Origin of the sequence: Leptolyngbya sp. BC1307 (assembly GCF_002286735.1) — a bacterium.
Taxonomy (GTDB): domain Bacteria; phylum Cyanobacteriota; class Cyanobacteriia; order Phormidesmidales; family Phormidesmidaceae; genus Phormidesmis.
Map to the genome: position 1 here is coordinate 170,832 of NZ_NRTA01000001.1, position 57,671 is coordinate 228,502.

At 51.7% G+C, this 57,671-nt stretch carries 51 protein-coding genes and 1 pseudogene (2 of these 52 cut by a window edge); 17 read left to right on the top strand and 35 right to left on the bottom strand.

Annotation, left to right across the window (positions count from 1 at the left end; genetic code table 11):
• Positions 1–719: the 3' portion of a glutathione S-transferase family protein gene (locus CKL79_RS00810; RefSeq protein ID WP_121967680.1), read on the top strand. The gene continues 253 nt to the left of window position 1, outside the view; the window shows 719 of its 972 coding nt (coding positions 254–972); the start codon falls outside the window, past its left edge; it ends in the stop codon at positions 717–719.
• 115 nt (positions 720–834) lie between these two features.
• Here CKL79_RS00810 and CKL79_RS00815 read toward each other — a convergent pair whose 3' ends face one another.
• From CKL79_RS00815 to CKL79_RS24105, 4 genes are all read right to left on the bottom strand, one after another.
• Positions 835–1,356, bottom strand: a complete 522-nt coding sequence (locus tag CKL79_RS00815; RefSeq protein WP_141242127.1) for a hypothetical protein — start codon at positions 1,354–1,356, stop codon at positions 835–837.
• A 174-nt stretch (positions 1,357–1,530) separates the two neighbouring features.
• Positions 1,531–2,889 carry an 8-oxoguanine deaminase gene (locus CKL79_RS00820; protein ID WP_121967682.1) on the bottom strand — a complete coding sequence of 453 codons (1,359 nt, stop codon included), beginning with the start codon at positions 2,887–2,889 and terminating at the stop codon, positions 1,531–1,533.
• Positions 2,890–2,896: 7 nt separating this feature from the next.
• Positions 2,897–3,964 (bottom strand): aromatic ring-hydroxylating dioxygenase subunit alpha, encoded by a 1,068-nt coding sequence (locus CKL79_RS00825; RefSeq protein WP_121967683.1) that lies wholly within the window; start codon positions 3,962–3,964, stop codon positions 2,897–2,899.
• A gap of 58 nt (positions 3,965–4,022) precedes the next feature.
• On the bottom strand, positions 4,023–4,151 hold the full coding sequence (locus CKL79_RS24105) for a hypothetical protein (RefSeq protein WP_276298742.1): 129 nt from the start codon (positions 4,149–4,151) through the stop codon (positions 4,023–4,025).
• Between CKL79_RS24105 and CKL79_RS00830 the strand changes: the two genes are divergently transcribed.
• Both CKL79_RS00830 and CKL79_RS00835 read left to right on the top strand, forming a co-directional pair.
• Entirely contained in the window at positions 4,150–5,124 is a 975-nt protein-coding gene (locus tag CKL79_RS00830; protein ID WP_121967684.1) for a DMT family transporter, read from the top strand. The genes CKL79_RS24105 and CKL79_RS00830 overlap by 2 nt on opposite strands.
• A 252-nt stretch (positions 5,125–5,376) precedes the next feature.
• Positions 5,377–6,441 (top strand): hypothetical protein, encoded by a 1,065-nt coding sequence (locus tag CKL79_RS00835; RefSeq protein ID WP_121967685.1) that lies wholly within the window; start codon positions 5,377–5,379, stop codon positions 6,439–6,441.
• A 115-nt stretch (positions 6,442–6,556) separates the two neighbouring features.
• Here the strand turns inward: CKL79_RS00835 and CKL79_RS00840 are convergent, their stop codons facing one another.
• The 5 genes and pseudogenes from CKL79_RS00840 to CKL79_RS22820 form a co-directional block, all read right to left on the bottom strand.
• On the bottom strand, positions 6,557–7,690 hold the full coding sequence (locus CKL79_RS00840; protein WP_121967777.1) for a class I SAM-dependent methyltransferase: 1,134 nt from the start codon (positions 7,688–7,690) through the stop codon (positions 6,557–6,559).
• A 190-nt stretch (positions 7,691–7,880) separates the two neighbouring features.
• Positions 7,881–8,783, bottom strand: a complete 903-nt coding sequence (locus CKL79_RS00845; protein WP_121967686.1) for an acyl-CoA desaturase — start codon at positions 8,781–8,783, stop codon at positions 7,881–7,883.
• Positions 8,784–8,966: 183 nt separating this feature from the next.
• Positions 8,967–9,116: pseudogene (locus CKL79_RS00850) on the bottom strand (NADPH-quinone oxidoreductase); the annotation flags it as partial.
• Positions 9,117–9,210: 94 nt separating this feature from the next.
• Positions 9,211–9,840, bottom strand: coding sequence for an FMN-binding negative transcriptional regulator (locus CKL79_RS00855; RefSeq protein ID WP_121967687.1), 630 nt, complete (start codon positions 9,838–9,840; stop codon positions 9,211–9,213).
• 64 nt (positions 9,841–9,904) lie between these two features.
• The gene (locus CKL79_RS22820; protein WP_141242128.1) at positions 9,905–10,093 is read right to left on the bottom strand and encodes a hypothetical protein; all 189 of its coding nucleotides are present in this window, start codon (positions 10,091–10,093) and stop codon (positions 9,905–9,907) included.
• A 155-nt stretch (positions 10,094–10,248) separates the two neighbouring features.
• Between CKL79_RS22820 and CKL79_RS00860 the strand changes: the two genes are divergently transcribed.
• The 5 genes from CKL79_RS00860 (at position 10,249) to CKL79_RS00885 (ending at position 14,487) form a co-directional block, all read left to right on the top strand.
• Positions 10,249–10,527 (top strand): hypothetical protein, encoded by a 279-nt coding sequence (locus CKL79_RS00860; RefSeq protein WP_121967688.1) that lies wholly within the window; start codon positions 10,249–10,251, stop codon positions 10,525–10,527.
• 430 nt (positions 10,528–10,957) lie between these two features.
• Positions 10,958–11,674: a lysophospholipid acyltransferase family protein gene (locus CKL79_RS00870; RefSeq protein ID WP_121967689.1), complete on the top strand. Its 717-nt coding sequence runs from the start codon at positions 10,958–10,960 to the stop codon at positions 11,672–11,674.
• 2 nt (positions 11,675–11,676) lie between these two features.
• Positions 11,677–12,492: an alpha/beta hydrolase gene (locus tag CKL79_RS00875; RefSeq protein ID WP_240518573.1), complete on the top strand. Its 816-nt coding sequence runs from the start codon at positions 11,677–11,679 to the stop codon at positions 12,490–12,492.
• Positions 12,493–12,572: 80 nt separating this feature from the next.
• A complete protein-coding gene (locus tag CKL79_RS00880; protein WP_121967691.1) occupies positions 12,573–13,280 on the top strand; it encodes a TPM domain-containing protein in 708 nt (235 codons plus the stop codon).
• Positions 13,281–13,380: 100 nt separating this feature from the next.
• The gene (locus CKL79_RS00885) at positions 13,381–14,487 is read left to right on the top strand and encodes an AI-2E family transporter (protein ID WP_121967692.1); all 1,107 of its coding nucleotides are present in this window, start codon (positions 13,381–13,383) and stop codon (positions 14,485–14,487) included.
• A 34-nt stretch (positions 14,488–14,521) separates the two neighbouring features.
• On the opposite strand, the gene CKL79_RS00890 is transcribed toward CKL79_RS00885, so the two are convergent.
• From CKL79_RS00890 to CKL79_RS00900, 3 genes are all read right to left on the bottom strand, one after another.
• Positions 14,522–15,811: a response regulator gene (locus CKL79_RS00890; RefSeq protein WP_121967693.1), complete on the bottom strand. Its 1,290-nt coding sequence runs from the start codon at positions 15,809–15,811 to the stop codon at positions 14,522–14,524.
• 16 nt (positions 15,812–15,827) lie between these two features.
• Positions 15,828–18,188 carry an MASE1 domain-containing protein gene (locus CKL79_RS00895; protein WP_121967694.1) on the bottom strand — a complete coding sequence of 787 codons (2,361 nt, stop codon included), beginning with the start codon at positions 18,186–18,188 and terminating at the stop codon, positions 15,828–15,830.
• Between the two features lie 314 nt (positions 18,189–18,502).
• Complete coding sequence (locus CKL79_RS00900) at positions 18,503–18,727, bottom strand: hypothetical protein (RefSeq protein WP_141242129.1); 225 nt, start codon at positions 18,725–18,727, stop codon at positions 18,503–18,505.
• Positions 18,728–18,753: 26 nt separating this feature from the next.
• On the opposite strand from CKL79_RS00900, the gene CKL79_RS00905 reads away from it, so the two are divergent.
• Positions 18,754–19,059 (top strand): hypothetical protein, encoded by a 306-nt coding sequence (locus tag CKL79_RS00905; protein WP_276298776.1) that lies wholly within the window; start codon positions 18,754–18,756, stop codon positions 19,057–19,059.
• A gap of 10 nt (positions 19,060–19,069) precedes the next feature.
• On the opposite strand, the gene CKL79_RS00910 is transcribed toward CKL79_RS00905, so the two are convergent.
• A complete protein-coding gene (locus CKL79_RS00910; RefSeq protein ID WP_121967697.1) occupies positions 19,070–20,581 on the bottom strand; it encodes a glutamine synthetase family protein in 1,512 nt (503 codons plus the stop codon).
• A gap of 85 nt (positions 20,582–20,666) precedes the next feature.
• Positions 20,667–21,410: an ABC transporter substrate-binding protein gene (locus CKL79_RS00915; RefSeq protein ID WP_121967698.1), complete on the bottom strand. Its 744-nt coding sequence runs from the start codon at positions 21,408–21,410 to the stop codon at positions 20,667–20,669.
• Between the two features lie 102 nt (positions 21,411–21,512).
• Here CKL79_RS00915 and CKL79_RS00920 point away from each other — a divergent pair, with 102 nt between their 5' ends.
• The 7 genes from CKL79_RS00920 (at position 21,513) to CKL79_RS00945 (ending at position 28,286) form a co-directional block, all read left to right on the top strand.
• Positions 21,513–21,836, top strand: coding sequence for a hypothetical protein (locus CKL79_RS00920; RefSeq protein ID WP_121967699.1), 324 nt, complete (start codon positions 21,513–21,515; stop codon positions 21,834–21,836).
• Positions 21,837–21,884: 48 nt separating this feature from the next.
• Positions 21,885–23,327: an acyl-CoA dehydrogenase family protein gene (locus CKL79_RS00925; RefSeq protein ID WP_240518574.1), complete on the top strand. Its 1,443-nt coding sequence runs from the start codon at positions 21,885–21,887 to the stop codon at positions 23,325–23,327.
• Positions 23,328–23,396: 69 nt separating this feature from the next.
• Positions 23,397–25,328 (top strand): primary-amine oxidase, encoded by a 1,932-nt coding sequence (locus tag CKL79_RS00930; protein WP_121967700.1) that lies wholly within the window; start codon positions 23,397–23,399, stop codon positions 25,326–25,328.
• Positions 25,312–25,908 carry a hypothetical protein gene (locus CKL79_RS00935; protein ID WP_240518575.1) on the top strand — a complete coding sequence of 199 codons (597 nt, stop codon included), beginning with the start codon at positions 25,312–25,314 and terminating at the stop codon, positions 25,906–25,908. Before CKL79_RS00930 ends, CKL79_RS00935 begins: the two co-directional genes overlap by 17 nt.
• Entirely contained in the window at positions 25,806–26,075 is a 270-nt protein-coding gene (locus CKL79_RS23705; protein ID WP_240518576.1) for a hypothetical protein, read from the top strand. Before CKL79_RS00935 ends, CKL79_RS23705 begins: the two co-directional genes overlap by 103 nt.
• 359 nt (positions 26,076–26,434) lie before the next feature.
• Complete coding sequence (locus tag CKL79_RS00940; protein WP_121967701.1) at positions 26,435–27,835, top strand: ammonium transporter; 1,401 nt, start codon at positions 26,435–26,437, stop codon at positions 27,833–27,835.
• Positions 27,836–27,845: 10 nt separating this feature from the next.
• Positions 27,846–28,286 carry a hypothetical protein gene (locus CKL79_RS00945; RefSeq protein WP_121967702.1) on the top strand — a complete coding sequence of 147 codons (441 nt, stop codon included), beginning with the start codon at positions 27,846–27,848 and terminating at the stop codon, positions 28,284–28,286.
• Positions 28,287–28,604: 318 nt separating this feature from the next.
• Here the strand turns inward: CKL79_RS00945 and CKL79_RS00950 are convergent, their stop codons facing one another.
• The 20 genes from CKL79_RS00950 to CKL79_RS01045 form a co-directional block, all read right to left on the bottom strand.
• Entirely contained in the window at positions 28,605–31,031 is a 2,427-nt protein-coding gene (locus CKL79_RS00950; protein WP_121967703.1) for a ligase-associated DNA damage response DEXH box helicase, read from the bottom strand.
• A gap of 90 nt (positions 31,032–31,121) precedes the next feature.
• Positions 31,122–32,288, bottom strand: coding sequence for a glycosyltransferase (locus tag CKL79_RS00955; protein WP_121967704.1), 1,167 nt, complete (start codon positions 32,286–32,288; stop codon positions 31,122–31,124).
• 47 nt (positions 32,289–32,335) lie between these two features.
• On the bottom strand, positions 32,336–33,424 hold the full coding sequence (gene galE / locus CKL79_RS00960; RefSeq protein ID WP_121967705.1) for a UDP-glucose 4-epimerase GalE: 1,089 nt from the start codon (positions 33,422–33,424) through the stop codon (positions 32,336–32,338).
• Between the two features lie 65 nt (positions 33,425–33,489).
• Positions 33,490–34,554 (bottom strand): O-antigen ligase family protein, encoded by a 1,065-nt coding sequence (locus CKL79_RS00965; protein WP_205878944.1) that lies wholly within the window; start codon positions 34,552–34,554, stop codon positions 33,490–33,492.
• 189 nt (positions 34,555–34,743) lie between these two features.
• Positions 34,744–35,817, bottom strand: coding sequence for a glycosyltransferase (locus CKL79_RS00970; RefSeq protein WP_121967707.1), 1,074 nt, complete (start codon positions 35,815–35,817; stop codon positions 34,744–34,746).
• Positions 35,814–36,965 (bottom strand): glycosyltransferase family 4 protein, encoded by a 1,152-nt coding sequence (locus CKL79_RS00975; protein WP_121967708.1) that lies wholly within the window; start codon positions 36,963–36,965, stop codon positions 35,814–35,816. The genes CKL79_RS00970 and CKL79_RS00975 overlap by 4 nt, the downstream gene beginning before the upstream one ends.
• A gap of 74 nt (positions 36,966–37,039) precedes the next feature.
• The gene (locus CKL79_RS00980; protein WP_121967709.1) at positions 37,040–37,738 is read right to left on the bottom strand and encodes a hypothetical protein; all 699 of its coding nucleotides are present in this window, start codon (positions 37,736–37,738) and stop codon (positions 37,040–37,042) included.
• Between the two features lie 33 nt (positions 37,739–37,771).
• Positions 37,772–38,965 (bottom strand): glycosyltransferase family 4 protein, encoded by a 1,194-nt coding sequence (locus CKL79_RS00985; protein WP_121967710.1) that lies wholly within the window; start codon positions 38,963–38,965, stop codon positions 37,772–37,774.
• A 4-nt stretch (positions 38,966–38,969) separates the two neighbouring features.
• Positions 38,970–40,001 (bottom strand): glycosyltransferase, encoded by a 1,032-nt coding sequence (locus CKL79_RS00990; RefSeq protein WP_121967711.1) that lies wholly within the window; start codon positions 39,999–40,001, stop codon positions 38,970–38,972.
• Between the two features lie 216 nt (positions 40,002–40,217).
• Positions 40,218–41,465 (bottom strand): glycosyltransferase, encoded by a 1,248-nt coding sequence (locus CKL79_RS00995; protein ID WP_121967712.1) that lies wholly within the window; start codon positions 41,463–41,465, stop codon positions 40,218–40,220.
• Positions 41,462–42,307 (bottom strand): FkbM family methyltransferase, encoded by an 846-nt coding sequence (locus tag CKL79_RS01000; protein ID WP_121967713.1) that lies wholly within the window; start codon positions 42,305–42,307, stop codon positions 41,462–41,464. The genes CKL79_RS00995 and CKL79_RS01000 overlap by 4 nt, the downstream gene beginning before the upstream one ends.
• A 16-nt stretch (positions 42,308–42,323) precedes the next feature.
• Positions 42,324–43,586, bottom strand: coding sequence for an ABC transporter ATP-binding protein (locus tag CKL79_RS01005; RefSeq protein ID WP_121967714.1), 1,263 nt, complete (start codon positions 43,584–43,586; stop codon positions 42,324–42,326).
• A 44-nt stretch (positions 43,587–43,630) separates the two neighbouring features.
• A complete protein-coding gene (locus CKL79_RS01010) occupies positions 43,631–44,455 on the bottom strand; it encodes an ABC transporter permease (RefSeq protein ID WP_170943913.1) in 825 nt (274 codons plus the stop codon).
• 226 nt (positions 44,456–44,681) lie between these two features.
• Complete coding sequence (locus CKL79_RS01015) at positions 44,682–46,016, bottom strand: glycosyltransferase family 4 protein (RefSeq protein ID WP_121967716.1); 1,335 nt, start codon at positions 46,014–46,016, stop codon at positions 44,682–44,684.
• A 260-nt stretch (positions 46,017–46,276) separates the two neighbouring features.
• Complete coding sequence (locus CKL79_RS01020; protein ID WP_121967717.1) at positions 46,277–48,565, bottom strand: polysaccharide biosynthesis tyrosine autokinase; 2,289 nt, start codon at positions 48,563–48,565, stop codon at positions 46,277–46,279.
• Positions 48,566–48,647: 82 nt separating this feature from the next.
• On the bottom strand, positions 48,648–50,033 hold the full coding sequence (locus CKL79_RS01025; RefSeq protein WP_240518577.1) for an SLBB domain-containing protein: 1,386 nt from the start codon (positions 50,031–50,033) through the stop codon (positions 48,648–48,650).
• Between the two features lie 236 nt (positions 50,034–50,269).
• Positions 50,270–51,193: an ABC transporter permease gene (locus tag CKL79_RS01030; RefSeq protein ID WP_121967718.1), complete on the bottom strand. Its 924-nt coding sequence runs from the start codon at positions 51,191–51,193 to the stop codon at positions 50,270–50,272.
• Positions 51,194–51,257: 64 nt separating this feature from the next.
• Entirely contained in the window at positions 51,258–52,814 is a 1,557-nt protein-coding gene (locus CKL79_RS01035; protein ID WP_121967719.1) for a Ppx/GppA phosphatase family protein, read from the bottom strand.
• 61 nt (positions 52,815–52,875) lie between these two features.
• Positions 52,876–53,541 carry a hypothetical protein gene (locus CKL79_RS01040; protein ID WP_121967720.1) on the bottom strand — a complete coding sequence of 222 codons (666 nt, stop codon included), beginning with the start codon at positions 53,539–53,541 and terminating at the stop codon, positions 52,876–52,878.
• A gap of 40 nt (positions 53,542–53,581) precedes the next feature.
• A complete protein-coding gene (locus tag CKL79_RS01045) occupies positions 53,582–54,943 on the bottom strand; it encodes an FAD-dependent oxidoreductase (protein WP_121967721.1) in 1,362 nt (453 codons plus the stop codon).
• Positions 54,944–55,082: 139 nt separating this feature from the next.
• Between CKL79_RS01045 and CKL79_RS01050 the strand changes: the two genes are divergently transcribed.
• Entirely contained in the window at positions 55,083–55,646 is a 564-nt protein-coding gene (locus CKL79_RS01050) for a Uma2 family endonuclease (RefSeq protein ID WP_121967722.1), read from the top strand.
• Here CKL79_RS01050 and ileS read toward each other — a convergent pair.
• A protein-coding gene (gene ileS, locus CKL79_RS01055; protein ID WP_240518583.1) for an isoleucine--tRNA ligase crosses the window boundary here: on the bottom strand, positions 55,643–57,671 show its 3' portion. The gene runs 815 nt beyond the window's last position; the window shows 2,029 of its 2,844 coding nt (coding positions 816–2,844); its start codon lies beyond the right edge, outside the window; the stop codon is at positions 55,643–55,645. The two genes, CKL79_RS01050 and ileS, sit on opposite strands and share 4 nt — an antisense overlap.

Sequence of the window (57,671 nt, forward strand, 5' to 3'; positions counted from 1 at the left end):
CGGTTGTCAACTGGTTTATGGGTGAAAACGGCTGGAGCTTTGAGCCAGGGCCAGGAGTTGTTTCTGACCCGATTAATCATGTTGATTTTTTGCGTGAAATCTATACCAAAGTAGATCCGAGCTACACGGGCCGGGTGACTGTGCCGGTGCTGTGGGATAAAGCAACGCATACGGTTGTCAACAACGAATCATCCGAGATTATCCGCATGTTCAACAGTGCTTTTGATCGGGTGGGTGCAGCGCCCGGAGACTACTACCCTGAGGGGCTGCGTGACCGGATCGATGAGATTAACGATCGCGTTTATCACACGGTTAATAACGGCGTTTACAAGGCGGGGTTTGCCACTACTCAGGCAGCTTACGAAGAAGCAGTTGTGCCTTTGTTTGAGAGCTTAGACTGGATTGAAGAGATTTTGGCAGATAACCGTTATTTGGCGGGCGATCGCGTTACCGAAGCCGACTGGCGCTTATTTACGACTCTCATCCGCTTCGACCCAGTCTACAACGGCCATTTCAAGTGCAATATTCGCCGCATTGTTGACTACCCCAATCTGTGGGGCTACACCCGCGAACTCTATCAAATTCCCAAAGTGGCCGATACCGTTCACTTTGACCACATCAAAGGCCACTACTACCAAAGCCACGACATGGTGAACCCGACTCGGATCGTGCCAGTTGGCCCCCAGATAGACTTTAACCAGCCACACGGTCGCGGCTAGCGCTTTGCAATTGACTTTTGAGGCGATCAGAGAGGCCAAGAAGCCCTAGTCAAGAAAACTGAAACGGTGCTGGAAACGGTGCTGGACTTAGGGCTTGCCAGATAGAAAGATCGAACTATTCGCAGCTGGTACCGCCGCCGTTCACACAAAAAGCAAACGCTAGGAAGCGGCTCCGGTCTTGAGCCGTTGCCTCAAGGATATTCTCCAGCTTGAAGAAAGTAGCGGCTACTTGCGACTGCTCTGCACTGGGCTTTTGCAAAAACCAGTCGCTGCTTGTCACAGTGGCAAAAGAAACGGCCTGACTGCGAGCGTGCTCCATGACCAACCAGGAGACCGTCTCTTTCTCCGACGCGGACAAGTCTTCGTACCAGAGTTGATAGACCTGCAAGACCTGGCCTGTTTCATCTGATTCGCTGATATCTTCGCCATCGCCCAGGTTGAGGCCCAGGGTATTGCTCAAGCTATTGACGGTGTGAGCTGTGCCGTTAATCGTACGGTCGAGGTAGTTGACGGTGCTATTGACACGGTTGATCGTATTTAGGAAATCCCCAAAAGGATTTGCCGAAGCAGACATCTGAGTGGCTAGCACAACACAAGTTGCCGAAATTAAACCTGTGAGCCCTTTATTTAATCTCATATCGTCGAAAAAGTTATGTTGACTGATTTTTGTCATGAGATGTTCACCCTAAGGGCATCAGAGTACAGTCTGCTCTTAGGGGGATGCAATAGGCTGCAACCCAGCTTCTTGCAAATCACATTTAAGGGCCAACAGGGGTGCGTTCTCATGAAGTTTGGGAGAAGCACTCAGAATTTATCCGACTATGGCTGCAGCTTGCTGGTTGCAGTTCTCGATGAGCGGCTCCAGCTCTATCGTCATTAGATGGCCCTGGTCGATTACTTTTTTTCCATGAATAAAGCTGTAGTCTACTGACGGTGGCTGACAAAATATCAGCGCGGCGACTACGTCGTGATGACTGCCAACCAGCGCAGGCGTGTCGATATTAAACGCAATAAAATCTGCTGACATGCCGGGTGCCAGATAGCCGATGTCGTCTCGACCTAGTACTCTGGCTCCCCCCCGAGTTGCCACCTCTAACGCTTCACGGGCTGTCATCGCTGCTGCATCGCAGTCTCTCACCCGAGCCACTAAAAAAGCCGTGCGAGTCTCTTGCAGCAGATTAGAGGCGTCGTTAGAAGCCGCACCATCTACGCCGATGCCGACCGGGACACCTTGCGTGAGCATTTTGCGAATAGGGGCAATGCCACTGGCCAGCCGCAGATTGCTACAGGGGCAGTGGGCCACACCAGTGCCGGTTTTAGCGAATTTTTGAATGGCGCGATCGCTGAGCTGTACGCAGTGGGCGTGCCAGACATCTTCACCCAGCCAACCAACCGATTCGGCGTAGTCGCCTGGCCGTAGACCAAACTTTTCCAGGCTATAGTCAACGTCGCTTTTGTTCTCTGCTAAATGGGTATGGAGCCGCACGCCCGAATAGGAGCGAGCCATTGCTGCTGACTCTCGCATCAGGTCGGGAGAGACGGTAAAAGGTGAGCAGGGCGCGAGGACGATGCGGGTCATGGCGTGGCGATCGCTGTCATGATATTGCTCAATCAATCGCAGCGAGTCTTTGAGAATATCCGGCTCTTTTTCTACCAGCGCATCCGGCGGCAACCCGCCTTGACTTTCCCCCATGCTCATACTGCCCCGGCTAGCGTGGAACCGCAGGCCAATGTCTTGCACAGCGCGAATTTCATCGTCGAGAGTACAGTCGTTAGGAAAGAGATAGAGATGATCGCTAGCGGTGGTGCAGCCAGACAGCATGAGCTCGGCAGCGGCCATTTGAGCGCTCGCGTATATGCCCTCGCTGGTCAGGTTGCTCCAGATCGGGTAGAGCGCTTTTAGCCAGTTAAAGAGATCGCAGTTTTGAGCAGCGGGTACAGCGCGGGTAAGCGTCTGGAAAAAGTGATGATGGGTGTTGACCAAACCGGGTAAAACAACATGCCGCCCCTGTAAGTCTAAAATCTCATCGGCGGTCGCTGGCAAGGCATCGGTTGTCCCCACCTGCTCGATAACATGATCTCGAACAAAGAGTGCCCCGTTACCTATCTCTCTGCGTTCGTCATCCATGGTTATTAGCGTATGGATGTTTTTGACTAAAAGGGTACTCATGGAATGCTCATGCTGTATACAGTTTGCTCAGGCCCAGCTCGGCTAACCCTTTGCGATAGGTGATAGAGGTTTGGTCTGCCTGAATATGAGTTTCTGCTCGCAGATCCAGTGGGAGATCTTCCGGGTATTGGGCTTCTACTATCTCTTTGTCTTCATTAAAAATCTGATAGTTAAATTCGTAGACAGGTTCTAGTGGTTGGTCTTTGTCAAAGTTGCGACAGAGGGGAGAGAAGACGCGGGTTTTGCGAGCAGAGATAGGAGAGGCGGCATTGAGAATGCACAAACGACCTTCGTTGGGAAAACTGACTCTGAGTAACGCACTGAAAGGCAAAAAGACTTCAAACACGCGCAGCCATTCAAAATCATCCGGGGCGCGGTGCTGTAGCGCCTTGGGAAAGTTGCTGACAGTGCTGAGATAGTTTGCCCGCAGACCGCGCGGGGTAGGTTCAACGTCGTAGCGGGGGACGATGGGGTTGCTGCGATCGCCAAACGACTCGGCATGAATCCAGGCAAAATGAGCCACATCTAAAAAGCCTTCCATTTGCCGGCCCGCAGCGGCCTCTAGGCTAATGCTATCGGGCACAATCTGCTGATAGTCGGCGTCTGTCCATTCGGGGAAAAAGGGCAGAGCATCTTCGTCATCAGCGCTGCCTGCTAGCGTTGTCCAGACCAAACCGTAGGCTTCTTTAACCGGATAGGTTTTTAGACAGAGCTTGCTAGGAATACTGGCCTGCGGATTGGCCGGAATCAGGCTGCACTGGCCGGTGGCATCGTAGTGAAAGCCGTGGTATTTGCAGATGATCTGGTCGTCTTTGAGATGGCCCATGCTCAGCGGCACGCCCCGGTGCAGGCAGATGTCGTTAGCAACGGAGACACCAGCGGCGGTGCGCCAGATGACGAGTCGCTGATCGAGCAGGGTAGCGGCAACGGGCTGGTCTTTGACCTCGTGGCTAAAGGCAACCGGGTACCAGAAGGGCGCGATCGCAGTCCAGTCAGTCGGAGAAAAGGTGCAGCCTTTGGGGTACACCGCGCTACCATTTTGATTTTTTCTATCTTGTGCGATCGCTGCTGACATGCATTACATCTCCATTAAAAAAACAATCATCCCAAAAGCGAGCTAACCGTTTGCCTGCTCAGGCAAACGTCATTTCATCGTGGCCGACCGGCTGCGCTTTGGCTGTTTCCTCTGTAACGCTTTTCTTAATTGCCTTTACCCAGACCGTTAGAATACGAGATAGCTGTGGCCGTAATGCCGCAGCCATGCAAAAATTATCTCCCAACATGACCTCAGATTCATCGCGATCGCCCACAGCTTCTGCAGAGCCACCTTCAGTACCCGATCAGTCTCTATTGCTAGGTGCCGGGCTGATTACGGTCGGCTTCTTAGCCAATACCATTCAAGGCGCACTGGGGAAAGTCGCGCAGGCGACCATTGGCCCGGGGCAGTTTTTGTGGCTGCTGCTGCTGCTGGCTTTGGGCGTATTGCTGCCGGTAGAAATCTGGCGGCGAGGTCGCGATTTGCAGGCGGGGCTCAATGCTCAGGTGCTGCCTTACTATTTGCTGCGAGCGGTGTTTGGGCTGAGCGGCTTTTATCTGTTTATCTGGGCGGCAGGGCTGGGCAGCCTCGTCAGTGCAAATGTGCTGCTGAATACAACGCCAATATTTATCCCAGTCATTGGCGTGATTGCCCTGAACAAGCAAATTTCGCTGAAGCTATGGGGAGCGATCGCCGTCGGATTTATTGGGCTACTGCTGGTGGTTCAGCCCAATGCTGACTTGCTGCGCAACCCGGCTAATTTGATTGGCCTCGGAGCCGGGCTCTCAGCCGCCGTCGAATTTCTCACCGTGCGCCGGATTAACCAAACTCAGTCGCCGCTAAGCCAGACGCTGTACTACTTGCTAATCGGCTCAGCTCTGATGGCACCCGTAGCGCTCTGGCAGTGGCAGCCGATTGATCGAGCGACTCTAGGCTATGTCGTCGCAGCGGCAGCGGCTTTTCTCACCTTTCAACTGCTGCTAGTGAAAGCCTATCGCTACGCTGAGCCCCATCAGATTGGCGTATTTCAGTACAGCAGCGTGATTTTTTCAGCCGTGATCGGCTGGCTGTTTTTTGATGAGATACCGAACGGTGTTTCGCTGATTGGTATGGTATTGATCACGCTCGGGGGCGCGCTGGCGATTTATCTGGAGCAAAAACCTCAGGCCGACTTTACCGAAGAACCGACAGGAACTTAAGCCCCCAGAGGCTTTGAGTGACACAGCATCGCAAGAAAAAACAACGCTTGCTTGAGACATAGAAGATTGGGCAGGGTCAGCAGGCGGAACTGTTTCGGGCAATTGACGAGTACGGTGCGATCTGCGCCGATGACCCCCGGCAGGGACTGGGCATAGAGCCGCGCCACAAAGCGACTAGCCTACAAAAGCAGGCTACAGAGGTAAACTACAGAGGCTCAGCTGATCAAAACCCTTCAATCGGGTTTGCTACCTATGATGCCTTTTGACGCGGCGGCTACGCAAAAGCGGGTGGATAATTTTTGGCAGCTGCCTGCTAGCTTTGGCATGGAGCGCAACGCCTATCACAATTATCTCAATGAGCTGGTCAGCGATCGCTATGCCCTGATCCACGGCTTACAGATCTTGCGAGACGAGCTGCAGTTTGCGGCCGCTAGCCCGACAGCGGTCAAGGCCTGTGGCGCAGATCTGAGTTTGCCCAGCGTGGTCACGACCCTGGGCTATACGAACTGCGGTGATCGCATCCACCAGGGCGAAGCGACCAAACGCTACCGAGACGTAGTCGCCTCTCGTTTTGCCACGCTTTCAGAAATTGGCGAACTCAAGCTAGAAGCTTTTTTCCCAGCCGGTGGCGGCACCGACAATGGGGCAACGCTGGCCCATGTCACCGTTGCCCACGAGCTAGACGAGCATCTCAAGCATCAACTCTATGCTGGCAACCCGCAGTCAATTTCCCTAGTTGCCATCGATCTCAAAACTCACGTAGGACGACTACGCGAAGGCGGCAAGCATGTGATCTACGGCAAAACTCGTGAATCGCCGTGGCGCGAACCCCGAGCGGCCTGCGGTGCGATCGTCGGGGCGCTGACTGACTACCATCCCCAAAACTTAATTCACCGCCGCATTCGCGATGACCTGGGAGAAAAAAACTTTCGCTACCTTTCAACTAACCATATTCTCACCGATGAAGGCGTAGACATCACTATGGCCGTCGCTGCCGTGATTGTAGCGATTCGCGGCATTCGCCATACGGCTCTGGCGCTCTCGCAGGAGATGGACGAGCGCGGACTGGGCCACCTGACTGCCAGCACCACAGTCAATCGACCCTCCCGCGACGATCTGGTGATTTATCTAGCACGCGCTACTGTATTTAATGGCAAAGTCCGTATCCAGAGCTTAGGCACTGGCGCAGAGCACTATGGCGGCAGGCTAGGAGAATACGCGGGAGAAAAGCGGTTGCAGCTCCGTTATGGCCACTGGGATAATGAGAACTTGCCGGTTGAAGAAATCGCCTACAAGGTTCGAGACTCAGGACTGTGAGCATTCAGCTGTAGTAACAGCAAGATACAGTAACAGCAAGATGACTTTGTTCTTGGTGGTCAAGCGATCGCATAGCCATCTTGCTGGCGCTAGTAGTGTGTTCTTCTAATACAGCTTAAGCGCGAGTTAGAAGGTACTGCCCATTCCCGTTATATTCACCGTCGCAGGTGGCAAAGATAGTGCCTAACAACAATAAGTAAAATCGCCATATACGTCGGAATTTAGCATAGTCCATGCCGTAGTCAAGGGTCTTGACAGTCTCTTGAGAAGCGTCAAATCGCTCTAGCCAGGCGGTCAGCGTTTTGTGATAGTTCATGCCGTTCATGTACCACCGATCTACTGTTTTCAGGTCGCGGTTATGGCTCGGCACTGCGTCGTGGTTCCAATAGCGACCGTGCGGAAAAATATATTTGTGCGTAAAGCCAGACGACATGTTGTTGGGAATGCGCACAGTGATGATGTGAATAAAGACCTTGCCATCATCCTTTAAAAGAGAGGCCAGCTTCTGAAAGGCGTTGGTTAAGTTGCCAACATGACAAAAAACACCAATTGAGAGAATTTTATCGAACTTTTCGGTAAACTGAGCCTCGTTCAGATCGCCCTCGTGCAGGGTAAATCGCTCTGAGCTGAGATAGCTTTCTGGATCTTGCATTTTGCGGCGCATATATTCGCACTGCTGATGGCTCAGATTGAGCCCGGTAAACCGCACGTTAGGGAACTTAGACATAATGTAGTTGGGCACGCAGCCCCAGCCACAGCCAAAATCCAAAATATTATCACCATCGACAATGCCCAACCGCTCAATCACCTGATCGATCATGTGCATTTGAGATTCTCTCAGGTCGGTTGCACCGCGCTCCCAAAATCCGGTGCTGTACTTAGGATAAATGACGGGCCAATCGCCTAACATCTGGTTGAGCAGCACTTGAGGCCGGTCGTACTGCACATCCATTAGCTCACGCGAAGATTCAGCGAGCTGATCAGACTCTTCGAGCACCCATTCATAGGGAGCCAACAAACCGGGAAAATGCTGGAACAATACCGGCATAATCGTATGCAAGGCTGCCCGAAAAGCCGCGTCTGGTATCTCTAATCCGTTCACATAGGCTTCGGCTAAGGCCATTTGAGCTACGTTGAGCGTTTCGGCCATGAGCCGCGTTGCGCCATAGGCACCTGAACTTTTTAGGGACATATCTCCGATGCCGGGGAGATATCGGGAGAGGTTTGGGGATTGGGTTGTAGAAGTCATTTCGGTTTTTCTCAGCTCACGCCCGCTAAACCATATTCCGGTTGAAAACCAGAAGTTTTTCATAGAAAAACTACGCAGTTCTGAAGGTAGGCCAGGTTTATAGGCCAAGCAAAGAGATCTCCTTGCTATCAACTGTAATCTTTGAGATGACTCAGTGTAGCAAGTGTTTTAGTGGGTGATGGTTAAGAATTTACCGAGTGTTAAGGGCGGCTGACAGGTTTGTATGGGGTGAGCCTTGAGGTCGGGCGCGGCTCAGGAGTTCTGGTTCGGTGGGCATTCTCAGCTTTGAGGCCAGCTTGAGCGACTCCAGCATTTTTATGAAGATAAATGTGGGATCGACCAGGTAAACGACCCGGTTGTTACGAATAGTAATACCGTGCCGACTCGAAGACTGAAAAGCATGATGGAGATTATGCCAACCTTCGCCCAGAGTGAGAAAAGCAACGAGTCCACTGTTGCGGCTGTGGTCATCGGTGATAAATGGCTGCTCGCCGAAGAGATGAGCCAGGGAATTGACAGTTTGGACGCCGTGAAAAAGCAAAGTAGTGCTCAGGAAAAAAGCGCCGAGGTATTCTAAACCGCCCATCGCGTATGACAAGGCTCCAAGCGCGATGGTGGGCACGAAGTGCAGGCGGTCAATGATTTGGAGAACGCGATCGCTCTCTACATCGGCAGGCAGCTTCTCTGGGAAAAACTGAGGCGCTAGCAGCCACCCGCCCTGCGACCAGTAAAACCCCTTCCAACCCTGAAACGGCGTATAGGGAGAATGCGGATCGAGGGGTTGCTCTACGTGGAGATGATGGGCCATGTGATGCGCTTTCCACCAGCTTGGCCCCATTTGCCCGGCTGATGCGCCAATGATGCAGCCGATCCATAGCAGGGGGGTAGGTGCCTGGTAGCTCTTGTGAGTGAGCAGTCGGTGATAGATGGCAGTGGTACCTAGCATCCGAATCAGGTACAGAAACACAATCCAGCTGATAGCACCTACCGAGAGGCCGGTGATGAAAACGAGGAGTGAACCTAAGTGGCTAGCGATGATCAGCGCTGGCCCCATTAAGTAAAAAATAATCGTGATTAGAGAATATTGCTTCATATATGAAAACTTTCTTTCCTACGGGGGATGATAAGTGGGCGAGAAATAGCCTGCCTGAGCGCTGCAAATAGCGGCTCAGGGCCATAGCCAGTCCCCTGTTAGTTTAATCCAAACAGACGGGCGCTGCCGCCTGCTGATCAAAAAAGCGGGCAGGCGTTCCTATGGGCAAATTGCTCACCTCACCTAGCGGTCAACCGATCCCATGATGATGTCGATGCTGCCGAGAATGACGATATCGGCAAATTTTATGCCTTTTAGTAGGTGGGGCAAAATCTGCAAATTATTGAAGTCAGCGGCGCGAGTTTTCTAGCGCTAGGGCCAGCGCCAGGGAAAGAAAAGATATGATCTTCGCCTGAAGGGGTGACCTATGCCATATGCCGCCAGTAGCGATCGCTCCCATTGTATCGAGTGATAGGGAGAGCGATCGCTACTCTTCATTTATCTCACGCTGCTTCATTTCTTCTCCAATTGCCCGAGCAGCCAAGTCAGGGCTATGAAGCAATTGATCTGAAACCGTTTGCTGATCGGTCTGATTACGATTTTGACTGAGCTTAAATTGGCCTTCTAAGCGAGTGACGGTCATCTCAAACCCGACTATGCCGCTCATCATGCCTGCCCGGTAGCTATCAGACAAGCTATGCCACTGTGACTGATAATCGGCCTCGTAGGTATCTACCATGTCGTCAATCATTTGATCCATACGCTCGGGCGAATCATCTGATGTGATGATTTTAGGGATGCCATAGGCATGAACAGCAATATAGTTCCAGGTGGGGACATTTTCGCGCTTTTCGTACAGGGTAGGAGAGATGTAGGCGTGTGCTCCAGTGAAGATAGCCAATGACTCAGCTGCTGAAAATGCCTGCCACTGAAGGTTTTGCTTAGCCAGATGGCCGGTCAGTTTGACGATGTCTCCTTGTTTTGTCACCACGAGGGGAATGTGTGAAGCGCAGGGCAACCCTTTCACCGTCGAGACTAAGGTGGCAAAACTGTTGGCTCTCATAAAAGCAATCAGCTTATCTGTGTCGTCTTCTCGAAAAGCGGCGGGCCTATACATGGATTCTATAGCCTGTTTGCTGTCACACCTTTTGAAAAGTGTAAAACAGCTTCAAAGAAAATATTCACGTCTGAGCGGACTTTGGCAATTTTCGTTTCTGCGCGTCTTGCCGAGGTCTCAGCAGCGTATCAATCTTTAGCTTGACGCTAGGGGAAAATACGCTTATCTTCAGATCCAGGGTGTCGATGCTGATCGCGCCTGTTCCACCAGAACTCGATTCTCTTAGCGCCATCGGCGGGTGTAAGCGCACCACACCGACGGCTCACCGCACAGGATTAACACGCAATCCCAGACGGCTAGGGTCACTTTAACCCTTAGCCACCCTGATTTGCACGTCATCTCTGCGGGTGGCTGAGCGTTATTGAGTTCTGGTTTCCTACCAAACCCGTTTGCGGAGACCAGACTCACATGTTTACCCTTTCTACTCAGGGCGCTGCGGCGTCCACTGTGCCTGCTGCTGAGCCGATTGCTGAAATGGGGCGATCTCCCATTCCCCCAGCCGGACTAAAACCCGAACCAGGGCAGGTTCGCCATCTGCTGTTTGGTACCCCAAGCATTGTGCAATCGACGATTCAGCACTTGTACAGCCTTGGCTACGCGGAGCCCAACGACTGGAGCCGCCCCCTATCTACCGGCAGACCCGGCGAAGTCATGGCCATTTTGACCAAGCGAATAGGCCCTGCGTAAGTGCTTCGCCCCCAATTGACTGACAAAAGTTGGGTCTAGCAGACATTTAACGGCGATCACCCCGAAGTCAAGGCTGGTAGAGGGTCACGAGGGGCGGTAAAACCAACCTGTTGTATCAATTCCGAGCTAAAGGCACCGCTCGTCTCCGATGCACCACCACCAGCCGAGTCGGGCAATATTCTCCCAAAACAACGAGGTGTCTCAACTGAGATCAAGACTTTCTTCTTCCCAGGACGCTAACGCTGCCTGGATTAGGGGTTTGTATAGGCGGTGGTTGGCTGCTCTCTCAGTAATGTAGGAAGATGGCTTTGTGTAGCCTTGCTTTAGAGCACTTTTGGAGGATGTGACTGCTGCTCCAAACCCTCTATAACTATAGACAGAGTATTAAGTATGGGCGGTGATTAGCCGTCTTTTTCATTTGCAAAGCACTATGCCGTTGACCAGTCCCCTTGAAGTTTCTCGCTGGATGTTGTTTTCCCTGGGCATTCAGATTAGAGTGCAGGGCGCAGAGAAACTGCCGCGATCGCCCTTTTTGATGATCGCTAACCATCGCAGCTTTCTCGATGCGCCACTGCTGATGGTGGCAGCAGCTAAGCCCGTTCACTTTGCCTGCCATCACTACATGGCTCAGGTACCCGTGATGCGCAATGTGGTCAATGCGCTCGGCTGCTTTCCGCTCGATCTGCCCAATCAGCGAGGCCGCACCTTTTTTAAACAGGCGACTGGTTTTTTGCGATCGCAAGAGTCGATTGGCGTCTTTCCAGAAGGCACCGGCCCGATGATTGAAATTCCAGCGGCTAGTCAAGTCGGCCCCTTTCAGCGGGGCTTTGCGCACCTGGCTTTGCGGGCACCGGTCGAAGATTTGCAAGTCGTACCGGTAGCGGTGGTGGCGCTAGAAGAAGATCAGCAAAATACCGTGCCGTTTAAGTTGCTAAGCTGGTTTGACCCGAGCGAACCGCTGTTTCAGCAGTCGGGCCTGCACCCGGCAGTGATTTACCGGCGCGTGCAAGTCGTGATTGGCGAGCCGATTGCGACCGATGCCCTGCGAGCCGACTATCGGGGCAAACAGGCCAGCCAGACGGCGGCTGAACTCAGTGAAATTTGCCATGAAAAAGTTCAAACCCTGCTGCAAGCAGGCTGCTATTAGTCGTGGTCAGCAACACCTCCTATCCCTCTACCAATCTCTCGGGTATGAAGAGCCTGGTACGGTTTCTGACGCCGAGACCCGTTCAGCCCAAAAAGCCGCTGTTTATCTTCTTGCCCGGCATGGATGGTACCGGGACGCTGCTGCGTACTCAAATCGACCGCCTGGTGCCCTGGTTTGATCTGCGCTGCGTCGAGATTTCGCCCAAAGACCTGTCTGAATGGCAGCCGCTGGCCCGCCAGGTGAGCCATTTGATCGCTCAAGAAGTGGGCGAACATCGCCGCCCTGTCTATCTCTGTGGCGAGTCGTTTGGCGGCTGCTTGGCCATGCAGGTGCTGACCGAGTCGCCCCATCTGTTTGACCGGCTGATTTTAGTCAACCCGGCCTCATCGTTTCGGCGGTTGCCCTGGATGCATCTGGGCTCATTGATTACCCGGCAGTTGCCTAGCCTGGCATATCGCTATAGCGCCTATGGGTTTGTGCCTTTTTTGATTGAGCCATTTCGGGTTAATCGGCGCGATCGCGAAGCGCTAGAAACCGCCATGAAGTCTGTCCCTGTTAAAACCGCTGCCTGGCGGATGGCGATGCTCAGTCGCTTTGAGGTAGAGCGCCTACCCTTAGAGCGAATGGCTCAACCGGTTTTGCTGATCGCCGGGGGCAATGATCGGCTGCTGCCCTCTACGCGAGAGGCCAAAAGTCTGCAAGATCGCTTTCCCGACGCGCAGCTGACAGTTTTGCCAGATAGCGGCCATGCCTGCCTGCTCGAAACCAGTACCAACCTGCAAAAAATACTGCGCCAGTACCAGTTTTTGGAGCCCTAGTGAGCGGCTTTCCGGTTTGCGCTGCGGCACCCTCCGATATCCCCTATTATTTAAACCAAGTTCTTATTCTCTCTAAGCCCATGTCAAATCCTTTTGGCTGGTTTCGTCAGCTGCTGGCTGTACTGGCGATCGCCCTGCTCTCTATCCAGTTGTGGGCGGCCCCAGCGCTGGCTACCGGCCTTTACAGCATGCCGCAAACCGCCAGCAGCGACACCTGGATAGTTGACGATGCGTCTCAGGTCTCGCGGCTCAATGAAGGCAAAATCACAGAAGCCTTGCGTCAGCTCGCGCAAGAGACGGGCAATGAAGTCCGCTTTGTCACCATTCACCGGCTAGACTACGGCGAAACCGCCCAATCATTTGCTGACCAGCTCCTAGAAAAATGGTTTCCTACACCCGCAGATCAGGCTAACCAAACCCTGATTGTGCTAGACGATTTGACCAATACCATCGGCATCAGCGTCGGCGACGAAACCGCTAATCTGCTACCGGCTGAAACGGCTCAAAGCGTCATCGACGAAACTATGAAAGTACCGCTGCTGCGCGGCAATCAGTACAATCAATCGTTTTTAGATGCGACTGACCGTCTGGTGGCAGTGATTTCGGGTGAGCCTGACCCCGGCCCGCCAACGTACGACAATACGGTTGATACCGATAGAAACTTTGCCACCGCAGAAGAAACCGAAGAGGCTCGCGGCTCCTCGACTATCCTGGTAGTAGTCCTGCTGATTGCAGCTACTGCCATTCCGATGCTGACTTACTACTGGTATGTGTCGGCGGGCGGCTAATCCTTTAGTTTGTTCGCTAGGCTAGAGGTATGGGGCTAGGTTAGAAAAAATTTTACAAAAGCCCTATTGATGAAAAAAGCCCACTGAACAACGAACGCTGATGGATTGGTTTAATCGACTGCCGCGCTGGATAACATGGGGACTGGCGCTGCCTATTTTGGCGCTAAATGGCTGGGTGGCGCTGCAGATTTTTGCCTATTTTCGCTCGCAGTTGACGATTTTTTTGACGGCGACGCTGCTATCTTTTCTTTTAAATTATCCGGTGCAGTGGCTGTCGCGCTTTCGGCTGCGGCGATCGCTGGCCATTCTGCTAGTGCTCTTAGGATCGATTTCGGTACTGGGCGTGATGGGCGTGCTGCTGGTACCGCCGCTAGTCGCGCAGATCAATGACCTGACCGGGCGCTTGCCCTCCTGGCTAGATTCGGGCATGGCTCAGATGAATGCTTTGCAGACCTGGGCAGTTGAGCTGAACCTGCCGATAGATCTGGCGAGCCTGGCCACTCAGCTGCAGACCAAGCTGACGACGCAGCTGCAGAGCGTGAGCGCCAGCGTTTTGGGGCTGCTGCCCGATGCGATTGGGAGCGTGGTGGACCTGGGCCTGACGGTAGTGCTGACTTTTTACTTGCTGCTACATGGCGAGCGCCTGTGGGACGGCATCTTTCAATGGCTCCCTCAGGAATGGAACACGCATGCCAGACCGCTAGTCCGGAAAAACTTTCAAAATTATTTTCTGGGGCAAATTACCGTAGCGCTGCTGATGGGCACGGCGATGACCCTGGCTTTTTTGCTGATTCGGGTGCCTTTTGGGCTGCTGTTTGGGATTGCGGTGGGCGTCATGGCGATTTTCCCCTTTGGCCCCGCTTTGAGCATCACCATCATTAGCTTTTTGACGGCGCTGAAGAGTATTTGGTTGGGGGTGCGGGTAGTTACTGTGGCAGCAGTGATTGATCAGGTAGTAGAAAATGCGATCGCCCCGCAGCTAATTGGCGGCTTTGTCGGCTTGAATCCGGTATGGATTTTGGTATCTCTGCTGCTGGGGACTAAAATTGCCGGGTTCTTAGGGCTGATAGTCGCGGTGCCCGTCGCTAGCTCAGTTAAAAGCATTTTTGAAGATCTGAGAGTTCCGCCCTCGCCGCCGGAGGCTGAACCTGAAAGTGAATCCGAAGCCGAGAGTGTTCCAGACAGTACAACGTTGGCCTCTGTCTGAAGCGAGCCCATCCTCTCAAACAGCGGACACCCCATCACTCATCAGCATCGGCTTTTGAAGCAATCGGCAGCATCAAGATAAACTCGGTGCCGCTGCTAGGCGTGGAGGCGACTTCAATTGTACCGCTGTGTTTCTCGACGATAATTTGATGCGTGATCGCCAGCCCGAGCCCGGTGCCTTTGCCAACGCCTTTGGTCGTAAACAAGTGGTCGAAGATGCGGGCTCTGACAGATTCGGGAATGCCAGGGCCATTGTCGGTGATCGCCACCTTTACCTGCTCGTTCTCAACGCGGGTGCGAAGGGTAATGCGACTAGGACTCGCCTCTCTCTCAGCCAGACTACGCCCCTGACTAGCGTCATCCAGCGCATCAATGGCATTCGCTAAAATATTCATAAACACCTGATTGAGCTGACCTGGAAAGCACTGAACCAGGGGCAGTTCGCCATAGTCAGTGACAATTTCTATATCGGGGCGGCTGCCATTGGCTTTGAGCCGGTGACGCAAAATCAGCAGCGTACTGTCGAGTCCTTCGTGCAGGTCAAAAGGCTGCGGTATATCGGTATCAGCGCGCGAGAAGTTGCGCAGGCTGCGGCTGATGGTTTTGATGCGATCGCCCCCATCTCTCATGGCTGTGATCATTTTAGGCAGGTCGTCGCGGATATAGTCCAGATCGATCTCTTCTATGGCCGCTTCTATGGCGGGGCCAGGCTGAGGAAAAGCGGCACTGTAGAGATCGATAATTTGCAGCAGATCGTCGAAATATGTCTGCACTGCGCTGATATTGCCGACCACACAGCCAACCGGATTGTTGATTTCGTGGGCAACGCCTGCCACAATCTCTCCTAACGCCGAAAGCTTCTCCCGCTGTACCAACTGTACCTGGGCCTGTTGTAGGGCCTGGGAGCGTTCGGCAACCTGCTGTTCGAGCGCTTCGGTAAGTTGCTTTAGCCGCCAGTGCACCCTCACTCGCGCGAGTACCTCCTCATATTCAAATGGCTTAGTGATGTAATCAACCGCGCCGAGAGAAAGTCCTTTCACTTTATTGCCAGCGTCAGAAAGGGCCGTCATAAAAATGACCGGAATCCCTTCTGTCTCGGGGTTTGCCTGCAGGCGACGACAGGTTTCAAATCCGTCTATCTTGGGCATTTGCACGTCGAGCAAAATCAGCTCGGGGCGGGCGCGCGCTACCTGAGATAGGGCATCTTCGCCATCGACCGCCATCCGAATCTTATAGCCCGCTGTCTTTAAGGTTTGAGAGAGTACCGATAGGTTGTTGGGGTTATCGTCTACCAGCAGTATGAAAGGTTGTAATGTACAGTACATGGCGCTTCTTTTAAGACTAGTTAGCAAATTGCTGAATAAAGGCGCGGAGCTTCACGACTTCGCAAGCCTCGGCAAGCCTTATGACTACTTGAGCAAAGCCTGCGGTGTTGCCTACTTGTAACTTTTGCGCAATGGCAACCATGTCATCTAGCTCACCGTCTTGGGCGAGTGCAGATAGCTGCTGCAAAATTTCCGGGTCAGGCGGTTCAACGGTAACGGGACCCTCATTGGAGGCAGAGGGCTGATAGATCCACTCAAGCGCTAGATGCTTTTGCATAATCTCTAAAAGCACATCAGCATGAACGGGCTTAGCTAAAAAGTCGTTGCCGCCCGCTTCGATACTCTTATGACGGTCAATTTCAAAAACGCTGGCAGAAGAGACCACTACGCTACAGTGAGCGGTGCTAGGCTGCGATCGCAGCTTTTGCATAAATTCAAAGCCATCCATCACCGGCATCATCAGGTCAGTAATAATCAGATCGGGATGGGTACTCACAGCTAGCTCAAAGCCTTCCGCGCCATTGCTAGCTTCAGCGATGGTAAAACCGATAGGCTCCAGCAAATTTTTCAGCACCGAGCGATTTTCCCAGCGATCGTCGATGACCAGTACTTGCTTACGCTCACCCTCGTAGCCAGTGATAGTCCCTTGACCCGTCGCTCTGGCCGTCTCGGCCCAGTTTTCGGCAGCAGGTAGCTCCACTTCAAAAGAAAACCGGCTGCCCTGCCCGGCGACGCTTTCGACTGCGACTTCACTCGCCATCAGCGCCACGATTTTGTGAGTAATGGCCAGCCCTAAGCCAGTGCCCTCAGACTGCTTTTTGGTATCGCCGACCTGCTCAAAGGGCAAAAAGATTTTTTCAACCTGTTCGGGTGTCATGCCCACGCCGGTATCGATAATCTCAAAGCGTACTTTGTCGTCGACAGGTTCTATTTTGAGCGTGACGCCGCCACGCTCAGTAAACTTAATCGCATTGCCTAGCAAATTGATCAGCACCTGGCGTAGCCGCTTCTCATCGGCATAAACGCCCTCTGGGAGCGCAGTATCGGCCTGAAACTCAAAGGCAATCCCCTTCTGTTCGGCGCGAATACGGTTGATTTCAACGACGCTCTGTAAAAAGGAGGGCAGATGAAAGGGGGCTGGCTGCAGCTCTAGCTTACGGGCTTCGATTTTTGAGAGATCGAGCACATCGTTGATCAAGGTCAGCAAGTGTGAGCCGCATTGCTGAATCACGTCTACACCCGTTCGGCCTGTGCTGGTAAGCGGTTCATTGCGCTGCAAAATCTGGGCATAGCCCAAAATGCCGTTGAGCGGCGTGCGCAATTCGTGGCTCATATTCGCCAAAAATTCGCTCTTGGCCTGGTTAGCGGTATCGGCTAGCTCTTTGGCCTGGTTGAGTTGGGCAGTGCGTTCGGTAACGCGATGCTCCAGGTCTTCATTAGCGCTTTTAAGTCGGCGTTCGGCTCGGCGGTTTTCGTTTAAGACGGCGAGCAGAAAATAGGTGGTGAGCGCAATCACACAGACAAAAGACTGCAGCAGCAGCAGCGATTCTGGGATGGTGGGTTTGACAAATGAGCCAAAGCCGAGCGCGGTGCTAACGACGGCGATCGCCGAAATCGTCACCACCAAAAAGGTAGCCTCCAGGGCGCTAAAGCGAAAAGCCACCCACAGCAGCAGCGGGAGCATCATGTACTCCACCGGGTTGCCCAAGAAGGCATATTTACTGATGATGACCAGGCACACAATCAGGCTGACAAATTCAATCGCGCTGCGGATCTTAAACCTGATCTGTGACCAGGGATAGTTGGCCCAAGCTAGAACAGCGGGCGTCACAATCAGCCTGCCGGTAATCACGCTAATAGACCAGGTTTGCCAGATCGGTACGTAATATTCCCAGGGTGCTTGACCGGTTGCGCAGAGCACGACAACTGCCAAACTGGTCGTCACTAAAGGGCTGGGGACGATCAGCATGAGAAACTTGAAAACGTACAGCGATCGCCCAAACAAATCGCGCTTACCGATAAATCGACTGATCAGCCAGGCAGTCACCAGTGGCTCGACGGTACTAATTGCAGAAATGCCAATGATTGTAGCCGGTGCGTTTGGGTAGAACAGCAGTGCATTAGCAAATAGTTCGCTCAGTAGAATAGGGAGCCACAGACGCGGGCCAAACAGCATGATTGCCCCCAGGTAGAAGCCTGAGGAAGGCCAGATGGCAGATGCCCCGCTTTCAAAGGAAACAGACTGAGCCAGCGTCGCTAACCCGTAGTGAATTGTCCCAATGACCAGCGTCATGATCGCGATGCTGCGAGCGCGGACAATCAGCGGCTGAGACTTAGACGGCGAGCTAAAGAAAGACGATGTAGAAAGAGTTTGCATAGCGCCTGCTTAACGTTATTCACTAGGCTTCCCCAGTAAAAAACAATCAAACTCAGCTGACGGCAGTTCCGTAAGCCCCCCGATGAAACACTCGGGATTTATAGCGTTACCCGGATGCATACTCGGAGAGAAGGCTGCGCCTACGGGTAACGCGAGTCACTTGGCCTGTGGTTATGCAAAGGTTTTGCCTGCGTTGCTGTATTCAAGCCAAGTGACCAACGCTATACATCTGCCTCCCGCTCTGTGTTGGAGCATACAAAGTTGGAGCATACAAACTGCCGGAAGCTATAGCTATTAGCGGTACCGTTGGGCCTCTATGAACGAGTCAAAACTCTCTCCCTTTCATACATCTCAACAGGAACCGGGACATATGTCCGAATCGAAACGGTCATAAATACAATCAGCCCAATAATCGGGCTAATCAGCGTGGGAAACCCGTCAAAGGTGTCCGCGAACAACCCATTAGGGATATAAAGCAGGGTGTTTTCGACGCCGAACATGACGGGCATTAGCGCAAACGGTAGTCCTATTTTATACACAGAAACATCTTTGTCAGGAAATTCGTATAGGCCGCGAGCGCCCGTATACCTCCAAGTACAACCCCATCGAACATCGATTGTTTCCGCATCTAACGCGGGCGACACAGGGTGTCATTTTCGATACCGTTGATACCGTCAAAGACTTGATGGCAACGGCTACCACAGCAACCGGATTGAGTGTCTTTACAACCGTCCTCGACCGAGTCTATGAGACCGGCAAGAAAGCCACCGATGAACTCAAAGCCAACATTCAAGTTGTTTTCGATGACGTCTTACCCCAATGGAATTACACCGCCTTGGCTAGTTCCTCTCAAATTGGACCAACTATTTAATCCTCGATCCTTAAGGTAGGCAGTGCATGTAGTTTTCGGCATCCCAGTTGCTGGTCGTTGCCAAAAATCTGATCCATTCGTCGCGCTTGTATTCGTCGAACAGCCGGTACATTTCTCCGGGCATCGCTGATTGAATCACGTCGTCATCAGCCAGCCGATCCAGCGCTTCTCCTAAAGACATCGGTAGCTTTTTCACTTCCTTGCCTTTTTCCATCGCTTCATAGATGTTGCGCTGCTCCGGCTCACCCGGATCGAGATCGCGGCTGAGTCCGTCGTCAAAAGCTTTAAGCATCGCTGCCGCCATCAGGTAAGGATTCACCATCGAATCGACGGCGCGATATTCAAATCGACCGGGCGCAGAGACTCTTAGTCCGCAGGTACGGTTTTGATAGCCCCAGTCGGAGTAAACCGGTGCCCAAAAGCCAGCATCCCACAGGCGGCGATATGAATTCACAGTGGAACAGCCTACAGCCGTCAGCGCGCCCAAGTGTTCGATCACGCCGCCAATGCAGTTCAGTCCCACCGGCCCGGGTATTCTCGGAGAGTCTCCTTTTACCGGCATAAAGGTATTTTCGCCGCCTTTATGATAGGTATAGTTACCTTCTAGACCGGGCAGGCTTTCCATGCCAAAAGATTTGACGGTGGTATCGCCGCCTTTCCACAAGGAGAGATTGTAGTGACAGCCTGAGGCCGACACGCCGAGGAAGGGTTTGGACATGAAGCAGGCGATCAGGTTGAACTCGCGGGCGACCTGGGCGCAGATTTGCCGGTAGGTGGTGAGGCGATCGCACGTCCGCAACGCATCGTCATACATAAAGTTCAGCTCTAGCTGACCGGGCGCGTCCTCATGGTCGCCCTGAATCATATCGAGCCCCATCGCCCGGCTGTATTCGATCACCCGCAAAAAGACAGGCCGCAACTCTTCAAACTGATCGATGTGATAGCAGTTGGGCTTAGTAACGCCGCCATCGGGCTTACCATCTGGCCCTTTTTTCAGCCACATCATTTCTGGTTCGCAGCCGTGACGAAGCTGAAGCCCATGCTTTTGCTGAAACTCCGCGTGAAGGCGCATGAGATTGCCGCGACAGTCTGAGGTGAGAAAAGCCCCCGGATTCTCTTCTTCTTCGCGGTTGCGAAAACACACACAGTAAACCCTGGCCACCCGCTTATCCCAGGGCAATTGACAGAAGGTATCCGGGTCGGGAATCGCCACCAGCTCAGCCGACTCCGGCCCATAGCCCAAATACTGCTGCTGACGGTTGATCGCCAGGTTTACCGTTGCTCCATACACAAGCTGAATGCCGCCCTCGGCCATGGTTTCCCAATGGTCAGCGGGCACCCCTTTACCCGTGATTTTGCCGGTAATAGAGATAAACTGATAGTAAATATATTGAACGCCCAGCTCGTCGATCTTGGCACGTACCTGCCTGACTAGCTCATCTCGCCCTGGCGCACGAACATAAGCCTCCAGATCTGTCGAGACGTTCGTTGAGGCGTCAGCTCGCGTGAGAACTCCAGTCACAGTTGGATCTCCGAATTGTTGAACAGTTCTCTCTCAGTAAAGCCAACCCGTTATAACAAGTTTGTATCCAAAGTTACGAGAATGGTTACGAGAATGGAAATGGTTTCCACGGAATCCACTTTGCCCAAAGCTGAGCGACAGACCCGTCAGCGATCAGCGTAGAAAGCGCGGTATCTAAGGCTGCTAATAGAGCCTGACGGTCTTTGGAGAGCCCCACCGCAAAGGGGACTTGAGTTGGCAGACTAAAGGCCAACCGCAAACTAGGATCTTCTGCTGCCGCCACTAGCAGCACTAATTCATCGTCTATTAGGGCGTCGATTTCTTCGGCCCTGAGCGCCATCAGCATTTCGGGCAGCACTTTATCGCTGCCCGGGTAAGGCACTGCTTCAGCGCCAGAAAAGCTTTCGACCAAGGCAATATTAGTGCTGTCGGCTAACCCGCCCACCCGTTTTCCAGCCAGATCCGCAGGTGAAGCAATGGGGCTGATATTTTTGACCAAAACGGCCTCATCGAAAAGTCCATAGGGCCTGGTGAAGGTCACCCGCTGCTGGCGCTCGGGGGTGATGGCCTGGTTAAACCAGACCGCGTCGTACTGGCCGGTCTCTAAGCAAGTGTAAAAATCGGCCATCGGCAAATTGTGCCAAACCGGAGTGAGACCGAGATGCTGGCAGATCAGACAGGCTAGCTCAGGCTCATAGCCGGTGCGGTATCCGTCGTTAGTGACGTAGCTCATGGGGCGGGCATCAAAGTCGCTTGCCACAATGTTGAGATGCCCTGACTGAACGGTTAATAATTCTTCAGATTGCACTAAGGGTAACGAAGAACACATTTTCTTATGGATAGAAACTTATTATGACAAGTAGAAGCGGTCAGCTCTGTTTTGTCAACTGAATGGCTCGCTCAGTAGGGCTCAAAAGAGGGATTGCATATCATGAACTATCAGCCAATTTGCCTTTCTCAAACGCAAATTCGGCAGTTTCAGACAGACGGGTTCTTAATCGTAGAAAACTTTGTCCCAGCCGATTTTGCTCAGCGGCTAGCAAGTCGGATGGAGCCGCTGTTTCGAGGAGAGACGGCGCGGTTTCACCCGACCAATCAGGCGGGCTACATCTACGGGCGCTACAAGCGTCTGGGCAGCACCGAAATGGATGAGAGCTTCTTCCCAATTCTCTGGCAGAAAGCGGGGGGTCGCAGTCCTCATTTAGCTGACTACTGCGCTGATCCCTTGGCTAGCTCAGCGGCTGTTCTTGCCTGAGCTTTCGACCAGCCACAATCTTCCTAATTTAGCCACTTATCTCCCTCAATGATGACAACGACAACTGACAGAATTAGCAGTGAATCTTTTGGTGGCTTAAGCGAAGACTTTGACCCGCAGTGGCTGCTGACGCCCTCGCAGAGAGAGCTTCAGGCCAGGTTAATTGACCTGTGTGCCAGAGTGCTGAGACCGAATGCGATCGCCTCCGACCGCAATCTCATTTACCCGCAAGAGAACTTTAAAGCCCTCGCCTCTATTGGCTTACTCGGCTTGCTCGTTCCCACAGAGTGGGGCGGCTTGGGCGAAAACCACGTCTGCGCCGCTATGGTCGTGGAAACGATCGCCCGCTATGGCTGTCCGAGCACGGCGATGTGCTACACCATGCACTTAGGGGCAGTCGCGGCGGCTCTGTTTCGGGCCCATGACAATGCAGAACTGCAAACGCTGTTACAGCGGCTGGATAAAGACGTTGCGATTGGTACCCTGTCTTACTCTGACCCGGAAACCGGCTCTCACTTCTGGTATCCGGTCTCCTCTCGGGCTGAAGAGACTGCCGAAGGCTGGCAGGTGTTTAAGCGGGCCTCTTGGACAACCTCAGCGGGCTTTGCGGACTGGTACATTGTGCAAACAACCAGCCCTGACTTCGACGGAGACTATTCCGATCTCTCCTGTTTTTTAATCTACAAAAGCGAAGTTCAGGCGGAGCCACATAAGTGGGACGCGCTGGGTCTGCGAGGCAATCAGTCAGGGACGCTGCTGGTCGATGGTGTCGTGATTCCGGCGCAGCGCATGGTTGGCCCCTCGGGCGACGGGACAGCTTCTAACGACGAGATTGTCGATCCGTTCTTTTTGTTATGTTCTTCAGCCTGTTGGAACGGCATTGCGATGGGCGCTGTGGACATTGCCAAAAAGCACGTCACCCGTAAAAAGCATGTAGATGTCGGCATGCGAGTCGCCGACTACCCCACCATTCAAGACTACTTCGGCGAAGCAATTATCGACACCAGCGCCTGCCGAATGTATACCTTTTCGATGGGGCAGCTGATGGATCAGCTAACAAATGGCTGCGACTGGTCTATTCATGCTGACACTGCAGCGCTACCGCGCTCGGCAAACTTGCACTGGTACTGGCAAATTAAGTTTTCAGCGGCAAAAAACGTGGCTCACGTATGCGACAAAATGCTGCACGCCTGCGGTGGCTCCGGCTTTAAAAAAGATATGGAAATAGAGCGCTACCTGCGAGATGGGAAGGCGGGCTGGGTGATGGGGCCGACCAACGAGATTCTGCGGCAGTTTGTCGGCAAATCGGCGCTGCTCGGGTTTGAGAGCCTTGACTATTGGAATCAGTCTGTCAATGAGCGGGTGCTGCACAATGAGCTGAAGAAAATGAGCGCTGAAGACAAGCGTAGGCTAGCTCAAACTCTTTTAGAAGAGATGGAAGAAGCTGAAGCCCCTGCGAAGCGACCCGCCATGGCTGGAACGACTGCTTAGGAAGACAGACTCAGGAAAACTAGACGATTTCTCTCGCAAGAGAGGTAAAAGATATCAGGAGAATGATTCATGACCCTTGCTAAAGAAAGAGTTGCACCAACCACGACCGTCAGCCATGCTTTAGAGCCACTGACGCCTAAAGAGATTACAGCGGCGGTTGCCATTGTGCGTGAGCAAAAGTCTCTAACTGCTAGTGTGCGGTTTGCGACGGTAACACTGAATGAACCGGCAAAAGAAACCGTGCTGAGCTTTATGCCGGGCGATCGCATAGAGAGAGAAGCCTTTATCGTGTTGCTTGATAACGCAACGGCGGAAACCTTTGAAGCGGTGGTCTCCCTGAGCGATCGCACTGTGAAATCTTGGGAGTACATTCCCGATGTGCAGCCGCCGATTATGCTCGATGAATTTATCGAGTGTGAGGCGGCGGTTAAGGCGAGTCCGGAGTTTCAGGCAGCGATCGCCAAGCGCGGCATCACCGACCCCGATCTGGTCATGGTCGATCCCTGGTCAGCCGGTCACTACGGCATTAGAGAAGACGAAGGCGTTCGGCTCTCTAGAGCTTTGTGCTGGGTCAGGGCAAACCCCACCGACCACGGCTATGCCCGGCCTATTGAGGGCGTGATTCCGGTGGTAGACCTGAACAAAATGGAGGTGATCCGGGTTGAAGACTATGGTGTGGTGCCGCTACCGCCCAAAGACGGCAACTACACCCCTGAATATGTGAAAAACTACCGGCAAGACCTGAAGCCGCTAGAGATTGTCCAGCCAGAAGGCCCGAGCTTTACCGTCAATGATCACGAGATTGCCTGGCAAAAGTGGAAGGTTCGCATTGGCTTTAACCCGCGTGAAGGGCTGGTGCTTTATAACGTTACCTATAGCGATCAGGGAGAAGACCGGCCCATTTTCTATCGGGCTTCGCTGGCGGAGATGACCGTGCCCTATGGCGATCCGCAGGCGCATCACTACCGTAAAAATGCCTTTGACGTGGGCGAATACGGCATTGGTTCACTGGCTAACTCTTTGACGCTAGGCTGCGACTGCCTGGGAGAGATTTATTATTTTGACGGCTTTATCACCGACTCTCGGGGCGAAGTCGTCAAAATCGAGAATGCCATCTGCCTGCATGAAGAAGACTTTGGCATTTTGTGGAAGCATATGGACTGGCGCACCGAGCAGACTGAAGTGAGGCGATCGCGTCGCTTGGTGATCTCTTTTATCGCCACCGTCGGCAACTATGAATACGGCTTTTACTGGTACTTCTATCAAGACGGCACCATTCAATACGAGGTGAAGCTGACCGGTGTCGTCAGCACCGCCGCTGTCATGCCTGGTGAAGTACCCAAGTACGGCACGCTAGTTGCCCCGCAGCTCAGCGCCCCGATTCACCAACACATTTTTAATGTGCGGATGGATATGTGCGTTGACGGTGCCAACAATTCTGTTTATGAAGTAGACATTGTGCCCGCAGAGGGCGACGACAACCCTTACGGCAATGCCTTCTACGCCAAATCTACTCTGCTGCCGACAGAGCAATCCGCTCAGCGGCTGATTGACCCGATGAAAGGGCGCTATTGGAAGATTGTCAACTCAGAGAAGACGAATGCGATGGGCTACCCCACTGCCTACAAGCTGATGCCAGGGGAGAATACGCTGCCACTCGCTCGCCCCGATGCCAGCATTACGAAAAGGGCAGCCTACATGACTAAACATCTCTGGGTGACGCCCTACAGCGCTGACGAAAGATATCCGGCGGGCGACTACCCCAACCAAAACCCGGGTGGGGCCGGTCTGCCCCACTGGACTCAAGACAACCGCTCGGTTGAAGAAACCGATGTCGTGGTGTGGTATACCTTTGCTCACAGTCACTCTCCCCGCGCTGAAGACTGGCCGGTGATGCCGGTCGCGACGATTGGCTTCATGCTAAAGCCGCTGAATTTCTTTGATGAAAACCCGGCCAACGACGTACCGCCCTCTGTGAATAAACATGCCTGTTGCGACTAGGGAGATAGAGATTCCGGCTGCCTTGGGGACGGTTGTCGCTGAGTATCGGATTGAGATTGATTCGGCCAACGGCTGGCAGCCGACGCCCATTCATATTCGCGTTTACGCAGCAGACCAGTCTTTTGAGCGGGCGATGGGCCGAAGGGTGGCAGCAGACTTACCGCTGCGGCTGACGCAAGATAGCGCGTTTACCCCGAGCATTCGTCAGCTCACAGACCATCTCAGTGATTACGGCAGCTTTTGGGTGCCCAGCAGCTTTGCCCATCAGGGCGATCAGGCCGAATATTGGGCGATCAGGCAGCGGGCGGCGCTGATGGATCTCTCGGCGCTGCGCAAGTTTGAGGTGACGGGTATCGACGCGCTGGCGCTGTTGCAGTATGCTTTTTCGCGCAATGTGGAGAAGCTGGCGGCGGGGCAATCGGCCTACGGCTGTCTGCTCAACCCGCACGGCGGCATTGTGGATGATGGAATTGTCTTTTGCTTTGGCCTGATGCACTATCGCGCACCGGCTACACGGGCGAACTGGGCTACGAGCTATTTGTTGATCCGGGCTATGGCGCTCAGCTTTGGGACTTATTGATGAAAGCAGGCAAACCTGCGGGTCTGCTGCCGCTGGGCATGGCCGCGCTAGACCGGGCGCGAATTGAGGTCAGGGCATATGATTGGCTGAGCGTTGTGGCGATCGCCCCCCATCAGCTACGCTCAGGTGGCAGATATCGCGATTATCATCTGGCGACATGCCCCTAGCGGTGTGCCCGTCGTAGACCTTCACCTGGCCCGCACAGATGTAGACAGGTTCATAAAAAAAGTCGGCCTTAAAGCAGCGCTTGCGTAATTAAACTGAAAAAATCTCGCCTCAGAATCACTTTTCAGTATTGATGAATACAGTTCATGCCCGCTAGGCATTGCATACTCTTGACATAACAAGCCAATCAGCGTCCAACAGGTTTTGAAGTTGATCAAAATCCTGTGATAACAAGGTTTTCACTAAAAAACATCACCTCGAAATAAGCAGCGTTCATCGCGGGTGTTTTTCGGCTGCTGAATTTGCAACAGGCATACTATATGCCTAACTGTTCTCCCTATCTCACCTACCGGAGCCGTCTATGACTCCCGAATCGCAAGAGTTTCTAGCAACTTTCGTCTCGGAATCCTACTACTACTGGGCTTCTGTTTTTATGCTGCTGATCCACGTGGGCTTTTTGGCCTACGAAGGCGGCGCATCTCGGGCCAAAAACGTTCTGGCCACTATGATCAAGAACTTATTGACCCTGTCAATCGTCGGTCTTACCTTCTTCTTCTTTGGCTGGTGGGTTTACAACGCTTTTCCGCTGTTTCCCCTGCAGGGCGGCATTGTCGGCCCCTGGACAGATCCTAATTCTGAAGGCGTCGTCGGTGAAGTGTTGGGTCTTGTTCAGGCTTCTTACCCCTGGTCTCCGGCGCTGGGGCCAAACGTCGCCGATAATCTCACAGGTGTCTTCTGGTTTGCCTTTGCCCTGTTTGCGATGACGACCGCCTCGATTCTCTCCGGTGCGGTGATTGAGCGGATCAAAGTCGGTGCCTATGCCATTCTGGCTGTTGTGTTGGGTTCCTTTACCTGGGTAGTTGCCGCTGCCTGGGGGTGGAATCCTTACGGCTGGTTCCTAACGCAGTTTGGCTATCACGACTTTGGTTGCTCAGCCGTTCTCCACGGCGTCGCGGGCTTCTTTGCACTGGGCGTTTTGATCAACCTGGGGCCACGCATTGGCAAGTTTGATGAGAATGGCCGGCCAAGGGCGATTTTGCCGCACAACCTGCCGCTGACTATGATCGGCCTGATGCTGATTTTTGTCGGGTTCTATGCTTTCCTGGCGGCCTGCGTGATTTTTGTACCGGGTCAAACGGGCGAGATCAGTATTTACGGCACGCCGATGACGCTCGCTTCTGTCGGCGTCAATACAACGCTCGCGCTGTGCGCCGGGATTATCGGGTCTTACATTTCTTCCAAGGCAGATCCCTTTTACACCATTTCGGGCGGGCTCGCAGGCATTATCTCGGTGGGCGCGGGGCTAGACCTCTACAGTCCGGCAATGATCATTCTGATTGCGTTTATCGGCGCTTACACCATGCCCTTTGTGGGTAACGCGGTTGAAAAGGCGGGCATTGATGACGCGGTTGGCGCTTTTGCGGTGCATGGTTACTGCGGGCTGTTCGGTGCGATGACTGTCGGGGTGATGGCTTCGGGCTATCCGCAGGGAGAGGGCATTCCGCTGACTGGCTTCTTGGGTCAGCTAGTGGGCACTGCCGTCTGCACGATTATCTTGGGTTTTATTCCCGGGTATGGCGTCAGCTTTGTGCTCAAGCAATTGGGGATGCTCAGGGTCTCTCCTGAAGAAGAGATTGGCGGACTCGATCTCACAGAGTTCGGCATAGGAGGCTATCCCGAATATCCGCTTATCTCTGAGAAAAACGGCGGCATTCCGACGATGCCTGCCACGCCGGTTCCACAAGCGAGCCCACAGCTATAAAGGAGGCACTATGACCAGTCCGTTTTCAACGATAGAAGAGTTTAATGCGGCAGCTGACGGCCCTACTGAGGGCGCAATTTACACGTTTGCTAATACGCCCATTGTCAACATCCTGGCGCTGTTGGTTGCGGTAGGCATCTTTGTTTGGTTTATTGTTGCAACTTACAGCACCCATGCCGCCGCCCCCGCTGCCAAGCTTGACAAGTCTCTCAATCACCTGAGTTCATTTATTGTGATCGGGCTATTGTCTCTTGTGGGTGGTGACTACCGGCAAGTGACTCCTGCTGAGCAGGCTGAGACGGCTCCTCAGACGAGACTTTCGCAAGTGTCGCGGCGGGCTCCGTTAGGGCTGCTAGGCATGGTCAGTATTGGCTTACCGACATTTCGCCGCACCACTAAGCGGCGCCAGCGGCTGGTGCGCAATCTAAAAGCTTCGAGGTCTAGACACTAAACGCTGATTAACTGTCTCTAGATCTGAAACCTCTGTCTTCTGATTCCTAGCACTGTGCTTCTGATTTATCGAAGCGCAGTGTTTTTGTATGGATAGAACAGCCGGATACCTCGGCTATTGTCAAATCCCTTTTGCAGGTGCTTGAACTGTGCCCAAGTTCTACCCTGCTGAATAGTGAGAACGTCGCCTCTGGCAATCTCGACCCGAGTAGAGGTTGATCTAGTAGCAGCTTTCATAATTTTACCTCAGGCAGTTAGGCAGCGGCTAAATCCAGGCTCAGAGCGCATTCATTAATCATAGCATTTTGACTTCTTGCCGCTACTTATCCCACTGTTTTTTGAGGCGTTCGATGCGATCGCGCAAGCTCTCATTGGTCAGCCGCGAACTCAGCCGCTCTACTAAGAGTGGAAAACCCAAAGGCGAAGGTCGCTTAATCTCCTGCCAAATTAGCTCTAGCGATCGCATTCGCTTCAGCGCCGCTGTCAATCTCGGCGTCTCCATCTGAAAATCAATCACCTCTCGCTCTGCCTGTTGCAGCAGCAAGTTCTCCGGCTCATACTTACTAAAGACCTCGTAGATCAGCGACGAACTAATCTGCACCTGATTGGCTGTCTTCTTTGAGCCCGGATACCCCTTAAAAACCAGTCCTGCTACCTGAGCAATCCCTCTAAACCGGCGCTGCGTTAGCTCAGAGATATTTAAGCTCTCTTTTATTTCCTCATACAGATTTCGCGTAGAGAAAAACTGTTGATCAAACAGCTTCGTAAACGGATAGTCCTTCGGCGCTAAAATCTCAAACCCATAGTCATTTACCGACACCGTGAAGGTCGCCTTTGCCAGCTGCGAAAATCGATATGCCCACAAAAAGCCCAGTCCCTCATGCACATTGCGCCCTTCAAACGGGTATACATACAGGTGCTGTCCCTCTCGCGTCTGACAGCACTCCACTAAAAACTGATCGGCTCCTGGCAAATGCGAAACCCGATCCTGCGCTGCCAAAATTGGCATGATGCACGCTATCTCAGGGCTTACATTCCCTTCCTTCGCCTGAGTGATTTCTTCTCGTATGTACTGGCTCAAACAATCTGAAATTGCAAGATGCCCGCCGCTCCAAACGGGCACCACGCTAGACTTTTTCTTCGCATTCTTCACATACAGGGTCATATCCTTCATCTGGAAATATTCTAGCTGTCGCCCTGCAAAAAAGAACACGTCTCCCTTTTTTAACCGCGATACAAAGTTCTCTTCTACTGTGCCGATTCGGCTGCCCTTGGCATAGGCAATCTTTACCTGCTGATTGCCCGTAATCGTACCAATGCTTAGCTTGTGCATTCGAGATATCTGCGGCGTAGAGATCGTATATAAGCCATCTTCTAAGATCAGCTTCTGATAGCGGGGATACGCCTTCAGGCATTTGCCGCCGTTCTGCAAAAAGTCTAGCATCCAGTCAAATTCTGCCTGCGATAGATCTCGGTAGGAGAACGTTTTTTTCACTGCCTCAAAAGTCTCTTTAGCGCCGAACCCATCGCCGCAGGCTAGCGTCACTAAATGTTGAATTAACACATCATAGGGCTTGTCTAAGGTATGACGAGACTCTATCTGACCGGCTGCTAGTCCCCGACGAAAGGCCGATATCTCCAAAAGTTCTAGCGCATTCGTCGGTAGAAAGAACACTTCAGAAGTGCCCCCCGGCAGATGAGCCGAGCGACCGGCTCGCTGCAAAAGCCGCGCCAGGTTTTTAGCGCTGCCGATTTGGACAATGCGCTCTACCGGCTGAAAATCTACGCCCAGGTCCAGAGAAGAGGTACAGACTACCCACTTAATACTGCCAGATTTAATCCCCGCTTCAATCGCCTGCCGGGTATCAAAATCAATTGAGCCGTGGTGCAGAGCAATCTGCTGCTCGTGGTCGGGCATCGAAAAGGTCAGGGCTTGAAACCACCGTTCGGCCTGCGATCGCGTATTCACAAAAATCAGCGTAGACTTCGCGATATCTAGCGCCGCTACCAGCGCCTCAAACATTCGCAGCCCCAAATGCCCTGCCCAAGGAAACGAATCTACTGACTCGGGCAGCACGCTGGTAATCACCGTCTGCCGCTGAATGTTTGACTGAATGATTGCCGGATGGCTGGTCGTTCCTGTCGCCGCCTCAGCTGCCTCCTGCAAATTTCCCAGCGTCGCTGAAATTGCCCAGGTCTGCACCGCCGGATTCAGCTGCCGTAAGCGCGACATACACAGCTCTGTCTGCGTTCCGCGCTTAGAAGACATCAGCTCGTGCCACTCGTCTAAGATCACGCAGCGCAGTGAGCTAAAGCGCTTAGCCGAATTTTTGTAAGAGAGCAATACCGCTAGTGATTCAGGTGTTGTGATCAAAATCTGCGGCATCTTCTTCACCTGCCGGTTCTTCACCGAAGACTTGGTGTCTCCCGTGCGCGACTCTACCGCAATTGGCCAGCCCATCTCTTCAATCGGTCGCCGAATTGACGCTTCGATGTCGCGGGAGAGCGATCGCAAAGGCGTAATATACAGCAGCCGTAACCCGCTAAGCGACTTACCCGCATTCACCTCAGCCAGCATTTGGGCCACTGGCCCCATCACCGCTCCGTAGGTTTTCCCCGACCCTGTCGGCACCTGAATAATGCCGTTCTTAGCAGTCAAATAGGCATCCCAGGTCTTTTGCTGAAAGGCAATTGGCTCCCAGTTTTGTCGGGCAAACCAATCGTGAATGGGGGTAAGAATAGGCACAGAGCAAGCTTGCGTACAGAGCTGCCCTTAGCCTAGCGAAAATTGAGCGCCTATTGGCTGACGCAGCCTATGTCCAAAGGCAAAGGGCAATCACGGGTTTGATAAAATGTTTTGGTAAGTGAGAGAGATTTCTTGAGCGATCACCCTCCAAGAATAGCGAGTCTTTGCTAAATTCAAACCATTTTGGCACAGTTTACGATGCAGCTCAGGCTGTGATATCACCTGGTAGAGAGCTTCAGAGAAGGCCATCTCATCAGCTTCGACCACAATGCCAGCCGCCGCCGCTGCAATCTCTGCCGAAATTTGAATGCCGGGTGTGATCACGACCGGCAGCTCTGCAATTAAGGCTTCTGCAACTGCAATCCCAAAGTTTTCAGAATGGGAAGGTAAAGCAAACACATCTGCACCCTGTAGCAGTAGTTGCTTGTCATCGCCAGCCACAAACCCTGCAAAAGTCACCTGTGTTTCAATTGAGAGTGTTTTAACTAGCGCTTTTAGCTTTTCTAGATACTGAGACTGACCGGTGCCTGCGAAGATAACATGACAGGGCTGTCTCTTTAATAAGTGGCTAATAGCCCTTATCAGCACCTCAGGCTGCTTTTTAGGGTGCAGACGTGAGAGAAAAAGGACAATCGGCACATCTTCAGGAATATCGTAGGCCCCGTGTAGCCTCTCCTTGGCATTCTGAATCTTCTCAGGAATAGCAACGCCCAACGGAATAGAGACAGCAGGCGTCCGAATACCGAACTGTGAGACATCTACCGTCTCTTCTGGAGAGGTACAGTGAATAGCAGCGGCATACTGCAAGTTACGGCGCTCAAGTAGCGCTGCATATAATTTCTTCTTTCGTACACTTTGAGATAGCGCCCAAGGCGTCAGCTGACCTAGTGGCCGCATAAGATAGGGAATCTTTCGCTGCCGCGCCGCGCGCGCTGTCCAGCTAGGCAGATAGGAGAAGAGATAGTGGGTATGCACCAGATCAAATTTCCCAAGATTCGCCCGATGCCAGCTATCTAGCGCCTTTGAATAGATAAATTCTTTAGCGCGAAGCGTACAGGGTAAAAAAGTGGTTGGAATATCCTGGTAAGCCACTAACTGATGAAGCGGTACGTCGAGAGGCTGATTGCCGTTGTCATTAGTCGTTAAGATCTGAATATCTGCGCCCATTGCCTGCAAACTCTGGCTGAGTCCTATCACTGCCTGAGTCGGTCCACCTAGCTGCGGGCTCAATGAGGGAATGACCTGAAGGATTTTCATAAGTGCCTTTGTGCCCTGCTGCTTTTAAGGAGGAATGCCTGCTGAGCTTATACGTGAACCTCTATTCCACAATCGGCAGCAAGCATCGTCATTTTTGAGAAACCGTCTTTTAGGGCGCTGTCTCTTAATACGCCGTCTGTGCCGTGTCGTTTTTGATGCCACTGCCAGGCATCGCTGAGAATCTTGTGCAAATCGCTATACTGCGGTTGCCAGCCCAAGACACGTCTTGCTTTTTCACTACCGCCTACCAAAATCGGTGGGTCGCCAAGGCGACGGCCACTTTCAATAACGGCCATGTCTTTTCCTGTTACTGAGCAGGCGGTGTCAATTACTTCTCGCACAGAAAAACCGCTGCCGTTGCCCAGATTAAAAAGGTTGGTTTCACCCCCGCTTAGGAGATGCTCCAACCCTAAAATATGAGCCTCAGCCAGATCGCTAACGTGTATATAGTCACGAATGCAGGTACCATCCGGCGTAGGATAATCAGTGCCGAGTATATTGATATAGTCGCGTTTTCCGAGAGCGGTGTAAAAAATTAAAGGAATGAGATGCGGCTCAGGCGTGTGATCTTCACCTATCCGACCTTCGGGGTCTGCGCCAGCAGCATTGAAATAGCGGAAGGTAACCGATTGAAACTGATAAGCCGTATAAAAGTCTTGAAGGATTCGCTCTACCGCGAGTTTACTAGCACCGTATGGATTGATCGGTCTTTGTAGCTGATCTTCAGAGATAGGGTTGCTATCAGGAATGCCATAGGTGGCACAGGTAGAAGAAAAGACAATCTTATTAACGCGGCAAGCAACCATCGCTTCTAAGAGTGTCAGAGTACCTACAACATTGTTTCGGTAATATCTTTGAGGATTTACAACCGATTCACCCACGTATGCATACGCGGCAAAGTGAATAACGGCTGAAATTGGATATTTTCTAAAAAGCTTAACAAGTAGAGGATAGTCATTGATATCACCGACAACCAACTCGACTCCAAGCACTGACTCAACCAGATCCCGGTGGCCATAGACAAGATTATCTAAGACAACAATGTTGTATCCTTTTTGTTTAAGCGCCAAGACAGTATGGGAGCCGATATAACCCGCACCGCCCGTCACTAAAACTGTAGGATTGAATAAGGGCATAGTCAGTTCTCTGAAGCAATATTTGAAATAACCTTACCTACCGCTCTTTAATCAGATGTGAGCAATCAGATGTGAGCGAGCAAGCCTCTTTTTTGGTAGTAAGCTCGCCTGATAGCCAGCATAAAAATCATCCAAAAGAGAAAAGAAAAGACATTGCCGGCAGATGTAATCGCGGGTTCAAAAATACACATCACTAGACCGCTCGCTAACACAGCCGCTAAAGTCACGAGCGCGTAGTTGCGCCAATACTTGACAAAGCAATAGGCGACAAATCCCCACATCAGGCCAAAAAAGCAGTAGGTTGCAGGCCAACCTAGCTGTACAGCGAGGCCATAATAGCTACTCATTACGCCATAGCCACGTAGCTGCAATTTGCTCAAAACTGTGCCGTAATAGTTATGAATGACATCGTCTGTTCCAAAGCCGTGCCCAAAGTCGGGGCGGTGGGCAATGTATGTCTTTGCTAGCTCCCAGAAGTAGGTGCGGTTTGACGCGGTTGATAAGGAAGTTTCTCTTAAAATATGGTTGGCAAATAAATCGGTCTGCGTGAATAGCGCCAACCCAATAACAACAAGTACTGAAACAGCGAGCGCTTGGCTAGAACGCTTAGCAAATAGTGATATTAAGATAGCCAGGGTTGCTACAGCTACCCCCAGCATGGCGGTACGGCTGCCGCAGGCAATCACGTTGAGAGAGAGTATGAGCGCGATCGCCAAAGGCAATTTTCGCCGAGTATAGAGCCACTGTGAGATTACCAAAGGAATCGCCAAACCCAAGATTAGGCCAATATGATTAGGATTGTTTAGAATCCCTCGAAATCTACCTACTAATAGCGCACCTGGCAGCACCAGCCCCGACAGCAGATTGATACTAAAGAAGATACCCAAAAAATTAGATAGCTTGCGCAGCAGCCATTGTTCTGAGAAATGGTCGGCATATTCCCACAGCGTCCAAAAAGAGCAGCCGTACAGTAGCAGCATGCTGATCGTTTTTTGCGCGGTGACCCAGGGCTCGATAGTCCATAGCTCGGAGGCCAAAAACAGCAGTAAAAAGGCGATAATTGCCCTATCTGCCCAGGTAAAGATTCTCCGTTTGAGCCCGGCTCTTCTAAAGCCTGACTGAACAGCCATTGCACAGCCAGCAAATAGCATAGCCCATCGCAGTATTTCACCGACTGCTGCTACCTGATTGAACCGTGATGCCGCTAGCAAAAAAGGCAATGTGTAGAATATTGGGAACTGCTTCCAAAAAAAGGCATACATAGGGTTAACCCGGTAGCGTCAGGACAAATGAGAACTTGGCTTGCGAGAAGCTGTTCATTACCGCCATCTGCTGTTATTAGCACTTTGAAGCTGGTGCAGACCCGTCAACAGAGTCTCACTCCAGAGCTGAGGAGTATATTGCTTAGACAGTTCGTAGCTCGCTTGGCCATAGGCAAATCGCCGCTGCTCGGTAAGTGAGTGCATTGCCTTGAGTGCAGCGGTCAGCTCTCGGACAGAGCCTGAGGTAAATCTAAAGCCGTTGTGATAAGGGCGCAGCAGATGTACGCCTGAGCCACAGGCATCGGAGAGAATCAGCGGTAGGCCACTAGCGGCGGCTTCTTGAGCCGCAACGCCCCAGGGTTCAAAGCGACTGGGCAGCACAAAGGCTGATGCCCCTTGCAGCAGTTGCGGTAGCGCTGCCGGTTGAACAAATCCTTTGTCTTCAGCGCCTGCTGCCACTAGCGTATCGCGCAATGGGCCTGCACCGGCACAGATGAGCGGCCACGGATCTTCTACTTGCTGACGATAAGCCTGGTAAGCCGCTGCGAGTGTATCTAATCCTTTTTCGGGGGCATAGCGCCCGACGTAAAGAAAGTGAGGCTTTGGCCGTTTTGCTAGTTGAGCGATGGGCTGAGCAAAGGTGTGCCAATCGCAGGCATAGTAGCCGTCCCAGCAGCGATCGCCCCCATAACCCAGCGATTCAGCCAAATGGCGCTGCCGCTCTCCGGTCACCCACAAGATATCAATAAACTTTTGCACATGCAAAGGCGCTATCCAGGTAGCAAGATGCTGACGCAGTGAGCCTTTCCACTGGGTATCACAACCTGCAATCACCGGAATTCCGCTGGTTTTGAGCTGGCGACAAATGCGACTATAGCCTCGATCTCGCCAACCGCTTACCAGAACCGCTGTGGGATGAAACGCTAGAATCTTGTTCAGAATCGATTGGTCGCTCTGCTTATAGCGGTTAAAAACTTCACCTAATTTTGCATAAGTAGAGGGGTCAAAAGGCGCGTCTGGCTGATTGGGCCAGGCATATATCAGAATTTCGGCGTTAGCTTGCTGCTTAAACTCGCGCAGACAGGCGGCCAAATAGCCCGACAGCCGGGTATGAAGCAGAACAAGTTTCATCTTGTGGCAACTCTCCTCTCGATAGCCTCTAATGTCTGCGCGGCAATGCGATCCCAGGTAAACGACTGTACCTGCTCTAGAGAAGCTTGCTTCATTGCGCTTAATGCTGCTTTATTCAGACTCAGTATGTGGTTAACTGCCTGAATGATGCCCAAAATACTAACCTCTGGTAAAAGCACCCCGTTTTTATCATTGACCAAGAGCCGAACTGCGCCTACATCTGTGCCCACTACCGCCAGGCCAGAGGCCATACCTTCTAAGATTACGTTGGGCATGCCTTCAGAGTGAGAAGGGCAGAGCAAAACATCGGCTTGATGTAGTTCGTGTTTGAGTAGGGTGTCATCGCTGATTGGGCCAGCGTAGCTGACATGGGGAAAGGCCAGACGCTGATCTATTGGAATAGGGCCGATGAAGCGAAACTCAGCATAGTTTTGCCAGTTGGGGTTAGCTGCGATCGCCGCCTGCAATTCCTCAATTCCCTTACGCCGTTCATAGCGCCCTACAAAGACAAACCGCACAGTCCTAATGGGAGCTTTTCTTTCTTCTACCAGCCACGAAGCGTCTATCCCGCCAGGAATCTCAATAATTTTTTGCTCAGAGATATTCAGCCGGTTCTGGATGAGTTCAGTGATGCGGCCACCATAGGAGAAAAGATAGTCAGCCTCATGAGCATGGCGGTAAAAACTCGGACGCAGCAGACAGTTTTCTAAACCGGCTCTGACATTAGCCGATGGCTGAAACATCTCAAACCCGTGCAGATTTACGCCCACAGCCGGAAGCCTGGTACCCCAGCGCTTCGCTTTCACAAAGGCCCAGGCAGTCAGGCTTTTTGCAATGACAAAGTCTGCAGCAGGTCTCTTTTGATACTGTTGGTAGGCTGCGATAGAAAACCGCTTCAAAGCACGGATATAGTGACCCGGCAGATGGTCGCTTCTGTGCCAGGGAATGGCAATGCTAAAAACGTTCTCTTTTTCTGCGGTTGTCATGCCGTCAAGCGCACTGATATGCTTCGCTTCGGCAAAATCTGTATGATAGAGGTCGACCTCTACACCTGAGCGAGCCAGACTTCTAACCAGGTTGAAACTATGGCGCTGCAGGCCGCCCATAACATAGGGGGTAATTCCTGTACTCAACAGAGAGATTTTCATAGAAGTTCTGCAGTCATTTCCGAAAGGTCAAGACTTACCGTTATTCGAAACCGGCCCTGAGAAGCGCTGCTTGATTAAGCCAACTGATAGCTGGTGTTTAGTCGGGCTGTAAAGTCTAAGAACTCCTTTTCGAGTTCATCAGCTGCGGGCACCTTGATGGAGTCCTTGTGGACAAAATCGTCAATGTGAACGCCAGATAAGAGGGGAATTTGAGCTAACGCTTTTGGCATATCTTGTCCATAGAGGATGGGGATACCGCCTAGCTCAGAAAACGATTGCAGTCCACATCGATAGTGTGACAGCATTTCTTGATCGGAATGACCAAACTTCTTCTTTGAGGAGAGCCACCATCCATGCGGCTCACGCGCTACAAAAACTTTCTCTACCGGTTTGCTGCCAAAGACCTCACTGAGAAAATCTACCTCCTGAGAAGTTCCGGTTGCTTGTTTGATGACAATATCGATACGGTTTCCGCCGCCGACATTCGCATTCTTCAGCAGGTTTTTTCTAAAGTCGGCAAACATTTTATCCATATTCAGACGCGATCGCTCGCGGCATTTAGCCCTTAGAAAGGGCTCGGCAAACTCATGCAGCATCCAGTCTCCGCAGCCCCGACGCGATATCTTCATAAATTGATTGAGCGTATAGCTGGTGCCCCCTCGATGATGACCATATATATATACCCAGGAGACCTTGCGGCCCATATCACCCTGATTGGTCAGCAGGTTTAGTAGCTGTCTAGATTTGTAATAAGGAGTGCTGTAGTAATTCATGGCAATACTGAAGCCGTCTATATTTTTAATCAGTCAATAAATAGCTAACGATGAGATCCGGCGATACAGGTCTGTCAATGCCGAGAGATGATGTTTAGGAGAAAACTGCTTTAGTGCGATCGCCCGCCCGGCCTTTCCCATCTGAGCCGCATATTCACTATCAGTACATAGTTTACCCAGCGCTGCGGCAAGTCTGGCACTATCTTTTGCCGGTACAATCGAGCCAGTGACGCCATCCTCTAACCACTCTCTCACTCCACCAACATCAAAAGCGACGACTGGGCGCTCGTGCATCATCGCCTCGATTCCCACGATGCCAAACGCCTCCGGATAAACTGAAGGGAAGGCAACGATGCTGCAGCTGTGAAAGCATCTTTGAATTTCATCCCGGCATAGCCATCCGTAAAACTTGCAGTGGTTGTTTAGCCCTAGCTCTTGAGCGTATTGTTCAAAAAACTCGCGTTCGTGACCGTCGCCTACAATCTCCAGGCGTGAGTCAATTCCTAAATCACAAGTTATCTTCAAAGCATCGAGCAGATGATGTAGCCCTTTTTCTCTGGTTAGCCTGCCGACAAACAAAACAATAGGCGTGCTATTTTCTGGCGGCGGACTAGGTTTTATTACTGAAGTAAAATAGGGAATGGTCTGAATCTTCTGCTCAGGAAACCCAGCTTCCATCGCCTGGCTAGCGGTCCAATGAGAATTTGCTATGAGCGCTGCATAGCGGTTTGCTGCCGTTTTACGCTCGTAAAACGTGTTTCGCAAAGCGGCAGATAAGCGCTTAGGATGCCGATTGCAGCAGCGCTTTTGGTAGGCGTGCCAGATACAGTGAAGCCCGCACGGCAGCAAACAAGGTGTCTCATCCGTTCGCCAAAATTTACCCTGTCCGGGACAAAATATTCGTGGCTCGTGAATTGTTCGCACAACTGGCCCCTGTGAAAACAAAAAATCTAGTAAAACAGGATCTGATAGACTATGGACGTGAAAAATTACGGGCTGGCCATCCTTCTCTTCTCTGAGAATTTTTCCAAGGTTTCGCAAATTGTCGCAAACCTCTCTCTCAGGAAATTTCGCATCAGCGACACATATGCGTTTTCCGTTTCGCCGAATACCTATCCAACGAGACTGCCAGCCGCTGGCCTCTAATAGGGGCTGTAGGGAAGATAAATATACTTCGACGCCGCCAGCGTTATGGACTTTATCGTTAATGTGAATAATACGAGTCATTAGTCTATTTAGCTGCCAGGCAGTTTTTTATTATTTTTGCTTTAGCTGCAAATATCTTATCCCAGGTAAAGTCCTGAGCAATTCGCTGGTGCAGGCGATCGCCCTTTTGAATAAATCTGCTAGGATCATTCGCCAAATCCGTTATAGTCCTAGACAAGCTCTTCGCATCTTCCGGTTCAAAAAACTCTATTTCTGATTCATTAAACCAGCGCTGAAAATTGTGGACTTTTGGGACTAATACCACACATTTAGCAGCGCCATAGTCAAACAGCTTCATCTGTGATTGATATTTTGGTACGCCAGGAATCAAACCCACGTGAATTTGCTTTAAGTTCTCAGCTAGCTCATCCCGGTTTAGGAATCCATGATCCACAACGTCCATACAGGTGTGTAATTCGTCTCTAATTGTCTCTAGCCCGCTGCCGATTAGATGTAAACAAAGTTTGGATCGAGTAGTTGGGTCTAGTTCTTTAATCGAATCAATGAGCAGCTGCGGCTGGTGATGAGCCATCAAGCGAGCAATCAAGGCAATATGGACTTTTCCACTGAATACCTTTTCGCATTCAGAAAAGCTTTTTAGAAAGTCAGACTCTACGCCATTTTCTACGTTACTCCAGTTTTTACTTTTGAGCTGCCAGTAGTCTCCGTAGCTACCTACGAAGAAGACGTGCTGAGCAATGGAATATGTAAGCCGCTCAATCCATCGATTGACTGGGACTAACAGAGAGGAATAGTATTTCTGCCTGCCCTCAAACTGGAGGCCGTTAGCCTCAATAAAGCAGGGAATCTTAAGAATATATAGAAAAAATGGAAGCGGATCGAGAAAAGCAGCTCTAACATAGACAAAGTCTACGTCTTCTCTCAAAATTTCTCGCAGTAGTATCAGTGCTTTGGCGATAGAGATCGTGAAAGCTTTAAGGTCTCGAAAACTGCCATAAAGATAGCTTTTATAGATATTTTTAGGTAGGGGGACTAAAGGTGATTTTCTATCTTTTGATGCATTAGACTGATGGCGCTGATGCGGTCGAGGCAGCATCTGCTGGAGTGCAAAGTATTTTCGAAGCTCTCGTATGCCAGTAGCTATATGGTGACAAGCACCCGAGGAGGAATCTAGACAACTCGCTTCCGTCACCACATATGCGCAGCTAAACTGCTTCGTCTTAGATAAGACATCACAGCCCGAGTGTTCAGCGAATGGTGGAGCGTCGTTATTCTGCACTTTATTGATTCTCTAGTGGTAAGTTCTAACTTTTTACCGATATGAGGATGATAAATGGTCAACTGTGGTACTTGCATAAAGATTTTCGAACGAATCTATCATGCTGTTTGCCGAAAACTTTGATTCAACAAATTTTCGCCCCTGTCTACCAAATCGAACAACAGCTTCACGATCTTCAAGAAAGAATCTGATAGCCCGCTTGATGGCTGAGACATCGCCTGGAGGACAAAGCAGACCTGTTTCACCATCAATTAGGCTATCAGGCATTCCACCAATGGAACTTGCGATGACAGGCAACCCGGTGGCCTGTGCTTCTGCAAATACCACTCCCTGAGCCTCAATCTCTCCGGAGAAACTCCTTACGCCAGTCAAGCAAAAAAGGTCTGCAGCCTGTAATTCACAAAGTACCTCATGGCTCGTTTTTGCCCCTACCAATTGAATCTTGGACGAATGCTTGCTATCGTGAACTTGTACATTGAGAAGCTGCTTCAAAGGACCGTATCCAACAATTTTGAGTTCAAGATTTTGTCCTTCATCAAGAAGTTCACTCACAGCCTGAATTAAGAACGCATGTCCTTTCACCTCAACCAAACGCCCAACTGAAACTATTCGCAGTGGCTGAGCCGTTGCGATAACCCGCTCCTTGTAGGTAAAGTAATTCGTATCGATTCCCATCGGAACTTTGGTAATTTGTTTGGACGCAGCACCTAGCGATTCCACTCGCTGCTGCATGAACGCGGACCCTACAGTATGGATGAGGGGAAGACCGAACAGTTCCTGATACATTAGTTTGCCTCGTACCTCAGGCATATGATTGGCATCAGGGCCATGCCATGTCACTACTGTTGGGCATTGAGGTAATCGGTACCGAACTAGCGCGCCAGCCCTTGAGCCAGAGTGAATATGCAAAACATCAGGTTCTATCTCGTCGATCACCTGCCAAATTTCGCGAGCCCAAAACATCTCACGACGAGTCCAGGGAGGAGATGTGGATAAGTATTTCAGCATCTTGGTATGCCGGATAGAAACCGTCAACACCCGATAAAGATTTTGGAATTGGCTTTGTCCAAAGCAGGGAACATTAATTCTTTTAACGCCAGCGCGATCTATTTCTTCAATTTCGCAGTACTGTATGTCCTTGCTGGATCCACAGCTAATCGCACTAACACAATACCCACGGTCAGCAAGACCCAGCACATGCTGTTTAATGAAGGTTTCCGATCTGACTGGAAAGCTTCCGGCAATGACAATAATCTTAGCAGGCTGAGTATAAGACCTCACTGTACTTGTGTCTCACCACCGATATAGACTGATATAAAGTTCTCATTTTTGTATATCTGACCAGAGCCTCTTTTCAGTCTCTTGGTCTTGAAACCTTTGCTCTTCAAGTAAAGAGCTAGCTCTGTATGTTCAAAGTTGCCTTCACTGTCTACAGGTGCTTCGAAAACGATTGCTTTCGGCGGCAGTTCACTTAGCAGCCTGTCGGCTCCCTTCAAGACATGAATTTCCCAGCCTTCAACATCTATTTTTATTAGAGTAGGTGGCTTGACATTGCCTTCAAATATCAGCGTGTCAACTGTTGTACATTGCACTTCAATACCTAAGCTAGCATCGTTTGATTCCTCAGAAGACTTCAGCGAAAAGGTTCCTGTATTATTCTGTTTTTCAGGATAAAGGATTTTAGACTTCATAGAGTCGCTAAGAGCTACATTAATAGGATTATAAGCATGATGGTTTAAGCGATTATTCATCTGAAGAGTGGCAAAATTGTCAGGATGTGCTTCAAATGAATATACTTTCTGGACCTTTGGGGATTCTGCTGCGCGAATTGAAAAGATACCAATGTGAGCACCGATATCCCAAACAACTTCCGATACAATAGCATACTCTTCCAGAGCGGCCCAGACTTCAGGTTCATAAGCGCCAACTTTAAGGATCCGGTTATCAGGCGTCTGCTTGACGTTTAAGCAAATTAGGCTCTTGTCGCAATACTTCAAGACTACTCTAGGGTTTCCTATCAGGTCCATCATCTTATACAATAATCGAAGCTTCATTGGATGGTCAAAGCCTCTGTAGTAAATAGCAAGCAGCGCAGATAGTGGTCTCGCAAGTGTCTTAGACATAGTTAAAAATCGTTAGTTACTTTTTTAGATTCAGACTGAGCTTAGAGACTTCAAAATTTAGCTCTAAAAAGCCTCTGTTCTTTTGTGCGTAGGGTGGAATATCCCCTTCTGATTGATTATTGGTCACAGTGAGATCTGCTAGATCCAGGAATTGTTTTCTCGTCACCTCGTTACTGACAAAGAGGCCAATCTTATATTCTCCCTCCACCAGGTTTAAGCCTTTCACAGAAACTCTGATTTCAAGGTCTTTGTTAGGCCAAACGATATACTCAGTATCCGATTTCCGCATATCTATCACACCTATACGAACACCCATCGCCGAGTATAGCAATAGGCAAAGATCGGAGAGGCGCGATCGCTGTACCGAAGAAAAAATCAAATGAACGATCAAATCTTCACCACTGCGCAAGATGCTGGGCTGTAGCTTCAATAAACTAAGACTTAAACCCTGATCAATCTTAAAAGCATTCTCACTTGAATCTATTGCTTGAGCACTGCTCTCGTTCAGGTATCGATAAATTTGCTCAGAAGTATTGCCCTGAGAGATTACTCTACCGCCCTTCAGAAAGATAGCCTGGTTGCACAAGGTTTGCAGAGCCGCCATATTATGGCTGACAAAGAGTACTGTTCTACCCTCACGGCTGACATCTTCCATCTTTCCCAGACATTTTTTTTGAAAAGACGCATCGCCAACAGCCAACACCTCATCTATTATCAAAACCTCTGGCTCTAGATGCGCTGCTACAGCAAACGCCAACCGCACATACATGCCAGAAGAGTAGCGCTTAACTGGCGTGTCGAGAAATTTCTCCACCTCAGCAAATGCCACAATCTCATCAAACTTACGCGTGATCTCTACCTTACTCATGCCTAAAATGGCACCGTTAAGATAGATATTCTCTCGGCCCGTTAGCTCTGGATGAAACCCCGTACCGACTTCTAGCAGACTTGCCACTCGACCCTTAATGCAAATTCGCCCGGTTGTTGGCTCCGTAATTCGGCTCAGCACCTTGAGTAAAGTAGACTTGCCCGCACCGTTACGACCAATAATGCCGACGCGATCGCCCTGCTTTATTTCAAAAGAAACATCTTGCAGCGCCCAAAAGTCTTCTGTTTTTAGGCTGTGGCCTTTCAGCTTTGAACGCTTTAAGCGCCCAGACCAGCCTTTTACGTTATTAGCAACAACATCGCGCAGAGCCATATACTGCTGACCCTCTTGTCGATGGTTCAGGATGTATCTTTTACCTAGGTTCTCAGCACGGATAGCGGTGTTAGACATAAACTCAACCTGACTGCTTAATAGAGATTTGACGACCGGCTTTCTCAAATCACATCGGCAAACGTGCGCTCTACCTTGCGAAAATACTGGATTCCAGTGATGCAGAGCAGCACTACTAGTCCTAGGGAGAGCGCAAAACCCGGCAAATAGATCTGTGATTCGCTTCCGAGTATTGCCCAGCGGAAGCCATCAATTACACCCACCATAGGATTGACCGAGTACAGCAGCCGCCACCGCTCGGGCACAATGCTACTACTGAAGCCGACAGGCGAGATATATAGGCCAAACTGCACCAGAAAGGGCACAATGTAGCGAAAATCTCGGTACTTTACGTTTAGCGAGCACAGCCACAGTCCGCAGCCCATTGAAGCTGCAAAAGCAATCAAAATAAATACCGGTAGCGTTATAATTCGCCAGCTCGGCACAAAGTTATACCAGGTCATAAGCCCCAGCAAAATTATGCCTGAGATCAAGAAATCTACGAAGCTGACGACTACAGCGCTAGTCGGAATGACTAGCCGAGGAAAATATACCTTAGAGATCAAATTGGCATTGCCAATTAGACTATTGCTACTCTCTGAAAGTGAGTTCGCAAAAAACTGCCAGGGCAGCATCGCTGAGAACACTAAAATAGGATAGGGTACCCCTTCCGAAGGTAGCTTAGCCAGACTGCCGAACACAACGGTAAAGACAATCATTGTTAGAAACGGACGAATAAGCGCCCAAGCTATACCAATAGACGTTTGCTTATAGCGAACTAAAATGTCTCGCCAGGCTAAAAAATAAAACAGCTCTCGATAGTGCCAAATATCTCGCCAGTATTGCTTTTCGGCGCGGCCTGCTTCAATGATAAGTTCTGACGTTTCCATCTTCATAGACCTCGCATCGCATTTGCGCGCTCCCTTTAAAGTGAGTCTATTGCCTGCAAAATGACTGTTTGGTATGAAAAGGACTTTCCATCGCTTGAACCGCTGTCAATAGTGACGCTTTCGCTCTATTCGCAGAAACTTCGGAAAGGCAGCTAGAAAATCACAGTTACAACAGTCATTCTTGATTATTAAACCGCAGCTTCTCTGATTAACCAACCGTAGATTCCTAAGCGTGGAAGATTTTTTTTGCGACTCGCTCACACGTAGGTATCCTCTCTAACACTTTCAGGTACTGCTGAGAAACCAGAGCAGACGTAAAGTGAGATTGTACATATCGACGGCCAGATTCGCCAAGGCGCTCTGCTTCATTGTGATTTTGAGAAAGATAGCGAATATAGTTTGCTAGCGCCTCAGCCTCACCATTATTAAAGGCGCGACCGCTCTGAGCAGCGGCTAATAGCGGTCCCAAATAGGAACTAGGCGGACAGATAGCTACGATGGGCCTACCAGTCGCCATCGCCGGATATAACTTACTAGGCGCAACCAAACTCTCCATACCTACGGCTACGCTGACCAGCGATAGGTCGCAGGCAGTGAGCGAATAAGGTAAAACTGCCTTCTCTTGATAGGGCAGAAATAGAAAATTGGTGAGGCTTGCGGCTGAGACGGCTTCTATTAAAGGCTGACGCTTTGCCCCACCGCCTACGCACACAAACAAGATAGGATCATCTTTCAGTTGCTGAGCTGCTGCCAGAATAGTCTCTACGTCGTGACAGCGACCCATATTACCGGAGTAAAGGACAACAAAAGCACTAGTCAACCTGTGTTCTCTAGCAAACCAATTGTCTTTCTTAGCAATGGGCACCATCTGCTCAGTGTTTGTCCAGCTGTGAATAACTGAAATCTTGTCCTTAACGGCTGGGCAGTGTTCCGCAATTCGCTGCTTCATAGAAGGGCTGAGCACAATGATGCCAGCCGATCTTTGCCAAATCTGACAGTTGATAAAGCGCCAGGCTCTGGCAATAGGGTGGTTGGCTTTAACAACTTCTAGCTCAATGGCAATGTCAGGGTAGAGGTCATAGAGTAAGCAGACGTAGGGTAACCCGAGGAAAACGTTGGCCAAGTAGCCAATAATAGGCAAAAAAGGGGGCGCGGTCGTGACCAGCAAGACCTGATAGTCTTTGTAGCGACGGATTAGATGGGTGATAGTACGGATGGCAAACAACAGACCATTAACCGCCTTACCCCGGATGCGGCTAGGGAAAAATTGGGTCATGCGCGATCGCTTCACCCAAACCCCCGCTGTCTGTTCGACCTGAGGAGCCTGATCTTTGGCAAAGGCATACGCAGGCTGACCGGTAAAGACACTCACGCTGACTTGCTGGCGACTTAGCTGCTTAGCCAACTCTTCGATCAGCTGCCCAGTGGCGGCAAAATCGGGCGGAAAAAACTGCGTTAAGATCAGCAGCCGTAACGGCTCAGAGGTGGTTGCCGACTGGTTTTTGTATACCGCACGCTTCGGTACGCGAGCGCGCCAATCTAAAGGTTTCTCGAATACCATATTTTTTCTCTTGCAGAACTAGCAGGGAGAACATCACCCGCTGAGTAGATCCGATAAATGGTCATAGCCATAGTCTTTCCGCTGCGGAAAGGTGAGCGATCGCTGAAACGCTCACATCAGGCAGATGCGATACCTGTGTAGTTAAACTTCCCTTCATGAAGAGAGAACTAAGCACTTACGGTCAAATAAAAGGTATAAAGTTTTCGTAATTGCCGCGCCTGCTGAGCCTGAGAGGGATCCACAGCTAGCAATACACCTGCCTATTCACCATTCGCATCAGGTCTATGAGCGATCGCTACACTGACAGGAGACTTAGGGGCGAAGTCATCATCGTACGCATAATAGGAATAGCCGCCACTAGCCCTGACGCCATTTGCAACAATTCCTAAGGTCGCAACCTGAGCTAGCTTCAGTGTTTCAATGGTCCGCTGGAGCACGGTGCGGTCAGTTTTGCCCATACGAGTCACCAGTACTAGCCCGTCGCTCTGCTGACCAATCAGGCTGACATCGGCTAAGCCAGCAGCAGGCGGCGCATCGTAAAGCACCAGATCAAAACAACGCTCAAAACTCTCCATTAGCTGCTTCATTTTTTGAGAAGCCAGCAGCTTAGTCGGGTCAGGGGGGATTTTTCCGGCAGTCAACGCAAATAGCTGCTCGGTAGGCGTAACCTGTTGCATCACCGATTTTAACGGCAGATCGTCAGCAATCAGATTAGAGAGCCCTAGCTCATTGGAGAGTTCTAATCGCTCGTGCATCCGAGGCCGGCGCAAGTCTACGTCTACTACCAATACGCGCTGGCCCATAGCGGCGGCGACTTTAGCTAAGTGAGCGCAGACGGTAGACTTGCCGTCACCCGGTAGAGCAGAGCTAATAATCACCGAGCGAATAGGCCGATCTGAGCTGATCATGCGAAGATTGGTATGTAAGACCCGCAGCGCTTCTAAAAAGCTTGATTCGCTGTCGCCGCCATAGCTGTAGTAGCTCGTCCTTTGTCTGCCTAGCTGAAGTTTAGAGAGTGCATCAGATAGTTTGGCGATCGCGCCCGCTCCCATGCCAGAACTCTCTCGCAGAGTTCTGTTAAAGGGTAACGTGCCTAATAGCGGCAGTTTTGTACCGGCCTTAAGTTCGTCTATGGAGTGATAGACATTGTCTAGTTTCTCCAGCAAGAGCGCCGCCCCTAAGCCAGCGAGCAAACTGGCCACCATGCTCAAGATGAGCGCGCGCTTGAGATCGGGTGAAATGGGCTCAGTCGGCTGCACCGGCACCTCGATCAGCTGCCAGGGAATCTCGGTCTGAGCCGCTTCAATCTCTAGCGTTTCACGGGTTAGCCGAAAGCGAGTCAGCGCCTCGGTAGAGACTGCTAGTTCCCGCTCCAAATCGGTATATCGACGGATTAGGGCGGGCAGCTGAGTTAGCCCCTGCGCTGTCTGCTGTTCGGCCTTAGCCAGGGTTTTGCTCTGCACTTCCATCACCTGCAAGTTGTTGAGCGCGATCGCTTGCTGCGCCCCCACAACCCGCTGCGCCTCCTGCTGTAACAGCGGCAAAATATTCTCTCGTCGCTCTTTCAGCACGCGAATGGCCAGACTATCGGGTGTAAACCGGGTCAGTTCCTCAGCGATAGTAGTTTCTACTGAACGCAGCTCACTGAGCAACTGCTGATAGACGGGCGCACCTTCTAGGGCAAGCAGGGCACCGTTTTTTGCCTGCAGGTTAGTCAACGCCTGCTGTGCCCCTGAGAGATCGCGGTCGAGGGCCAGGCGCTGTTCATCCAGGCTAGTTGTTTGCTGCGACAGCTGACCAGACTGCATGTCGGGCGTAATAAAATCGTACTGACGGCGAAAGGCTTCTAGCTGATCTTGAATACTGTCAACCTGAGACTGCAGGCCGGGTAGCTGGCTTTCAACAAAGTTAATGCCCTGCCTGAGATTGGTTTGTCTGGCTTCTAAAGAGTATGTGAGGTAGGCATCGGAGAGCTGATCGAGCACAACCTGGATTTTGACTGGATCGAAGCTGGCGTAGCGCACTTCTAAAATCTTAGTGTCGCCTAGTCGGTTGATGTTTAAGTCGCGCAGCAGTGTCAGATAGTCTAGCTCGGGGTAGGTTTGCCGGATCTGTTTGGCCACGGGTTCAACTAGCTCTGGGCTGCGCAGCACCTGCACTTGGGTTTCGTAATCTAAGCCAGATTTGCTCGGCAGTTGGTCGCCCAATACCGAGGATAGTTCTGAGAGATCATCTCTGGCATTGACCGGTTCTACCAACACTCGAAATCTACCCTCGTAGATCTTCGGCTGATGGAGTGTTTTAGCGCTCATCACCGCCATGACAACGGCGGCAACGCCGACAATTACCCAGGTGCGTCGCCGCAAAATGGCCAACAAATTGCGCAGATCGCTGTCTTCTTCTTGCAGGGCGTTGAGCTGCCAGGCGGTCAACATCGAGACCGGTTCAGGCGAGGGGGCAACGACGGGCTTAGGGGATGAGCCATTGCCGTTAGAGCCGTTGCCGTTAGAGCTAGCAGGCGATAGAGGAGGGGACTGATAGGTTTCCATGCGATCGCACAATTATATTTAAAGAAAGCCAGATTAAAGAAAGCCAGATTAAAGAAAGCCAAAAATGACTGAAAGCAGCAGGCTAGAAGAACAGTCTCATGGGCGAGACCAGCTGTAGCAACGGCCTGAAAATAGATTCAACCGTATCGCTAAATCGTGCCCTACCATTGCGACCGACAATCACCACATCATTGTTCAAAATCAGCGGATTCTTTTCTGAGTCGAGGCCTTCAGCCAAATTCACCTCAATCTGTCGCTGCGTAACGCTGCCACTGGGGTTAAGCCGAATCAGCTCGACAGTCTCCGTAGCCCGGTTGTTAAATCCACCGGCTGCGAGCACAGCTTGATTTAGCGTAGTATTGGGCGAAATCTGTAGCACCCCTGGGCTTTTTACTTCACCCACCACATTCACCTGCACTGTATCAGGAGAGAAATTAGCCGCCGTGAGCTGAGCCGTCTCGGCTGGCGTGGTTTCACTAGCCAGCGGAATAATCACTGTGTCGCCCTGCTGCAAAACCAGATCCTGACTGAGATCGCCTGCTTGCAGAAGCTGCCAAAAATCCAGGTCAATCAGCTGTTCAGCGCCGCTGCGGGCCAGTCGCCGCACCTGAATCCGCCGAATATCGGCAGATGGCTTAATCCCGCCCGCTGTCTGCACCACTTGGGTCACGGTCGTCCGCCCTTGAGTGGATTCTCCTTCAGCGCCAAACTCGTAGGCTCCGGGCCGGAAGACTTCACCCACCACGGCGACGACAATCGCCTGATCGACACTGGAAGCCAGATTAGAAGCCGATAGCTGATTCGTTTCAGCAATATTGACCGTATCAGTTGCACCGATGACAATGGCATCGCCGTCTCTCAGCGCTAGATCTTGGCGCACATCGCCATTGCTTAAAAGTTCCCACAGGTCGAGGGTGACAGTTTGGGAGGGCCTTTGGCCATTGGTTCGCCGCAGTTGCACGCTGTGCAAATTAGCGGCTTGGGTAACGCCGCCTGCCGTCTGGAGGGCTTGCGCCACTGTAGGAAACTGAGCGTTGTCGGGGCTGAGAGTATAGAGCCCAGGACGACTGACTTCGCCCGCGATCGCCACTCGTAGCGGTCTGGGCTGCTCTAAGACAACGGTGACCTGCGGGTAGCGTAGCTCTGATCGATAGGCAGCGCCGATCGCACTACCGGCTTCGCCCAGCGTGAGGCCACTGATATTTACCCGGCCCACTACCGGTAAGTTAAGCGAGCCATCGGCCAATATCTGCTGGGTGCCGCTATACTCTGGCACGTTAAAAATGTTGATGGCGATCGCATCGCCCGGACCCAGCACATAGGCATCATCTAGCTGAATCGCTGTTGTCTGCTGGGGTAGGTTAGCGACTCCAGGGAGATTTTGGGCGATCGCCGGTCGCGCGCCGACTATCAGCACAGCGCCTAGACCAATAGAAAATAATTGTCTCAAAGTTAGCTCAGCCATCATTGAATTACGGCCACTTACTACAGTTTCAGGTCGAGGTGTAGATTGCCTGATGTAGTGAGAATGTTATTACCTCTCCAGTAATTTCTTGTCAGTAAATCCTCTAGTTTTAAGCAATTTCTTTAAAGTCTCGCAGTTTATCTGAGGGTTTGTACGCTGCTAACGACAAATCTGGGCAAGGCTGACTAGCCCAATTGTTTTTTTAGTGAACAGTGGAGCGTATATTTGCTGATCTCTTTTCAATGCGAGCGCACATCCAAAGCGTCTCGTAATCCATCCCCCACATAGTTCACACTTAGCACCGTCAGAAAAATCGCCAGCCCCGGAAAAATCACCAGATGAGGCGCACTGGCAATATAGTTTTGCCCGTCGAACAGCATTCGCCCCCAGGTGGGCACATCTGGCGGAAAGCCGATGCCCAAAAAGCTAAGGGTAGATTCAGTGATAATCGCATTGCCAACGCCTAATGTCGCCGCTACAATTACCGGCCCAATCACATTGGGCAAAATGTGCCGCCAGATGATACGAACCGGGTGCGCCCCGAGCGATCGCGCCGCCTGCACAAATTCTCTTTCTTTGACCGCCAAAAAGCCCGCTCGCACCAGCCGCGCCGTTGACATCCAGGTAAGCCCGCCAATCACCAGAATGATCAGCATAAAAATGCCTTTTTCTGGCCCAGCAAACGCTCGCACCGAATCACGGAATAAATAAATAATCAGTAGCAACAGCGGCAGCTGCGGCAGTGAAAGAAACAAATCCGTCAGCCGCATGAGAATATTGTCTATTGCCCCGCCGCAATACCCCGCTACCGTACCCACCAGCGTTCCTAACGAAATGGATACCAGCATGGCCGTAATCCCGACCGCTATGCTTACCCGACCGCCCCACAGCATTCTCGCCAGCTGATCTTGGCCAAGGTCGTTAGTTCCTAGCGGATGCTGCCAGCTAGGGGGCGCGGTAGACTGGGCAAAGTCAATATCGCTGTAAGAGATTGGGTACAGCAGCGGCCCGACTGCCACGGCAATGATCAGCAGCAATAATACCAGCGCGCCCAGCATCGCCATCCGATCTCGCTGAAACTGCGACCAGGCTCTTCGCTTGTTACTGGTAGGGGGAGCCGAGCCGGTAGCAGACAGTGGTGAATCCTGGCGAAGGGCGGGCATAGAGCGATCGCATCCAATAGATAGATAGAGATAGACAGCACACGGACTTTGAGCGCCTTATGCCCTAAGACACCTTCAGACTTTCTAGAGAACTCGATTGAATATGAACGGTGCAGTCTAGGGCTTCTGCTAAAAGGTCGCGATCGCCCTCAGCCGCCCACATCTCCAGGGCCAAATCGCCGTCGCCGCCGACGTTAATCTCCATCATCTGATCTTCGATCTGGCAGGAAACAGACTTCACCAGCTGATTTTTCGTGCGATCTAGCCCGACGGCAATTCGCAGCAGTCCGGCCAGCACGCGCACAATCTGCTGCTGTGAGTCAGACAACCGCTTATATTTCTTGTGCTTTTTGGTGGGGTGAGCTTTGCGGTGATAGCGAATGACGTGACCAATCAGCAGCATTTCTTCATCGGTAAAGCCGCGCGGGTCGGCGCGTTTGAGAATGTAGCGTGAGTTTTTGTGATGGCCCCGGAAAGAAATGTATTGGCCAATGTCGTGCAGCAGCGCCGCGTACTCTAAAACGCTGCGCTCTAAGTCGCCTAGCGAGTGGCGTGTCTGCGTTTGGTCAAATAGCTGACAGGCCAGGGCCGCAATGTGAGTGTTGCCCTCCCAATCGGAGCCGTATTTATAGACGAGCTGAGCCGCTTTCCGGTGGCGCAGATCCTGATGGGGAATTAAAGTCACCACATTTTGAGAATGCCGCTCTAGGTAGTCTAAAATCAGCCCTTCTCGCAGCGAGGCGTCGCACAGGGTGATGGCGTTTGTCTCAGCCATCTCCAGCAGTTGTAAAAGTAAAATGCCGCCCAGATGAATGGCGTCGGTACGCTTTTCGCTGATGCCGTCAATGTCGGCGCGTTTGCTGGGCTTAAGGCTAATCAGCTGCTCGGTCAGATCTTGCAGGGCACTTAGCTGCACGACTTCGGCATTGACTGAGCGCAGCGACTTTTCTTGCTTGGCCCGGTAAGCCGCCTCGCCTAATGTCCGAATGGTGCCAGAGGTGCCGATTACCTGAGTAAACCCGATTTCTCTAGCCTCTGCTAGGGTCTGCTGCGCCAAAAAGCGAATATGTGATTCTAACACGCCTCTCGCTTCGTCACCCATCGGCCCCTGGTCGGCAACCATATCGAGCAGTCGCAGCACGCCCAGCTTCAGGCTAGTGCCCAAGCGGATCTGGTCTTGGTTACCAACCACGACTTCGGTGCTGCCGCCGCCGATATCCAAAACCAGCGCATTCTCGTCAGCAATAGCGATCGCATTCCTGACAGCCAAAAAAATCAGCCGAGCCTCTTCCTTCCCCGAAATCATGCGCGGCGCGATCTGGGTGCGGCGAACGACCTGGTTGAGAAACGCCTCCCCGTTTTGGGCCTCGCGAATGGCGCTGGTTGCGGCTGTGATAATCTCGTCTACGCCCAGCTGATCGGCTAGCTGCACATAGCGCTGAATAGTTTCTAAGCCGGTATCAAAAGCGCGATCGCTCAGTCGATTAGTCGCAAATACGCCCGCCCCGAGCTTGACCATTTCCTTTTCGCGGTCAACTATTTCAAAGTTGCGCCTTTGCAGCACATCAACCACAATCATGTGAATAGAATTGGTGCCAATGTCAATCGCGGCTAGCTTCATCGCGTCTACTCCCCTTTATTTGAGAATACCAAGCGGCGGGGGCGAGCTGAGGATAGATTGACTACAGAATCTGACTGTATATTTGCTGATACCAGATGGCCTGGCTGTTGGCGCTGATGCTGCCCCGAGGAGGAAAAGCGGCGTATTTTAACCGGCTGTCGAAGCGGATGTGTAGCCAGGGGACATCGTGACCGTGGGTATTGCACCAGATGGGAGTTCGCTGAGCGATCGCTCCCAGACACATCTCCCCAGTCTGCTGCCAGAGCGATCGCCACATCTCAGGCATCGCCGTTCGGCAAAAAGCGGCGATATGGCCATAGTTTCCCCTCTCTGCCGGAATCAAAAGCTGAGCGTCTCCCGAAAAGTTGGTAAACTTTGCCGTCAGGTCTTCTGGATTCAGATCCTTCAGATAGCGCTGAAAATCGCTTGGGTCAGCAGGGCGGAATTGGGCGGGAAAGGCGATCGCAAAAAACGGATGGGTCTCTGCTGTATACGGGTGAATCGGCACCGGCTTCCATTCAAAAGCAAACGGCAGATCGGCCCAAGTCTGGTTCCACAGATCGCAAAAGTCAGTGTCATCCACCAGCGCCTGGGCTATCTGCTGCCAGGTAAACGGCTGCCGCTGCTGATCTACAAAAGTGATGATTAGGGCACTGCGATCTGCCACTTCAATGCTTGCTTGCTGAGCCAGCGCATTCTGAAGCGTCTGTTGAGATACTGAATACATAGCGCTCTATTGGCTAACCCTGGCGATTGTAGCGCAATCATTATTTGCCAGGAATATCCAGGGATACAGTGGCATGCCCTCGTCTATTTATGGTTGAGGCTGGCTGCTTGTTCAAAACATTTTCAGCCGCATCCCGTCCGGTCAGCATGGCCCGATCCAGGTCATAGTCATAATGCAATCCCTTACGCCCCACCAGCTGTAAATTTTCGAAGCCTGCTAGATAGTCTTGTACTACGGCCAGATGATTTACGTAGCTACTATCGCCAATCGGGTAAGCCTGTCGCTGCCGAATCACTGTGCCGCCTGCTATCAGGGCGCGATCAGTGACTAGCTGAAGGTCTGACAGTTCTCGAATGGCCAGATCAATGAGCGCGGCATCGTCCATTTGCCAGAGGCGATCGCCCTCACTGCAAAAATATTCCATGCCCAAACAGATGCCCGAGTTAGCGGTGCCGCCCCAGTTCGCATAGTTTTGAATGCGGCCTACCTGAAATTCAGGGCTTTGAATATAGAGCCAGCTATCCGGGAAAAGAGCATTGACCTTGACAATAATGGGGACAATTATCGAATCGCGGTATTTCAGACACTTGACGGCTTCAATGATGGCGGGCGGAGCCGATGGGTGCAGCCGCTCAATCAGATCGGCGATCGCCAGACTACAAATGAAGCGATCGCCGGTAACTGTCGCAGATTTTTCATCTTGTTGGACGACGATCTGCTTTACACGATTACCAGTATGTTCAATTCGCAGCAGGCGCGCGTTCAGTTCTACTGTAGACCCCGCTCGTTCGATCAGCGCACGGCAGTTCTCCCAGACTGTGCTCAGACCAGCGGTGGGGTATAGGAATGTGGACGGGGCGAGGCGATCGCCTCGGCTAGTTAGAACCCCAGATAGCGCCTGGGACTGAAGTTGGTGGCCTGAAATCCCCCAAACTTTCTTGATGTAAGGCTCCAACAAGGCGCGATAGAAATAGCTTCCCCAGCGTTCGGCTGCCCAGTCTGCCAAGCTTTCGGCTTCTGCGAGCAGATTGGGCTGTAGCTGAGCGCTCAAATAGCTGAGTGCGACCCTCAACGTGTCAGCAGGGCCAATATTTTTGAAGGCGTTTGCAATCGAGAAAGGATAGTCAAGAAAGCGATTTCGGTAGCAGAAACGAGATTGGCCGGAGACCGTCACAAAATCGTCGCCCCAGATTTCTCGCCACCGCGCTTTCACCTCTGCGCTGCCCAAAAATATCTGGCCGCCCCTATCAAAGCGGTAGCCCTGGCGAGCTTCAGTCTGGAAGCGTCCCCCTATTCTGTCAGTTGGTTCAATGATGAGGCTTTTCTGGCCATTCCTCGCCAATTCGTAAGCGGCAGCTAGGCCTGCAGGCTCTGCCCCGATAATGACAGTACGAGGAATCATGTATAAAGTAACTGCCTTTTGATAGCGGCAACTCAGTAAAATTACCACTCAAGCATAGCAAGCGGATAAGCCCACGGGAAGACCCAGCGATCTGCGAAACGCTAACATAGACTCAAGTTCGACCGGAGGCAACTTTAGGATGGTTCAAACACCCACAAAGCCGCTCTCGCTAGAAGTATTTCTACAGTTACCAGAGACTAAGCCTGCCAGCGAGTATATTGACGGTCGCATCGCCCAAAAGCCGATGCCTCAGGGAAAACACAGCAAGCTTCGGTTGGAACTTGCGGCGCTCATCAATGCAGCCGCCAGACCTCAGAAAGTTGCTTGTACCTTCCTAGAACTGCGCTGCACGTTTGGCGGCAGCTCCATCGTCCCAGATCTCTCAGTTTTCAAGTGGGCGCGGATCCCGAAAGAGGATAGTGGGGAAGTCGCCAACATATTCCCCCTCGCACCAGACTGGACTATTGAGATTTTGTCACAGGGGCAGCGGCCAACGAGAGTGACTAAGAATATTCTCCGGTGCTTAAAACACGGCACCCAGATGGGATGGTTGATTGACCCCGAGGACAAATCTGTTTTTGTCTATCAGCCAAATCAAGAAACAGAAATCTTTGATGAGCCAGGGGCGGCCCTTCCGATGCCGCCCTTCATGAGTGAGCTTACCTTAAAGGTTGAAGATTTATTTGCGTTGCTGTTGCTTTAGAAACCGCCGTTGAGAGCAGCGACACAGCGATCGCAAATAGTCGGGTCTTCAGCCGATTCGCCCACGTGCGTGGAGTAGTTCCAACAGCGATCGCACTTCTCTCCCTCTGCTTCAACTACAGCAATGGTCAACCCTGCCGCTTCGCCGCTGTACTTAGCGCCCTTCAGTTCATCTACACTTTCTGTTAATTCCACCTGCGAGACCAGGAATAAATAGCGCAGCTCATCCACCCGATTTGAATCGGTGCTCACACTGTCTGCCGGGTTAATCGCCCTCAGCTGCGCTTGCAGATCTGTATCTGTGGTGAACAGCCGCAGCTTAGCCTGCAAGGAAGATCCAATCGCCTTATCCGTCCGCGCCTGCTCTAATACGGTGTTTGCCTCGTCTCGGATGGTGCGAAGCTGCTGCCAGGTCTGGGTCAATTCAGGTCGTCGCCACTTTTCTTCAATCGTTACCCAGCCGGACTCAAAGACGGATTCAGTCGGGGTTTTGTAGGGCAATGACTGCCAGATATCTTCGGCCATGTGGCAGAGGACGGGGGCGATCGCCTTGGCCAGGTTTTCAATGGCGACTGCCAGCACCGTCTGACAGCTCCGTCGCCGCGCTGACTCTGCCGCGCTGATATACAGCCGGTCTTTGGCTATATCCAGGTAAAAGTTCGAGAGATCCACCACGCAAAAATTCTGCACCGTCTGGAAAAACTGAAAGAACTGGTACGACTCAAACGCCGTCTCAACATCGGCAAAGACTTCCGTCATCCGATGCAGCATATATTGATCCAGCGCCGGCAGTTCCGCATACGGCACCGCATCCTTTTGCGGATCAAAATCGTACAGATTGCCCAGCAAAAACCGCGCCGTATTGCGAATCTTGCGGTACACATCCGACATTTGCTTCACGTTGCGCATGCCCAGCCGCATGTCGCCCGAGTAGTCTACCGAAGACACCCACAGCCGCAGTACATCCGCGCCATAGGGCGGCTCCTGCTTTTTGTTATTGCCACCTTCGATAATCACTTTCGGGTCAACGCCATTGCCCAGCGACTTACTCATTTTTCGCCCGTTTTCATCGAGCACATAACCGTGAGTGAGCACCTGCCGGTATGGCGCATGGCCGTTGCAGGCGACGCTGGTCAGCAGACTAGACTGAAACCAGCCCCGATGCTGGTCAGAGCCTTCTAAGTAAATCTCAGCCGGATATTTCAGCTGATCGCGCTGCTGCACGACCGCTGCCCAAGAGGAACCTGAGTCGAACCAGACATCCATGGTATCGGTGCCTTTGCGGTAGGTTTTGCCATCATGACGATATTGCTCAGGCAATAGCTCCTCTACGCTCAGCTCCCACCAGGCGTCGGCTCCCTTCTCCGCCACAATTGCCTGCACATAGGCGATCGTCTCCTGAGTCATCAGTGGCTCATCGGTTTCCTCATCGTAGAAAACCGGAATTGGCACGCCCCAGCTTCGCTGCCGGGAGATGCACCAGTCAGAGCGCTCAGAGACCATTGAGGTAATCCGGTTTTCACCCTGCGCTGGAATCCACTTCACCGTTGAAATCGCCTCTAGCGCTTCGCCGACAAAGCCTTTTACTGAGGCAAACCACTGCTCAGTCGCCCGGTAGATGACTGGCTTTTTCGTCCGCCAGTCATAAGGATATTTATGAGCATAAGGCTCATGCTTGAGCAACGCTTTCTCTTCACTCAGCGCTTCAATGATGGCGTCGTTCGCCGTTTTGAGCACATTTAGCCCTTCAAAGTTGCCCGCTTCGGCAGTGAAGTTGCCCCGCTCATCAACCGGACACAAAATCGGCAGATTCTCACGCTGACCGACCAAGAAGTCTTCTTGACCGTGGCCGGGTGCAGTGTGGACTAAGCCTGTACCCGATTCGGTCGTGACATAGTCACCGCCGATCACAATGGGGCTGATTCGATCAAAAGCGCTATCCCTTTGGGCGAGCGGGTGGCGATAAGTGGAGCCAGCGATCGCCGCTCCCTTAATCTCAGCGACCACCGTCAGCCCGCTGCCAAAC

Coding starts and splice junctions, on each gene's coding strand:
- CKL79_RS00815 (WP_141242127.1), bottom strand. CDS start 1,356: ATGAGATTAAATAAAGGGCTCACAGGTTTAATTTCGGCAACTTGTGTT.
- CKL79_RS00820 (WP_121967682.1), bottom strand. CDS start 2,889: ATGAGTACCCTTTTAGTCAAAAACATCCATACGCTAATAACCATGGAT.
- CKL79_RS00825 (WP_121967683.1), bottom strand. CDS start 3,964: ATGTCAGCAGCGATCGCACAAGATAGAAAAAATCAAAATGGTAGCGCG.
- CKL79_RS00830 (WP_121967684.1), top strand. CDS start 4,150: ATGCAAAAATTATCTCCCAACATGACCTCAGATTCATCGCGATCGCCC.
- CKL79_RS24105 (WP_276298742.1), bottom strand. CDS start 4,151: ATGGCTGCGGCATTACGGCCACAGCTATCTCGTATTCTAACGGTCTGG.
- CKL79_RS00835 (WP_121967685.1), top strand. CDS start 5,377: ATGATGCCTTTTGACGCGGCGGCTACGCAAAAGCGGGTGGATAATTTT.
- CKL79_RS00840 (WP_121967777.1), bottom strand. CDS start 7,690: ATGACTTCTACAACCCAATCCCCAAACCTCTCCCGATATCTCCCCGGC.
- CKL79_RS00845 (WP_121967686.1), bottom strand. CDS start 8,783: ATGAAGCAATATTCTCTAATCACGATTATTTTTTACTTAATGGGGCCA.
- CKL79_RS00855 (WP_121967687.1), bottom strand. CDS start 9,840: ATGTATAGGCCCGCCGCTTTTCGAGAAGACGACACAGATAAGCTGATT.
- CKL79_RS00860 (WP_121967688.1), top strand. CDS start 10,249: ATGTTTACCCTTTCTACTCAGGGCGCTGCGGCGTCCACTGTGCCTGCT.
- CKL79_RS00870 (WP_121967689.1), top strand. CDS start 10,958: ATGCCGTTGACCAGTCCCCTTGAAGTTTCTCGCTGGATGTTGTTTTCC.
- CKL79_RS00880 (WP_121967691.1), top strand. CDS start 12,573: ATGTCAAATCCTTTTGGCTGGTTTCGTCAGCTGCTGGCTGTACTGGCG.
- CKL79_RS00885 (WP_121967692.1), top strand. CDS start 13,381: ATGGATTGGTTTAATCGACTGCCGCGCTGGATAACATGGGGACTGGCG.
- CKL79_RS00890 (WP_121967693.1), bottom strand. CDS start 15,811: ATGTACTGTACATTACAACCTTTCATACTGCTGGTAGACGATAACCCC.
- CKL79_RS00895 (WP_121967694.1), bottom strand. CDS start 18,188: ATGCAAACTCTTTCTACATCGTCTTTCTTTAGCTCGCCGTCTAAGTCT.
- CKL79_RS00915 (WP_121967698.1), bottom strand. CDS start 21,410: ATGTGTTCTTCGTTACCCTTAGTGCAATCTGAAGAATTATTAACCGTT.
- CKL79_RS00920 (WP_121967699.1), top strand. CDS start 21,513: ATGAACTATCAGCCAATTTGCCTTTCTCAAACGCAAATTCGGCAGTTT.
- CKL79_RS00925 (WP_240518574.1), top strand. CDS start 21,885: ATGATGACAACGACAACTGACAGAATTAGCAGTGAATCTTTTGGTGGC.
- CKL79_RS00930 (WP_121967700.1), top strand. CDS start 23,397: ATGACCCTTGCTAAAGAAAGAGTTGCACCAACCACGACCGTCAGCCAT.
- CKL79_RS00935 (WP_240518575.1), top strand. CDS start 25,312: ATGCCTGTTGCGACTAGGGAGATAGAGATTCCGGCTGCCTTGGGGACG.
- CKL79_RS00940 (WP_121967701.1), top strand. CDS start 26,435: ATGACTCCCGAATCGCAAGAGTTTCTAGCAACTTTCGTCTCGGAATCC.
- CKL79_RS00945 (WP_121967702.1), top strand. CDS start 27,846: ATGACCAGTCCGTTTTCAACGATAGAAGAGTTTAATGCGGCAGCTGAC.
- CKL79_RS00955 (WP_121967704.1), bottom strand. CDS start 32,288: ATGAAAATCCTTCAGGTCATTCCCTCATTGAGCCCGCAGCTAGGTGGA.
- galE (WP_121967705.1), bottom strand. CDS start 33,424: ATGCCCTTATTCAATCCTACAGTTTTAGTGACGGGCGGTGCGGGTTAT.
- CKL79_RS00965 (WP_205878944.1), bottom strand. CDS start 34,554: ATGGCTGTTCAGTCAGGCTTTAGAAGAGCCGGGCTCAAACGGAGAATC.
- CKL79_RS00970 (WP_121967707.1), bottom strand. CDS start 35,817: ATGAAACTTGTTCTGCTTCATACCCGGCTGTCGGGCTATTTGGCCGCC.
- CKL79_RS00975 (WP_121967708.1), bottom strand. CDS start 36,965: ATGAAAATCTCTCTGTTGAGTACAGGAATTACCCCCTATGTTATGGGC.
- CKL79_RS00980 (WP_121967709.1), bottom strand. CDS start 37,738: ATGAATTACTACAGCACTCCTTATTACAAATCTAGACAGCTACTAAAC.
- CKL79_RS00985 (WP_121967710.1), bottom strand. CDS start 38,965: ATGACTCGTATTATTCACATTAACGATAAAGTCCATAACGCTGGCGGC.
- CKL79_RS00990 (WP_121967711.1), bottom strand. CDS start 40,001: ATGCTGCCTCGACCGCATCAGCGCCATCAGTCTAATGCATCAAAAGAT.
- CKL79_RS01000 (WP_121967713.1), bottom strand. CDS start 42,307: ATGTCTAAGACACTTGCGAGACCACTATCTGCGCTGCTTGCTATTTAC.
- CKL79_RS01005 (WP_121967714.1), bottom strand. CDS start 43,586: ATGTCTAACACCGCTATCCGTGCTGAGAACCTAGGTAAAAGATACATC.
- CKL79_RS01010 (WP_170943913.1), bottom strand. CDS start 44,455: ATGGAAACGTCAGAACTTATCATTGAAGCAGGCCGCGCCGAAAAGCAA.
- CKL79_RS01015 (WP_121967716.1), bottom strand. CDS start 46,016: ATGGTATTCGAGAAACCTTTAGATTGGCGCGCTCGCGTACCGAAGCGT.
- CKL79_RS01020 (WP_121967717.1), bottom strand. CDS start 48,565: ATGGAAACCTATCAGTCCCCTCCTCTATCGCCTGCTAGCTCTAACGGC.
- CKL79_RS01025 (WP_240518577.1), bottom strand. CDS start 50,033: ATGATGGCTGAGCTAACTTTGAGACAATTATTTTCTATTGGTCTAGGC.
- CKL79_RS01030 (WP_121967718.1), bottom strand. CDS start 51,193: ATGCCCGCCCTTCGCCAGGATTCACCACTGTCTGCTACCGGCTCGGCT.
- CKL79_RS01035 (WP_121967719.1), bottom strand. CDS start 52,814: ATGAAGCTAGCCGCGATTGACATTGGCACCAATTCTATTCACATGATT.
- CKL79_RS01040 (WP_121967720.1), bottom strand. CDS start 53,541: ATGTATTCAGTATCTCAACAGACGCTTCAGAATGCGCTGGCTCAGCAA.
- CKL79_RS01045 (WP_121967721.1), bottom strand. CDS start 54,943: ATGATTCCTCGTACTGTCATTATCGGGGCAGAGCCTGCAGGCCTAGCT.
- CKL79_RS01050 (WP_121967722.1), top strand. CDS start 55,083: ATGGTTCAAACACCCACAAAGCCGCTCTCGCTAGAAGTATTTCTACAG.